General features: G+C 73.0%; 58 protein-coding genes and 3 tRNA genes (2 of these 61 running past the window's edge). 37 read left to right on the forward strand and 24 right to left on the reverse strand.

Translation table 11 applies throughout. The features are described 5' to 3' along the window. Nucleotides 1-253, forward strand: the final stretch of a protein-coding gene (locus BLQ67_RS10250; RefSeq protein ID WP_092504785.1) for an HpcH/HpaI aldolase/citrate lyase family protein. Its footprint begins 599 nt before the window's first position; the window shows 253 of its 852 coding nt (coding positions 600-852); its start codon lies beyond the left edge, outside the window; it ends in the stop codon at nucleotides 251-253. A gap of 55 nt (nucleotides 254-308) precedes the next feature. Here BLQ67_RS10250 and BLQ67_RS10255 read toward each other — a convergent pair whose 3' ends face one another. Together BLQ67_RS10255 and BLQ67_RS10260 are read right to left on the reverse strand one after the other, a co-directional pair. Next, a complete protein-coding gene (locus BLQ67_RS10255) occupies nucleotides 309-1103 on the reverse strand; it encodes a TetR/AcrR family transcriptional regulator (protein WP_157674792.1) in 795 nt (264 codons plus the stop codon). Between the two features lie 158 nt (nucleotides 1104-1261). Then, entirely contained in the window at nucleotides 1262-3004 is a 1743-nt protein-coding gene (locus BLQ67_RS10260; RefSeq protein WP_092504789.1) for an MDR family MFS transporter, read from the reverse strand. A gap of 169 nt (nucleotides 3005-3173) precedes the next feature. On the opposite strand from BLQ67_RS10260, the gene BLQ67_RS10265 reads away from it, so the two are divergent. The 3 genes from BLQ67_RS10265 (at nucleotide 3174) to BLQ67_RS10275 (ending at nucleotide 5614) form a co-directional block, all read left to right on the forward strand. After that, nucleotides 3174-3947 (forward strand): M15 family metallopeptidase, encoded by a 774-nt coding sequence (locus BLQ67_RS10265; protein WP_092504791.1) that lies wholly within the window; start codon nucleotides 3174-3176, stop codon nucleotides 3945-3947. Between the two features lie 103 nt (nucleotides 3948-4050). Then, the gene (locus tag BLQ67_RS16715; RefSeq protein ID WP_197674598.1) at nucleotides 4051-4374 is read left to right on the forward strand and encodes a hypothetical protein; all 324 of its coding nucleotides are present in this window, start codon (nucleotides 4051-4053) and stop codon (nucleotides 4372-4374) included. 49 nt (nucleotides 4375-4423) lie between these two features. Next, nucleotides 4424-5614 (forward strand): CapA family protein, encoded by a 1191-nt coding sequence (locus BLQ67_RS10275; RefSeq protein ID WP_092504793.1) that lies wholly within the window; start codon nucleotides 4424-4426, stop codon nucleotides 5612-5614. A gap of 7 nt (nucleotides 5615-5621) precedes the next feature. Here the strand turns inward: BLQ67_RS10275 and BLQ67_RS10280 are convergent, their stop codons facing one another. Next, a complete protein-coding gene (locus tag BLQ67_RS10280; RefSeq protein ID WP_092504795.1) occupies nucleotides 5622-6137 on the reverse strand; it encodes a hypothetical protein in 516 nt (171 codons plus the stop codon). Nucleotides 6138-6195: 58 nt separating this feature from the next. Between BLQ67_RS10280 and BLQ67_RS10285 the strand changes: the two genes are divergently transcribed. From BLQ67_RS10285 to BLQ67_RS10295, 3 genes are read left to right on the forward strand one after another with little or no spacing between them, the layout of a single operon-like run. Beyond that, nucleotides 6196-6768, forward strand: coding sequence for a TetR/AcrR family transcriptional regulator (locus BLQ67_RS10285; RefSeq protein ID WP_231945025.1), 573 nt, complete (start codon nucleotides 6196-6198; stop codon nucleotides 6766-6768). Continuing rightward, nucleotides 6765-7154 (forward strand): DMT family transporter, encoded by a 390-nt coding sequence (locus tag BLQ67_RS10290; RefSeq protein WP_092504799.1) that lies wholly within the window; start codon nucleotides 6765-6767, stop codon nucleotides 7152-7154. The genes BLQ67_RS10285 and BLQ67_RS10290 overlap by 4 nt, the downstream gene beginning before the upstream one ends. After that, nucleotides 7154-7483 carry a DMT family transporter gene (locus BLQ67_RS10295; RefSeq protein WP_092506891.1) on the forward strand — a complete coding sequence of 110 codons (330 nt, stop codon included), beginning with the start codon at nucleotides 7154-7156 and terminating at the stop codon, nucleotides 7481-7483. The genes BLQ67_RS10290 and BLQ67_RS10295 overlap by 1 nt, the downstream gene beginning before the upstream one ends. 134 nt (nucleotides 7484-7617) lie before the next feature. On the opposite strand, the gene pgm is transcribed toward BLQ67_RS10295, so the two are convergent. Beyond that, a complete protein-coding gene (pgm, locus tag BLQ67_RS10300) occupies nucleotides 7618-9249 on the reverse strand; it encodes a phosphoglucomutase (alpha-D-glucose-1,6-bisphosphate-dependent) (RefSeq protein WP_092504801.1) in 1632 nt (543 codons plus the stop codon). A 72-nt stretch (nucleotides 9250-9321) separates the two neighbouring features. Here pgm and BLQ67_RS16890 point away from each other — a divergent pair, with 72 nt between their 5' ends. The 6 genes from BLQ67_RS16890 (at nucleotide 9322) to BLQ67_RS10325 (ending at nucleotide 13747) form a co-directional block, all read left to right on the forward strand. Continuing rightward, complete coding sequence (locus BLQ67_RS16890; RefSeq protein ID WP_231945026.1) at nucleotides 9322-9507, forward strand: hypothetical protein; 186 nt, start codon at nucleotides 9322-9324, stop codon at nucleotides 9505-9507. Nucleotides 9508-9535: 28 nt separating this feature from the next. Further along, nucleotides 9536-10456 (forward strand): prephenate dehydratase, encoded by a 921-nt coding sequence (gene pheA / locus BLQ67_RS10305; RefSeq protein ID WP_231945027.1) that lies wholly within the window; start codon nucleotides 9536-9538, stop codon nucleotides 10454-10456. A 14-nt stretch (nucleotides 10457-10470) separates the two neighbouring features. After that, nucleotides 10471-11376: an NADP-dependent oxidoreductase gene (locus tag BLQ67_RS10310; protein ID WP_092506892.1), complete on the forward strand. Its 906-nt coding sequence runs from the start codon at nucleotides 10471-10473 to the stop codon at nucleotides 11374-11376. 111 nt (nucleotides 11377-11487) lie between these two features. Next, the gene (locus BLQ67_RS10315) at nucleotides 11488-12309 is read left to right on the forward strand and encodes a glycosyltransferase family 2 protein (RefSeq protein ID WP_092504805.1); all 822 of its coding nucleotides are present in this window, start codon (nucleotides 11488-11490) and stop codon (nucleotides 12307-12309) included. Then, a complete protein-coding gene (locus BLQ67_RS10320; protein ID WP_092504807.1) occupies nucleotides 12306-13127 on the forward strand; it encodes an endonuclease/exonuclease/phosphatase family protein in 822 nt (273 codons plus the stop codon). Before BLQ67_RS10315 ends, BLQ67_RS10320 begins: the two co-directional genes overlap by 4 nt. After that, nucleotides 13124-13747, forward strand: a complete 624-nt coding sequence (locus BLQ67_RS10325; protein WP_092504809.1) for a hypothetical protein — start codon at nucleotides 13124-13126, stop codon at nucleotides 13745-13747. Before BLQ67_RS10320 ends, BLQ67_RS10325 begins: the two co-directional genes overlap by 4 nt. Here the strand turns inward: BLQ67_RS10325 and BLQ67_RS10330 are convergent. Both BLQ67_RS10330 and BLQ67_RS10335 read right to left on the reverse strand, forming a co-directional pair. After that, nucleotides 13719-14744: an alcohol dehydrogenase catalytic domain-containing protein gene (locus tag BLQ67_RS10330; protein WP_092504811.1), complete on the reverse strand. Its 1026-nt coding sequence runs from the start codon at nucleotides 14742-14744 to the stop codon at nucleotides 13719-13721. The two genes, BLQ67_RS10325 and BLQ67_RS10330, sit on opposite strands and share 29 nt — an antisense overlap. 5 nt (nucleotides 14745-14749) lie before the next feature. Further along, nucleotides 14750-15727, reverse strand: coding sequence for a diacylglycerol/lipid kinase family protein (locus tag BLQ67_RS10335; RefSeq protein WP_092504813.1), 978 nt, complete (start codon nucleotides 15725-15727; stop codon nucleotides 14750-14752). A gap of 22 nt (nucleotides 15728-15749) precedes the next feature. On the opposite strand from BLQ67_RS10335, the gene serS reads away from it, so the two are divergent. From serS to BLQ67_RS10365, 6 genes are all read left to right on the forward strand, one after another. Continuing rightward, nucleotides 15750-17012 (forward strand): serine--tRNA ligase, encoded by a 1263-nt coding sequence (gene serS / locus BLQ67_RS10340; protein WP_092504815.1) that lies wholly within the window; start codon nucleotides 15750-15752, stop codon nucleotides 17010-17012. Then, nucleotides 17009-17824, forward strand: a complete 816-nt coding sequence (locus BLQ67_RS10345; RefSeq protein WP_092504817.1) for an HAD-IIB family hydrolase — start codon at nucleotides 17009-17011, stop codon at nucleotides 17822-17824. Before serS ends, BLQ67_RS10345 begins: the two co-directional genes overlap by 4 nt. A 128-nt stretch (nucleotides 17825-17952) precedes the next feature. Further along, nucleotides 17953-18037 (forward strand) — tRNA-Ser (locus BLQ67_RS10350). Between the two features lie 37 nt (nucleotides 18038-18074). Continuing rightward, nucleotides 18075-19349, forward strand: coding sequence for an LCP family protein (locus BLQ67_RS10355; protein ID WP_157674793.1), 1275 nt, complete (start codon nucleotides 18075-18077; stop codon nucleotides 19347-19349). Nucleotides 19350-19425: 76 nt separating this feature from the next. Further along, nucleotides 19426-19515: transfer RNA gene (locus BLQ67_RS10360), tRNA-Ser, on the forward strand. Nucleotides 19516-19653: 138 nt separating this feature from the next. Continuing rightward, on the forward strand, nucleotides 19654-20013 hold the full coding sequence (locus BLQ67_RS10365) for a hypothetical protein (protein WP_092504821.1): 360 nt from the start codon (nucleotides 19654-19656) through the stop codon (nucleotides 20011-20013). Between the two features lie 4 nt (nucleotides 20014-20017). Here the strand turns inward: BLQ67_RS10365 and BLQ67_RS10370 are convergent, their stop codons facing one another. After that, nucleotides 20018-20308: a DUF7882 family protein gene (locus BLQ67_RS10370; RefSeq protein ID WP_092504823.1), complete on the reverse strand. Its 291-nt coding sequence runs from the start codon at nucleotides 20306-20308 to the stop codon at nucleotides 20018-20020. Nucleotides 20309-20537: 229 nt separating this feature from the next. On the opposite strand from BLQ67_RS10370, the gene BLQ67_RS10375 reads away from it, so the two are divergent. The 6 genes from BLQ67_RS10375 to BLQ67_RS10400 all read left to right on the forward strand — a co-directional run bounded on the left by BLQ67_RS10375 (nucleotide 20538) and on the right by BLQ67_RS10400 (nucleotide 24217). Beyond that, nucleotides 20538-20876, forward strand: coding sequence for a DUF7882 family protein (locus tag BLQ67_RS10375; RefSeq protein ID WP_092504825.1), 339 nt, complete (start codon nucleotides 20538-20540; stop codon nucleotides 20874-20876). A gap of 201 nt (nucleotides 20877-21077) precedes the next feature. Further along, nucleotides 21078-22130, forward strand: coding sequence for a 3-hydroxyisobutyryl-CoA hydrolase (locus tag BLQ67_RS10380; protein WP_092504827.1), 1053 nt, complete (start codon nucleotides 21078-21080; stop codon nucleotides 22128-22130). Continuing rightward, nucleotides 22127-22903, forward strand: a complete 777-nt coding sequence (locus BLQ67_RS10385; RefSeq protein ID WP_092504829.1) for an enoyl-CoA hydratase-related protein — start codon at nucleotides 22127-22129, stop codon at nucleotides 22901-22903. Before BLQ67_RS10380 ends, BLQ67_RS10385 begins: the two co-directional genes overlap by 4 nt. Before the next feature lie 175 nt (nucleotides 22904-23078). Continuing rightward, complete coding sequence (locus tag BLQ67_RS10390; protein WP_092504831.1) at nucleotides 23079-23282, forward strand: cold-shock protein; 204 nt, start codon at nucleotides 23079-23081, stop codon at nucleotides 23280-23282. An 80-nt stretch (nucleotides 23283-23362) separates the two neighbouring features. After that, nucleotides 23363-23435: transfer RNA gene (locus BLQ67_RS10395), tRNA-Arg, on the forward strand. Nucleotides 23436-23581: 146 nt separating this feature from the next. Continuing rightward, complete coding sequence (locus BLQ67_RS10400) at nucleotides 23582-24217, forward strand: hypothetical protein (RefSeq protein WP_157674794.1); 636 nt, start codon at nucleotides 23582-23584, stop codon at nucleotides 24215-24217. A 295-nt stretch (nucleotides 24218-24512) separates the two neighbouring features. Here BLQ67_RS10400 and BLQ67_RS10405 read toward each other — a convergent pair whose 3' ends face one another. Then, nucleotides 24513-25202, reverse strand: a complete 690-nt coding sequence (locus BLQ67_RS10405) for a TetR/AcrR family transcriptional regulator (protein ID WP_092504835.1) — start codon at nucleotides 25200-25202, stop codon at nucleotides 24513-24515. A gap of 114 nt (nucleotides 25203-25316) precedes the next feature. Here BLQ67_RS10405 and BLQ67_RS10410 point away from each other — a divergent pair, with 114 nt between their 5' ends. The 3 genes from BLQ67_RS10410 to BLQ67_RS10420 all read left to right on the forward strand — a co-directional run bounded on the left by BLQ67_RS10410 (nucleotide 25317) and on the right by BLQ67_RS10420 (nucleotide 26879). Continuing rightward, nucleotides 25317-26057, forward strand: a complete 741-nt coding sequence (locus tag BLQ67_RS10410) for an SDR family oxidoreductase (protein WP_092504836.1) — start codon at nucleotides 25317-25319, stop codon at nucleotides 26055-26057. 103 nt (nucleotides 26058-26160) lie between these two features. After that, nucleotides 26161-26328, forward strand: coding sequence for a hypothetical protein (locus BLQ67_RS16620; RefSeq protein ID WP_172802298.1), 168 nt, complete (start codon nucleotides 26161-26163; stop codon nucleotides 26326-26328). 14 nt (nucleotides 26329-26342) lie between these two features. Then, nucleotides 26343-26879 carry a hypothetical protein gene (locus BLQ67_RS10420; protein ID WP_092504840.1) on the forward strand — a complete coding sequence of 179 codons (537 nt, stop codon included), beginning with the start codon at nucleotides 26343-26345 and terminating at the stop codon, nucleotides 26877-26879. Here the strand turns inward: BLQ67_RS10420 and BLQ67_RS10425 are convergent. Beyond that, nucleotides 26857-27897, reverse strand: a complete 1041-nt coding sequence (locus tag BLQ67_RS10425) for an NAD(P)-dependent alcohol dehydrogenase (RefSeq protein WP_092504842.1) — start codon at nucleotides 27895-27897, stop codon at nucleotides 26857-26859. The two genes, BLQ67_RS10420 and BLQ67_RS10425, sit on opposite strands and share 23 nt — an antisense overlap. A gap of 245 nt (nucleotides 27898-28142) precedes the next feature. Between BLQ67_RS10425 and BLQ67_RS10430 the strand changes: the two genes are divergently transcribed. Continuing rightward, entirely contained in the window at nucleotides 28143-29477 is a 1335-nt protein-coding gene (locus BLQ67_RS10430; RefSeq protein ID WP_172802299.1) for an aminotransferase class I/II-fold pyridoxal phosphate-dependent enzyme, read from the forward strand. A 199-nt stretch (nucleotides 29478-29676) separates the two neighbouring features. Here the strand turns inward: BLQ67_RS10430 and BLQ67_RS10435 are convergent, their stop codons facing one another. From BLQ67_RS10435 to BLQ67_RS10465, 7 genes are all read right to left on the reverse strand, one after another. Beyond that, a complete protein-coding gene (locus BLQ67_RS10435; RefSeq protein WP_092504846.1) occupies nucleotides 29677-30513 on the reverse strand; it encodes an ABC transporter ATP-binding protein in 837 nt (278 codons plus the stop codon). Further along, on the reverse strand, nucleotides 30510-31331 hold the full coding sequence (locus BLQ67_RS10440; RefSeq protein ID WP_092504848.1) for an ABC transporter ATP-binding protein: 822 nt from the start codon (nucleotides 31329-31331) through the stop codon (nucleotides 30510-30512). Before BLQ67_RS10440 ends, BLQ67_RS10435 begins: the two co-directional genes overlap by 4 nt. Beyond that, nucleotides 31328-32380 carry an ABC transporter permease gene (locus BLQ67_RS10445; RefSeq protein ID WP_092504850.1) on the reverse strand — a complete coding sequence of 351 codons (1053 nt, stop codon included), beginning with the start codon at nucleotides 32378-32380 and terminating at the stop codon, nucleotides 31328-31330. The genes BLQ67_RS10440 and BLQ67_RS10445 overlap by 4 nt, the downstream gene beginning before the upstream one ends. Next, nucleotides 32380-33426, reverse strand: coding sequence for an ABC transporter permease (locus tag BLQ67_RS10450; RefSeq protein WP_092504852.1), 1047 nt, complete (start codon nucleotides 33424-33426; stop codon nucleotides 32380-32382). The genes BLQ67_RS10445 and BLQ67_RS10450 overlap by 1 nt, the downstream gene beginning before the upstream one ends. Nucleotides 33427-33439: 13 nt before the next feature. Then, nucleotides 33440-34963, reverse strand: coding sequence for an ABC transporter substrate-binding protein (locus tag BLQ67_RS10455; protein WP_092504854.1), 1524 nt, complete (start codon nucleotides 34961-34963; stop codon nucleotides 33440-33442). 31 nt (nucleotides 34964-34994) lie between these two features. Further along, nucleotides 34995-36344 (reverse strand): LLM class flavin-dependent oxidoreductase, encoded by a 1350-nt coding sequence (locus BLQ67_RS10460; RefSeq protein ID WP_092504856.1) that lies wholly within the window; start codon nucleotides 36342-36344, stop codon nucleotides 34995-34997. A gap of 120 nt (nucleotides 36345-36464) precedes the next feature. Then, nucleotides 36465-37487: an LLM class flavin-dependent oxidoreductase gene (locus BLQ67_RS10465; protein ID WP_157674795.1), complete on the reverse strand. Its 1023-nt coding sequence runs from the start codon at nucleotides 37485-37487 to the stop codon at nucleotides 36465-36467. A 163-nt stretch (nucleotides 37488-37650) separates the two neighbouring features. Between BLQ67_RS10465 and BLQ67_RS10470 the strand changes: the two genes are divergently transcribed. Further along, entirely contained in the window at nucleotides 37651-39189 is a 1539-nt protein-coding gene (locus tag BLQ67_RS10470; RefSeq protein ID WP_197674599.1) for an ABC transporter substrate-binding protein, read from the forward strand. Between the two features lie 111 nt (nucleotides 39190-39300). On the opposite strand, the gene BLQ67_RS10475 is transcribed toward BLQ67_RS10470, so the two are convergent. Then, nucleotides 39301-40281 carry a helix-turn-helix transcriptional regulator gene (locus BLQ67_RS10475; RefSeq protein WP_092504860.1) on the reverse strand — a complete coding sequence of 327 codons (981 nt, stop codon included), beginning with the start codon at nucleotides 40279-40281 and terminating at the stop codon, nucleotides 39301-39303. Nucleotides 40282-40382: 101 nt separating this feature from the next. On the opposite strand from BLQ67_RS10475, the gene BLQ67_RS10480 reads away from it, so the two are divergent. Further along, nucleotides 40383-40838, forward strand: a complete 456-nt coding sequence (locus BLQ67_RS10480; RefSeq protein WP_092504862.1) for a VOC family protein — start codon at nucleotides 40383-40385, stop codon at nucleotides 40836-40838. Nucleotides 40839-41080: 242 nt separating this feature from the next. Here BLQ67_RS10480 and BLQ67_RS10485 read toward each other — a convergent pair whose 3' ends face one another. After that, nucleotides 41081-42433 carry an NtaA/DmoA family FMN-dependent monooxygenase gene (locus tag BLQ67_RS10485; protein ID WP_092504864.1) on the reverse strand — a complete coding sequence of 451 codons (1353 nt, stop codon included), beginning with the start codon at nucleotides 42431-42433 and terminating at the stop codon, nucleotides 41081-41083. 239 nt (nucleotides 42434-42672) lie between these two features. Here BLQ67_RS10485 and BLQ67_RS10490 point away from each other — a divergent pair, with 239 nt between their 5' ends. Genes BLQ67_RS10490 through BLQ67_RS10500 form a run of 3 tightly spaced genes read left to right on the forward strand, consistent with a single transcriptional unit; the run spans nucleotide 42673 to nucleotide 45751 of the window. Then, nucleotides 42673-43392, forward strand: coding sequence for an alpha/beta fold hydrolase (locus BLQ67_RS10490; RefSeq protein WP_092504866.1), 720 nt, complete (start codon nucleotides 42673-42675; stop codon nucleotides 43390-43392). Then, nucleotides 43389-44699, forward strand: a complete 1311-nt coding sequence (locus tag BLQ67_RS10495) for an O-acetylhomoserine aminocarboxypropyltransferase/cysteine synthase family protein (RefSeq protein WP_092504868.1) — start codon at nucleotides 43389-43391, stop codon at nucleotides 44697-44699. The genes BLQ67_RS10490 and BLQ67_RS10495 overlap by 4 nt, the downstream gene beginning before the upstream one ends. An 8-nt stretch (nucleotides 44700-44707) precedes the next feature. Beyond that, entirely contained in the window at nucleotides 44708-45751 is a 1044-nt protein-coding gene (locus tag BLQ67_RS10500; RefSeq protein WP_092504870.1) for an LLM class flavin-dependent oxidoreductase, read from the forward strand. A 12-nt stretch (nucleotides 45752-45763) separates the two neighbouring features. Here the strand turns inward: BLQ67_RS10500 and BLQ67_RS10505 are convergent, their stop codons facing one another. Together BLQ67_RS10505 and BLQ67_RS10510 are read right to left on the reverse strand one after the other, a co-directional pair. Next, the gene (locus BLQ67_RS10505; RefSeq protein WP_092504872.1) at nucleotides 45764-46273 is read right to left on the reverse strand and encodes a VanZ family protein; all 510 of its coding nucleotides are present in this window, start codon (nucleotides 46271-46273) and stop codon (nucleotides 45764-45766) included. Nucleotides 46274-46318: 45 nt separating this feature from the next. After that, nucleotides 46319-46885 carry a TetR family transcriptional regulator gene (locus BLQ67_RS10510; protein WP_092504873.1) on the reverse strand — a complete coding sequence of 189 codons (567 nt, stop codon included), beginning with the start codon at nucleotides 46883-46885 and terminating at the stop codon, nucleotides 46319-46321. Between the two features lie 86 nt (nucleotides 46886-46971). On the opposite strand from BLQ67_RS10510, the gene BLQ67_RS10515 reads away from it, so the two are divergent. Further along, nucleotides 46972-47871: an NAD-dependent epimerase/dehydratase family protein gene (locus BLQ67_RS10515; RefSeq protein WP_092504874.1), complete on the forward strand. Its 900-nt coding sequence runs from the start codon at nucleotides 46972-46974 to the stop codon at nucleotides 47869-47871. Nucleotide 47872: 1 nt separating this feature from the next. Here the strand turns inward: BLQ67_RS10515 and BLQ67_RS16435 are convergent, their stop codons facing one another. Beyond that, nucleotides 47873-48412, reverse strand: coding sequence for a VanZ family protein (locus BLQ67_RS16435; protein WP_157674796.1), 540 nt, complete (start codon nucleotides 48410-48412; stop codon nucleotides 47873-47875). Nucleotides 48413-48518: 106 nt separating this feature from the next. Between BLQ67_RS16435 and BLQ67_RS10525 the strand changes: the two genes are divergently transcribed. Further along, nucleotides 48519-49583 carry a hypothetical protein gene (locus BLQ67_RS10525; RefSeq protein ID WP_157674797.1) on the forward strand — a complete coding sequence of 355 codons (1065 nt, stop codon included), beginning with the start codon at nucleotides 48519-48521 and terminating at the stop codon, nucleotides 49581-49583. 50 nt (nucleotides 49584-49633) lie between these two features. On the opposite strand, the gene BLQ67_RS10530 is transcribed toward BLQ67_RS10525, so the two are convergent. Together BLQ67_RS10530 and BLQ67_RS10535 are read right to left on the reverse strand one after the other, a co-directional pair. After that, entirely contained in the window at nucleotides 49634-50680 is a 1047-nt protein-coding gene (locus tag BLQ67_RS10530) for a 2,3-butanediol dehydrogenase (protein WP_092504878.1), read from the reverse strand. An 86-nt stretch (nucleotides 50681-50766) separates the two neighbouring features. Beyond that, entirely contained in the window at nucleotides 50767-51354 is a 588-nt protein-coding gene (locus tag BLQ67_RS10535; RefSeq protein WP_172802301.1) for a TetR family transcriptional regulator, read from the reverse strand. A 96-nt stretch (nucleotides 51355-51450) separates the two neighbouring features. Here BLQ67_RS10535 and BLQ67_RS10540 point away from each other — a divergent pair, with 96 nt between their 5' ends. After that, nucleotides 51451-52515 carry an oxidoreductase gene (locus BLQ67_RS10540; protein ID WP_092504882.1) on the forward strand — a complete coding sequence of 355 codons (1065 nt, stop codon included), beginning with the start codon at nucleotides 51451-51453 and terminating at the stop codon, nucleotides 52513-52515. Nucleotides 52516-52556: 41 nt separating this feature from the next. Here the strand turns inward: BLQ67_RS10540 and BLQ67_RS16440 are convergent, their stop codons facing one another. Then, nucleotides 52557-52833: the 3' portion of a DUF559 domain-containing protein gene (locus BLQ67_RS16440; protein ID WP_157674799.1), read on the reverse strand. 266 nt of this gene lie beyond the right edge of the window; only the last 277 of its 543 coding nucleotides appear in the window; the start codon falls outside the window, past its right edge; it ends in the stop codon at nucleotides 52557-52559.

Below are 52833 nucleotides of genomic sequence, written 5' to 3' on the forward strand. Positions count from 1 at the left end.
GAAGGAGATGGGCATGTCGGGCAAGCTCTGCCTCACGCACGCGCACGCCGCGACCATCAACGAGGGCCTGAGCCCCAGCGACGACGACATCGCGTGGGCGCACGGCTTCATCACGGCGTTCCAGGCCTCCGGCGGCAAGATCACCGACGGCTCCGACCTGCCGCGCCTCGCTCGCGCGCAGAAGATCGTGCAGCAGGCCGAGGACTTCGGCATCGAGGTCGCCGCGGCAGAGGTGTCGCACTCCGGCTACTGAGCCGCTGACGACGAACGGCCCGCTGCCATGGCAGCGGGCCGTTCGCGTGCGCGGATCAGTCGGATGCGGCCGGTGCCGACGCATCCTCGACGAACGACGCGATCGCCTGGTACGTGAGCCAGGCCACGAGGTGCCAGCGCGTCGTCGAGCCGTCGAGCGCCGGGCCATCGACCTGCATGTCGGCGAACGACGGGTCGACGCGCACGCGGTTCGCGTAGCCGCTCACCACGATGTGCGTCGCGACGGCGACGGTGCGCGCGGTGGCGGGTGCGATGAAGCGCTGCCCGAGCATGCCGAGCGCGCCCTGGTAGAAGCCGGCGTTCGTGTCGATGAAGTGCTGCTCGACCTGGCGCGCGGTGGCCTCGAGCGCTGCCGCGTTCGCGGGATCGCCCGGGCTGGCCGCGGCGGCGTAGAGCGACTCGTACGAGTGCCACTGCGGCGACGCGAGCAGGTCGCGGAAGTTGCGCTCGGCCGCGATGCGGATGATGTCGCGCATGACCGCGTGGCGGCCCTCGACGGTCTCGAGCAGCGCGGCGTGCTCGCGCAGCCCCGCCGTGATGGAGTCGGTCGTGCCCGACGAGAAGCCGAGCCCGTACTGCGGGCGACCGAAGATCTCGGCGATGAGGTCGACGACGTACGACTCGTGCGAGCCCCACTGGCGGTAGGCGCTCGCGCGCGAGACGCCGGCGTCGGCGATGATCTCCTCGAGCGGCAGATGGCCGAATCCGACCGTGAGCCCCGAGCGCTCCACGAGCGCGACACCGGCGTCGAGCATCTGCTGACGCGCGATCTTCGCGGGGATGCGCGGCTTGCGACGACGTGCGGGCACTGCCGCCTCACCTTCAGGCATGTGTCCAGGCTACTCCCTGGTCGTGTGGAGGTGAGCGTTCTCCACAGATGCGTCACCCTGGCGCAAGGATTCCTCATCCGTACGAGGCGTCCAGCGACACGCCGAAGGGGCGGCTGCGGTCGCCCGCATCCGCCCCTTCGAGGTGTCTCGAGGTGTCGCTACTCCTCGCGGCGAGCGTGCGCGCCGGGGCCGACGGCCGAGCGCGAGTCGTCGTGCTCGGGCGCTGCGACCACGGGCACGGCGATCGATCCGGTCGCGGTCTGCTCGGCCTGCAGCTGGTCGAGCTCGGCCTTCTGGGCGAGCGCCTCCTCCATCGCCGAGCGCTGGCGCAGCGGCGGGGTGCGGAAGAAGAGCGTGAGCACGAAGGCCACGAGCACCACGGCCATGCCGACGAGGAACACCGTCGACGTCGCCGAGGCGAAGCCGTCGAGGAACGGCGCCGTGAGGCGCGGGTCCGCACCCGTGAGGAACGACGAGTCGTCGTTCAGCGCGGTGCCGAGGCCCGAGGGGTCCTGCAGTGCCTCGAGGATGCGGGCGTTCGCCGGGTCGGCGAGCACGGTCGGGTCCTGCAGCGCGGCCTGCATGTCTGCCATGAGGTCGGTGCGCTGGAAGGCGGCGGCCATGGTGTCGATCACGCGCGAGAACAGCACCGAGAAGACGATCGCGACGCCGAGCGTGCCACCGAGCTGGCGGAAGAACGTGGCGCCCGCGGTCGCGACGCCCATGTCCTTCGGCTGCACCGAGTTCTGCGAGGCGATCGTGAGCGTCTGCATGAGCTGGCCGAGGCCGAGGCCGAGGATCAGCTGGCCGCCGAGCATCATCCACAGCGGGCTGTCGTACTGCTGCAGCGCGAGCACGCCGTAGCCGACGGCCATGAGGGCCGTGCCGATGATGGGGAAGATGCGGTACCGGCCGGTGCGGGCGATGATCTGGCCCGAGCCGATCGAGGCGATCATGAGGCCCGCGATCATCGGCAGGGTCGCGAGACCCGCCTCGGTGGGGTTCATGCCGTGCACGATCTGCAGCACGAACGGGATCATCATCATGCCCGCGAACATGCCGAAGCCCACGAGCACGCCGATGATCGTCGCCATCGAGAACGTGGGGGACTTGAAGAGCGCGAGCGGGATGAGCGCGTCGTCGCCCATGCGCGACTCGATGAGGATGAACAGCACGATGCCGACGGCGCCGGTGATGAAGCACGCGATCGAGCCTGCGGAGCCCCAGCCCCACGTGCGGCCCTGCTCGGCGACGAGCAGCAGCGGCACGACGGCCATGATGAGCGCCGCGGCACCCCACCAGTCGATGCGCACGCGGTTGTGCAGCACGGGGATGTGCAGGAACCGGAACACCATGAAGAGCGCGACGATGCCGATCGGGATGTTGAAGAGGAACACCCAGCGCCAGCCCTCGAGGCCCAGCAGGGTGTCGGCGCCGGCGAAGAGGCCGCCGACGAGCGGGCCGAGCAGGCTCGAGACGCCGAAGACGGCGAGGAAGTAGCCCTGGTACTTGGCGCGCTCGCGCGGGGCGAGGATGTCGCCCATGATCGTGAGCGGCAGCGACATGAGGCCACCGGCGCCGAGGCCCTGGAGGGCGCGGAAGCCGGCGAGCTGGATCATGTCCTGCGCGAACGACGATGCGACGGATCCGACGAGGAACAGCACGATCGCGATGAGGAACAGCGGTCGGCGGCCGAAGAGGTCGGAGAGCTTGCCGTAGATGGGCGTCATCACCGTCGAGACGATGAGGAACGCGGTGGTGACCCACGCCTGCAGGCTGAGGCCGTGCAGGTCGTCGGCGATGGTGCGCATCGCGGTGCCGACGACGGTCTGCGAGAGCGACGAGAGGAACATCGCGGCCATGAGGCCGAGGATGACGAGGTTGATCTCGCGGCGGCTCATGCCGCCGGCTTCGGCGATCGCCGCAGCCTTGGCTTGGGATGCCGATGGACGAGAAGAGGACATGGTGCTCCAACGAACGAGTGGTGGTGGTGCGGCCGGTCTCGACGCTGCGACGGCAAGGAACGATTATTGCAGAGACTGCAACTTTTGTCGAACGTAGGCTGGCGCTGTGCCCCGCTACTCCCGTCGCGCCGTGCTGACCGCTGCCGCCGTGCTCGCCCTCACCGCGTGCGCCGGCGATCCCGAGCCGTCGTCGAGCCCGACGCCGAGCGACGATCCGACGCCGTCGCCCACGCCGAGCCCGACGCCGACCTCCACGCCGACGCCCACCCCCGAGCCGCCGCCGCTCGAGTGGGACATCGACTCGGGCGCGAGCCTGCAGGTCATCGTCAACAAGCGCCGCCCGCTGAACCCGCCCGACTACGCGCCGCAGCTCGTGGCCGTGTCGATCGCGCAGGACGGCGACGAGCTCGTGCGCCCCGAGGTCGACGCGGCGCTCGTCGCCCTCGACCAGGCGCAGCGCGCCGCGATCGGCGAGGGCGTCTTCGTCTTCTCGTCGTACCGCTCGTACGCGACGCAGGCGTCGATCTACCAGGGCTTCGTGAACCAGTACGGGCAGGCGGAGGCCGACACGACGAGCGCGCGCCCCGGCCACAGCGAGCACCAGACGGGCCTCGCGGTCGACGTCGTGGGCACGTCGGGCGTCGCGCGGCTCAGCGTCGCGTTCGCCGACACGCCTTCCGGGCAGTGGCTCGCCGCGAATGCGTGGCAGCACGGCTTCGTCGTGCGCTACCCGAACGGGCTCGAGGGCATCACGGGCTACGAGTACGAGCCGTGGCACCTGCGCTTCGTCGGCGTCGAGCTGGCGACGGCCATGACGGAGGCGGGCGTCGCGACGCTCGAGGAGTACCTCGCCCTGCCGGCAGCCCCCGACTACGGCTGATCGGCTCCGCTGACGGTCGGGCGGTGCGCACCGGGAGGTGAGCGCACGCCCAGGCCGCACGACTAGCGTCGCACCCGACCGCATCCGTGAAGGGGGAGCCGCCATGGCGAAGATCAACCGATCCGGAGGCGGCGGCCGATCGTCGGGCGGCGGCTCGTTCGGCGGCCGCCGCAGCTCGTTCGGCTCGTTCGGCGGCCGATCGTCGAGTGGCGGCTCGTTCGGCTCGTCGTCGAGGCGCTCGAGCGGCTCGCGCGGCTCGAGCGGTGGCGGGTGGTCGTGGGGCTCGTCGAGCAGCCGCCGGTCGTACGACCACGACTCGTACTCGGGCGGCGGCTACGGCGACGCCGAGAACCCGTTCACGTGGATCGGCGTGGTCGTGCTCGTGATCGTGGGCATCATCGCCTTCGCGATCATGACGCAGCAGTAGCCCGCGTCCGCGCAGGGATCGTGCATCCGCTGCATGGCAGGCTGAGCGCGTGCCCACGCAGCTGAAGCCCGCCGCCGCGACGCTCGCGGTGCTCGTCCTCGCCCTCACGGGCTGCCAGGGCGCGCTCGACGACGACGCCCCCACGGCCGCGCCGACGGCATCCGAGTCGACGACGCCCACGCCGACGCCCGAGCCCGAGCCGACCACGATCACGCTGAGCGCCGTCGGCGACTGGCTGCCGCACGACTCGGTCGTCTACGACGCCGAGCAGCCCGACGGCACCTACGACTTCGCGCACTTCGCCGACGCCGTCGCGCCCCGCTGGGCCGACTCCGACCTCGTGATGTGCGACCAGGAGGTGCCGAGCGCCGGCGACGAGACGGGGCTGTCGTTCTTCCCCCGCTTCAACGCACCCTCGGCGCTCACGACCGGCATGGCCGCGGCGGGCTGCGACACCATCAACCTCGCGAACAACCACCTCGCCGACTGGGGCCAGCAGGGCATCGACATCACGCGCGCCCAGTGGGATGCGCTGCAGCCGGCGCTCATCGCCGGCGCGAACCGCTCGCCGGAGGAGCAGCAGACGGTGTCGGTGACCGAGATCGACGGCGTGCGCGTCGCGTTCCTCGCCTTCACGCAGCTGTCGAACGAGGCGCACGACTCCTTCGCGCTCAACCGTCTCGGCGACACGGCGCTCGTCGAGTCCCTCATGGCGCAGGCCGTCGAGCAGTCCGACGTGCAGATCGTGTCGGTGCACTGGGGCACCGAGTACTCGCTCACCGAGGACCCCGCGCAGGTCGAGCAGGGCCAGTGGCTCGCCGACCTCGGCGCCGACGTCATCATGGGCACGGGTCCGCACGTGCTGCAGCCGGCGTCGTGGATCACGCGCGCCGACGGCACGCCGGCGTTCGTCTTCTACTCCGTCGGCAACTTCCTCTCCACGCAGATCGAGATCCCGCGCATCCTCGCCGCCATCGCGCAGATCGACCTCGTCGTCGACCCCGACGGCACGGTGACGGTGCAGGATCCGCGCGCGATCCCCATCTACATGCACTACGACCTGACGCCGCAGCAGCTCGCGTCGAACCAGCTCATCAACCGCGTCGACCTGCAGGTGTATCCGCTGGTGGATGCGGCGGAGCCGCTGACGCGGTCGGCGTGGCGCAACGAGCTCACGGTCGAGTCGGGCATCCAGTTCGTCACCGACGTGCTGGGCCCCGACGTGCGCATCACGCCGTAGCCGCGGCTCAGGCGAGTCGCGCGACCGCCCACGCCTCCGTCACACCCTCGCCGGGCGCGATGGTCAGCTGCACGGGACCTGCGTACGGCGCCGTGATCGTCGACACCTGCGCCACGTCGGCGTCGCACTCGATCGTGCCCTCCATGAGCAGCCGCTCGTCGGGCTCGGCGTCGACGGCGCGCTCGAGACGGAAGGTCATCGACGCGCCGCCCGTGCACTGCCCCTCGATCGCGACGGGCTGACCTGCCACCATCGGCGCGATCGCGATCGACGGCGTGGTGGGGACGCCGTCGACGATCGCGTGCTCGGCGCGGGCGAGATCGCCGTCGGCGGTCTCGGGCATGACGAAGGGCAGGGCGGAGGCGCTCGCCTCAGGCTCGGGGGATGCGCTCGCGGACGGTGCTGGGTCGGTCTCGGACGGGCTCGGGGAGGGTGCGGGGTCGCCCGCGCAGCCAGCGAGCACGAGGGCGCTGGCGATCGCCGCGAGGGCGGCCGTGATCGGGGCTCGGCGGGGGAGGGGCATGCGTGCCACGGTGCCAGCGCACGCCTCGCAGGTCACGGGGTTGCGGTGCTTCCACGACTTGGCACTTGACCAACCGGAAGGTAAATTAATCGGCATGGCTCCCCGCTCCTCCTCTCGCGTCGACGCGCTCGACGCCGCGCTCGCGCTGCTGCGCGACGGCGAGGCCGTGTCGCTCGAGTCCGCGGCGCGCGCCGCGGGCATCACGAAGCCCGGCCTCATGTACCACTTCCCCACGAAGCAGCAGCTCATGCTCGCGCTCGTCGACCATGTCGTCGACCGCTGCGAGGCGCAGATCCTGCTGCGCGTGCCCGACCCCGCATCCGCGACGCCCGTCGAGCTCACGATCGCCTACGCGCGCTGGGCGCTCGAGGACGAGCACGACGCGAGCGACCTCGTCGTGTTCGCCGATCCGCGCATCCGCGACGACCTCGCCGCACGCTGGACCGAGCGGTTCCGCGTCTTCGCGGCGCTCGACGGCGTCGAGCCCGCGCTGCGCACGCGACTCCTCGCCGTGCGGATGCTCGCCGACGGCGTGTGGTTCGCGTGCGCCGCCGACGTGCTGCCGCCGTCGCCCGCCGACCGCGCCGCGCTCGCGGACCTGGTCGACGAGCTGCTGGCGGTGACGGCGTGAGCCTCGTCGCTCGCCGCTGGCTGCTGCTGGCGGGCGCCATCGCGCTCGAGGTGACGGCGTCGCTGTCGCTCAAGGGCGCGCTCGAGACGCCCGGGCTCTACGCCGTCGTCGTCGCGGGCTACGTCGGCTCGTTCGCGTGCCTCGCGGGCACGCTGCGGGCCGGCATGCCGCTCGGCGTCGCGTACGGCATCTGGGGTGCGACGGGCGTCGCGCTCACTGCGGTGCTGTCGACCGCGCTGTTCGGCGAGCCGTTCACGCCGCTCATGGGCGTGGGCATCGCGCTCATCATCGGCGGCGTGCTGCTGGTCGAGCTCGGCTCGCAGGCCGCGCATCGGCGTGCGCATGAGGATGCGGTCGCGCCGTCGGGCGTCGAGGCAGGTCGGTGATGGCCTGGCTCGCGCTCGCCGCGGCGATCGTGCTCGAGATCACGGCGACGATGTCGCTGCGCATGGCGACGACGGGCGGGTCGCCGTCGCGTCGCTGGTACGTGCCCGTGGTGGTCGGCTACGTCGCCGCGTTCTCGATGCTGTCGGTCGCGCTGTCGCTCGGCATGGCGCTCGGCGTCGCCTACGGCATCTGGGCGGCGGCTGGCGTCGCGCTCACGGCGATCCTGTCGCGCGTGGTGTTCAAGGAGCCGCTCACGCTGGTCATGGCGCTGGGCATCCTGCTCATCGGCGCGGGGGTCGTGCTCGTCGAGCTGGGCGCCGCCCACTGACCCAGCGACCGATCCTTGAGGTGCGAGCGCAGCGAGCCTCGAAAGGATCCTGACCGAGGGCTGCATGCAGCAGTCTCCTGGCGGGCACCCTTCGAGGCTCGCTTCGCTCGCACCTCAGGGAGCGGGTTGGGGCGTCAGCCGGCGAGCGCCGAGTCGACGATCGCCTTCGCCTCCGCCTGCACCTGACGCAGGTGGTCGACGCCCACGAACGACTCGGCGTAGATCTTGTAGACGTCCTCGGTGCCCGACGGACGCGCGGCGAACCAGGCACGGTCGGTGACGACCTTGAGCCCGCCGATGCGGGCGCCGTTGCCGGGCGCCTCGACGAGCTTCGCCACGATGGCGTCGCCCGCGAGCTCCGTCGCCGTCACGGCGTCGCCGGTCAGCTTGCCCAGGCGCGCCTTCTGCTCGCGCGACGCGGGCGCATCCACCCGCTCGTACACCGGGGCGCCGAATCGGGCGGTGAGCTCGCCGTACAGCTGCGACGGGCTCTTGCCGGTGACGGCGCGAATCTCGGAGGCGAGCAGGCACAGCAGGATGCCGTCCTTGTCGGTCGTCCACACCGTGCCGTCGGCCGTGAGGAACGACGCACCCGCGCTCTCCTCGCCGCCGAACCCGACCGACCCGTCGACGAGGCCGGGCACGAACCACTTGAAGCCGACCGGCACCTCCCACAGGCGGCGGCCGAGCGACTCGGCGACGCGGTCGATCATCGACGACGACACGAGCGTCTTGCCGATCGCCGCATCCGCACGCCAGCCCGCGCGGTGCGTGTAGAGGTACTCGATCGCGACCGCGAGGAAGTGGTTCGGGTTCATGAGGCCGCCGTCGGGCGTCACGATGCCGTGGCGGTCGGCATCGGCGTCGTTGCCCGTGAGGATGTCGAACTCGTCCTTGCGCGCGAGCACCGAGGCCATGGCGTTGGGGCTCGAGCAGTCCATGCGGATCTTCTCGTCCCAGTCGAGCGTCATGAACGCCCACGTCGGGTCGATCGACGGGTTCGTGACCGTGAGGTCGATGTCGTACCGCTCGGCGATCGCCGCGTAGTACTCGACGGCGGCGCCACCGAGCGGGTCGGCGCCGATGTGCAGGCCGGCGGCGCGGATGGCGTCGAAGTCGATGACGCTGCCGAGCGCCTCGACGTAGTCGGCGCGGAAGTCCACGAGCTCGACGCGCTCGTCGCTGCCGCCCACGACCTCCGTGCGCTGCACCCCCTCGAGGCCCGCGGCGATGAGCGCGTTCGCGCGGTCGGCGATCCAGCTCGTCGCATCCGAGTCGGCGGGGCCGCCGTGCGGCGGGTTGTACTTGAAGCCGCCGTCGCGCGGCGGGTTGTGCGACGGCGTCACGACGATGCCGTCTGCCTGGCCGGCGTTGCCCGCCGCGTTGTAGGCGATGATCGCCCGCGACACCGCAGGCGTCGGCGTGACGGAGCCGCGGCTGTCTGCGACGACGCGCACGCCGTTCGCGACGAGCACCTCGAGCGCCGAGCGCTCGGCGGGCAGCGACAGCGCGTGCGTGTCGCGGCCGATGTAGAGCGGGCCCGTGATGCCCTGCGCCGCGCGGTACTCGACGATCGCCTGCGTGATCGCGAGGATGTGCGTCTCGTTGAACGCCGTGTCGAACGCGCTGCCGCGGTGGCCGCTCGTGCCGAACGCGACCTGCTGGTCGGGGTTCGAGGCATCCGGCACCAGCTCGACGTACGCCCGCTCCAATGCGGCGACGTCGATGAGGTCGGAGGGCTGTGCGACGGTGCCTGCTCTGCTCATGCCCTCATCCTGGCACTGCACGTGCACCGCGGCACCGGCTTGCATGGAGGGTTCGCGCCTACGCTGCGACGCGTGCACCTCATCGTCGATCTCGTCGCAGGACTCCTGCAGGCGATGGGGTCGTCGCCGGGGAGGTCGCGAGACGCGGCAGGACGCCGCGCGGCCCGTCTCGCGACCGTCATGCTCGTGTGCGTCGTCGTCGCGGTGGGCGTCGCGGTGCTCGTGCTGCTCGGCATCCAGAGCGCGCTCGAGCGCTGATGCGCGCGAGCCCCCATACGCTGGCATCGTGACGCGCTACTCGTACCTCGGCCCGGCTGGCACCTTCACGGAGCGTGCGTTGCTGCAGGTGCCCGGCGCCGACGTCGCCGACCGCGCACCCGTCGCCAACGTCGCCGAGGCGCTGCGCGACGTGACCGAGGGGCGGTCGGATGCGGCGATGATCGCCGTCGAGAACTCGCTCGAGGGCGTCGTGACGGCGGCGCAGGACGCGCTCGCGACCACGCCGGGGCTGCGCATCCTGTCGGAGCACCTCGTGCCGGTGTCGTTCGTGCTCGTGGCGCCGCAGGGGCAGGCGCTCGAGGAGGCGCGCGTCGTCGTGGCGCATCCCGTCGCCTACGGCCAGTGCCTGCAGTGGCTCGGCGAGCACCTGCCGAGCCACCAGCACATCCCCGCGTCGTCGAACGTCACGGCGGCGCTCGACCTGCAGCCCGGCCAGGTGGCGCTGTCGACGCCGTCGATCACCGACCACGTCGACGTGGCGGTGCTCGCGCGCGACGTCATCGACAACCCCAACGCCGTCACGCGGTTCGCGCTCGTCGGCCGCCCCGGCCCCCTGCCTGCTCGCACGGGCGCCGACAAGACGTCGGTGATCGCCGAGCTGCCGAGCGACGCCCCCGGCGTGCTGCTCGAGATGCTCGAGCAGTTCGCGACGCGCGGCGTGAACCTGTCGCTCATCCAGTCGCGCCCCATCGGCGACCGCCTCGGCCGCTACCGCTTCGTGCTCGACCTCGACGGCCACGTCACCGACGAGCGCGTCGCCGACGCCCTCATGGGCCTCAAGCGCTTCAGCCCCAAGGTCGTCTTCCTCGGCTCGTACGCGCGAGCGGATGCGGAGTCGACCGACGTGCACGAGCGGTACGGGGATGCGTCGTTCGTCGAGGCGCGCGACTGGCTGCGCAGCCTCCTCTCGGGCGAGCCGGAGGCGTAGTCGTGCGTCGGCTCATGCATCGCACGTTCGGCGGCCCCGCCGTGCTCGAGATCGTGCAGGAGCCCGATCCCGAGCCCGGCCCCGGCGAGGTGCGCGTGCGCGTGCACGCCGCGGCGCTCAACCCCGTCGACTGGAAGATCTTCACCGGCACGGCCGCCGCGACGAGCCGCGGGCTCGAGCCGCCGATGGGCGTCGGCAACGACGTCGCCGGCGTCGTGGACGCCGTCGGCGAGGGCGTGACCCACCTCGCGATCGGCGACCGCGTGTTCGGCTCGGCGCGTGCGAAGGCCATGCAGGACCGCACGGTGGTCGACGTCGCGACCGAAGCGCTCGTGCGCACGCCCGACGGGCTCGACGACCTGCGCGCCTCCTGCCTCGTCGTCGCCGGTCGCACTGCGTGGGCGGGCGTCGATCGACTCGCGCTCGGCGAGGGCGACACCGTGCTCGTCAACGGCGCCGCGGGCGGCGTCGGCGTGCTCGCCGTGCAGCTCGCGCGCCTGCGCGGCGCTCGCGTCGTCGGCACCGCCAACCCGCGCAACCACGACCGGCTCGTCGCCTACGGCGTCGACGCCATCCCGTACGGCGACGGCATGCTCGACCGGCTCCGAGCGCTCGGCGGCGTCGACGCCGTGTTCGAGACGCACGGCACAGCAGGCATCGACGCCGGCATCGCGCTCGGCGTGCCCCAGGAGCGCATGGTCGGCATCGCCGTGAAGGGCCACGCGGGCGTGGAGGGCGTGCCGACCGACCTCGGCCAGACCGGCGCGGCCCTCGCGGAGCTCGCGGCCCTCGCCGCCGACGGCACGCTCGACGTGCCGATCGCAGGCGTCGTCGGGCTCGAGGATGCGCACGACGCGTACCGCGTGCTCATGGGCGGGCACGTGCACGGCAAGCTCGTGGTCGACCTGCTGGCGCGCTGAGCCTTCGATAGTCGGCTGACGGGAGCGCGAGCAACCCCGCGCACGCCTCCGGGCTCGTGCGTAGCGTCGCTCTCACGGCGTGGCACGCCACGTCGCACGGGAGGGGGAGCGATGGCGGTGCGCGACGCCGACGATGGCAGCAGGTCGACCGGGGGACCGCGCGTGAGCGTCGTCGTGCCGGTCAAGGACGATGCGATCCATCTCGAGGCCTGCCTGCGCGGACTCGCCCAGCAGTCGACGACGGTGCACGAGGTCGTCGTCGTCGACAACGGGTCGACCGACGACTCCGCGGCCGTCGCGCGAGCGGCAGGCGCGGTCGTCGTCCCCTGCGACGCTCCCGGCATCCCCGCCGCGGCTGCCCGCGGCTACGACGCCGCGACCGGCGACGTGATCCTGCGACTCGACGCCGACTGCCGACCCGATGGCGCATGGGTCGCGCGCATGCTCGACCTGCTCGCCGCCGATCCGCGCGCGGCCGCCGTGTCGGGCCGTGCGACCTTCGTCGATGGTCCGCGAGCGCTGCGGAGACCGCTCGCCGCCCTCTACCTCGGCACCTACGTGGTGCTCGCATCCCTCGCGCTCGGGCATCCGCCGCTCTTCGGCTCCAACATGGCGATGCGCCGGGATGCGTGGCTCGCGGCCAGCCCGCACGTGCACCGCGACGACCCCGAGCTGCACGACGACCTCGACCTCGCCTTCCATCTCGGCGAGCGCGACGGCATCCGCTGGAGCACGGCGACCGGGATGGGCATGTCGATGCGTCCCTTCGGCACGGGGCGCGGGCTCGGGCGGCGTCTCGTGCGCGGGCTGCGCACGGTCGCCGTGCACTGGCCTGTCGACTTCCCGCCCCATCGATGGGCGCGCAGGGCCACCGTGGCGTTCGAGGCGACTAGCGCCGCCGCACGCGTCGCCCGCGGGCGGGAGCGCGCATGACCTCGATCCTCGGCGACGTCGACGAGCGGGCGCTGCACGTCGCGACCTGGAACATCCGCAGGCGCACGCCCGCGATGCGCCCCGCCGATCGGTGGCGCGAGCGCGCGCCGCGACTGCGCGCCGCCCTGCGCGCCGAGCAGCCGCACGTGCTCGCGGTGCAGGAGGCGATGCCCGACCAGGCGACGTTCGTGCGCGACGCCCTCGGCCCCGGGCATCGCGTGCTCGGTCGTGGCCGCGACGCGCGCGGCGACGACGAGGCGTGCCTGCTCGTCGTCGACGAGTCGCGCGTCGAGGTGCTCGACTGGTGGCAGCAGGCGCTGTCGGACGAGCCGGATCGTGCGGGCTCGCGATCGTGGGGCAACGTGCTGCCGCGCGTGCTCGTCGCCGCCGAGCTGCGCGACCGCGTCAGCGGCGCACCGCTGCTCGCGGTCTCGACGCATCTGTCGTTGACCTCGCAGCGTGCGCGGGTGCGGTCGGCCGCGGCGATCCGCGACGTCGTCGCCGCGCGCGACATGCCTGCCATCGTGCTCGGCGACCTCAACGCGGGCGAGCGCTCGCGCACGCTCGACGCGCTGCTCGCCGATGGCCTGCTGCACGACGCGTGGGACGTCGCCGCCGAGCGCACGACGCCGCAGTGGGCGACGCGACCGGCGTATCGTGCGCCGCGCGAGGGTGGCAGGAGGCTCGACTGGATCCTCGTGGGGCCGGGCGTCGACGTGCGCCGGGTCGCGATCGACGATCGGGCGTTCGGGGGCGGCTGGCCCTCCGACCACCTGGGCGTGCACGCCCGCGTGCGCCTCGACGGGGCCGTCGGATGACGACGGCGCGCGGGAGGGCTTGCGAGCGGCTCCGCGCCGACCTGCTGCGGCGGCCGGCGACGGCGTGGGAGGTGCTCGCCGACGTCGTGCGGGTGGCAGGGGTCGTGAGCATCGTCGTCGCGGGCGTCGGAGGGGGAGCGACGGACGCCGCGGTGCTGCTGCTCGCCGCGTCCGCGTCGCTGCTGCCGCGCATGCTGGGCCTGCGCGGCGGGCTCGACGCCGGCTTCGGCCTCGTCGTGCTCGTCGCCGCGTGGAGCGGCGTGCTCGACCTCTACACGAGCATCGCGTGGTGGGACGTCGCGGTGCACGTCGTCTGCACGGGCGTCGTGTCGATCGTCGCCCTCGTCGTGCTGGCGCGGGCCGGCGCCATCGCGCCGCCTCGGTCGTCGTCGACGTGGATGCCGGTCGTGCTCGCGACCACGGTCGGGCTCGCGCTCTCGGCGCTGTGGGAGATCGTGGAGTGGCTGGGCCACACGCTCGTCGACTCGCAGATCTTCGTCGCGTACGACGACACGATCGGCGACGTCGTCGCCGGCGGCGTCGGCGCCCTGCTGGGCGGCGTCGTCGCGGGGCTCGTGCGGCTCGAACGCGTCAGGGCAGACGCGGGTCGAGCACCGTGATGCCCGCCGCGGGCGCGTCGGCGCCGACGAGCGTCGCCGCCTCGGCGAGGCCCACGGTGCGCTGCACGAGCCGCTGCGGCCGCAGCGCGCCGCTCGCCACGAGCTCGAGCAGCCGCGGGTAGTCGTGCGCGGACATGCCGTGGCTGCCCAGCACCTCGAGCTCCCAGCCGATGACGCGACCGAGCGGCAGCGCCGGAGGAACGCCGGCGAGGAGCCCCACCTGCACGTGCCGACCGAGGCGGCGCAGCGACAGCACGCTCGACACCGCCGTCTCGGCGCTGCCGACGGCGTCGAGCGACACGTGCGCGCCGCCCGTGCGCACGACGACGTCGGCCACCGCGTCGTCGCCTGCGACGACCGTCGCCTCGGCGCCCAGCTCGCGCGCGAGGTCGAGGGCATCCGACGAGCGGTCGATCGCCACGACGCGCGCCCCGAGGGCCGTCGCGATCATGACGGCGCTCAGGCCCACGCCGCCAGCGCCCCACACCGCGACCCACTCGCCCGACTGCACGCGTGCTCGCGACGTCAGCGCGCGGAACGCGGTGGCGAAGCGGCAGCCCAGGCTCGCTGCCGACGCCTCGTCGATGTCGTCGGGCAACGCCACGAGGTTGGCGTCGGCAGCGCGCACCGCGACGAGCTCGGCGTGGGATCCGGGATGCGTGAAGCCCGGCTGCGTCTGGTCGGGGCAGACCTGCGCCTGGCCAGCCAGGCACCAGCTGCACCTCCCGCAGCCGTGCACGAACGGCACGGTGACGCGATCGCCGACGCGCCAGCCGACGACGCCCGCGCCGACCTCGGCGATCGTGCCTGCGAGCTCGTGCCCGGGCACGTGCGGCAGCGTCACCGAGTCGTCGTGACCCGCCCACGCGTGTCGATCGCTGCGGCACAGGCCCGAGGCGGCGACGCGCACGACCACGCCGCCGTCGGGCGCGACGGGATCGGGCAGGTCCTGCACGCCGACGGGGCCGCCGAACCGGTCGTAGACGAGCGCGCGCATGGCCGCTAGGAGACGGGCCGCGCGAGCGACACGCGCTGCGGCGCCTTCACGATCAGCGCACCCGGCTGGATCGAGAACCGCATCGCGATGGCCTCGCCGTACGGGTCGCCGTCGATCTGCACCGGCATCGGCTCGTCGAGGCGCGCCTTGAACTCGGTGCACTGGCCGTAGCCGAGCGTCGGCACCGCCTTCTGCGGCCCGATGAGCCTCTTGCGGCGCAGCACGCGCGTGAGCAGCGCCGAGTTCACGGTCACGTACTTCACGACCTGCAGCCAGCCGTACGCATCCTTGGGCCGCAGGATGGCGACGTCGAGGCGACCGTCGTCGATCTTCGCGTCGGGCAGCAGCACGACGTTGCCGGTGAGGGCGCCGCAGTTGCCGACCATGAGCGTGTTGAGGCCCACGGTGCGCTGCTGGCCGCCGTCGACGCGGTAGCGCATGCGCACGCGCTGGATGCGCTGCACCGACTTGACGATCGCGTCGACGTACGCGAGCCAGCCGACCTTCTTCTTCAGGTCGGCATCCGTGTTCTGCACCATGGCGGCGTCGAGGCCGAAGCCGGCGATGACGACGAACGCGTGCTTCGCCTTGCCGCCGTCCTCGCGCTCGAACTCCGCCCAGCCCACGTCGATGCGGCGGTCCTTGCCGTCGAACGCGGTGCGCACGGATGCGCGCAGGAAGGTGAGGTCGATGCCGAGGTTGCGTGCGAGCAGGTTGCCGGTGCCCGAGGGCAGCACCGCGAGCGCGATGTCGGTGCCGGCGAGCAGCTCGGCCGCCATGCGCACCGTGCCGTCGCCGCCGGCGACGAGCGCGACGTCGACGCCCTCGGCGATCGCCGCCTCGACGGCCTTGCGGCCGTCGTCGTCGGCGTCGGTCTCGAACCAGAGCGCCTCGTCCCAGTCCTCGGGCTGGGCACCCTCGACGGCCTTCTCCAGCGCTCGCAGGTCGGCCTTCACGGGGTTGTAGACCACGGCTGCACGCATGTGCTCACCCTAGACTGGACGAGTGATCGACCCCTCCCTCTTGCGTGAGCATCCCGAGTCGGTGAGGCACAGCCAGCAGGTGCGTGGCGACTCCGTCGACGTCGTCGACGAGGCCATCGCCGCCGACGCGTCGCGCCGCGCGGCGATCGGCGAGTTCGAGCGCCTGCGCGCTGCCCAGAACGCGCACGCCTCCCTCGTCGGCAAGGCCTCGAAGGAGGAGCGCCCCGCGCTCATCGCGCAGGCGAAGGAGGCCTCCGAGCAGGTGAAGGCCGCGCAGGCCGCCGTCGGCGACGCCGAGTCGGCGCTCGACGCCGTCATGGGCCGCATCGGCAACCTCGTGCACCCCTCCGTGCCCGCCGGCGGCGAGGAGGACTTCGCGCTGCTGTCGACGCACGGCACCGAGCGCACGTTCGACTTCGCCGCGCGCGACCACGTCGAGCTCGCCGAGGGCCTGAAGGCGCTCGACCTGCAGCGCGGCGTGAAGGTGTCGGGCAGCCGCTTCTACTTCCTCTCGGGCATCGGCATGCGCCTCGAGCTCGCGATCATGCTCATGGGCCTCGACGAGGTGCTCGCCGACGGGTTCACGCCGCTCGTGACGCCGACGCTCGTGCGCCCCGAGGTCATGCAGGGCACCGGATTCCTCGGCGAGCACGCCGCCGAGGTGTACCACCTGCCCGCCGACGACCTCTTCCTCACGGGCACGTCGGAGGTGGCGCTCGCCGGCTTCCACGCCGACGAGATCGTCGACGTCGAGCAGCCGCTGCGCTACGCCGGATGGTCGACCTGCTACCGCCGCGAGGCGGGCTCCGCAGGCCGCGACACGCGCGGCATCCTGCGCGTGCACCAGTTCAACAAGCTCGAGATGTTCTCGTACGTGCAGCCCGACCAGGCGGAGGCCGAGCACGAGCGCCTGCGCGCGCTGCAGGAGCGCATGCTGCAGGCGTGCGAGCTCGACTACCGCGTCATCGACGTCGCCGCGGGCGACCTCGGCTCGTCGGCGTCGCGCAAGTTCGACATCGAGGCGTGGGTGCCGTCGCAGGGCACGTACCGCGAGCTCACGTCGACGTCGAACTGCACGACGTTCCAGGCGCGCCGCCTGAACACGCGCTACCGCACCGAGACGGGCAAGACGGCCCCGGTCGCGACGCTCAACGGCACCGCGGCGACGACGCGCTGGCTCGTCGCCATCCTCGAGACGCACCAGCAGCCCGACGGCTCGGTGCGCGTGCCCGAGCGGCTGCGGCCGTACCTCGGCGGCCTCGAGGTGCTGGAGCCCGTCGCGTGACGGACCGCTGGCTCGTCGCGCTCGACATCGACGGCACGACCGTGCGCGAGGACGACTCGCTGTCGGCGCGCGTCGCCGACTCGGTGCGCGCCGTCGTCGATGCCGGGCACCTCGTGGTGCTCGCGACCGGCCGCTCGCAGTCGACGACCGTCGGCCTCGCCGAGCGCATCGGCATCCACCCCGAGTGGATGGTCGTCGCGAACGGCGCGCTCGTGCTGCAGGCCCAGGGCGACGGCTACGTGCAGGAGCACGTCGAGGTGTTCGACGCCGCGCCGGCGCTGCAGCGCATCGTGCAGGGTCTGCCCGAGGCGCGCTTCCTCGTCGAGGATGCGACGGGCTTCCGCCGCTACACGCGCGGCATGGACGACTGGAACCTCGAGCACGCCGAGGAGGTCGAGTTCGACGGCCTCACCGTCGAGCCCGCGATGCGCGTCGTCGTCATGAGCCCCGACCACGCCGTCGAGGACTTCCTCGAGATCGTCGAGGGCATGGGCCTGCACAAGGTCTCGTACGCCATCGGCTTCTCGTCGTGGCTCGACATCGCGCCCGACGGCGTCAACAAGGCCACGGGCCTGCAGCGGGTCGTGGATGCGACGGGCATCCCGCGCGAGCGCGTGCTCGTCGTCGGCGACGGGCGCAACGACATCGACATGCTCGAGTGGGCTGCCGCAGGCGGCGGTCGCGCCGTCGCGATGGGGCAGGCGCCTGCCGAGGTCGCCGCGGCCGCGAACGAGCGCACCGCATCGGTCGAGGACGACGGCCTCGCCGACGTGCTCGAGCCGCTCGCCGCCTTCGGCTCCGTCACGGTCTGACGCGGTCGGCGCGCTCGCGCCGCGGGGCGTCGGATGCAGGCGCGCCGCATCCTTGGCAGGCTCATAGCCGGGGGCTCGGGCGGCTGCGAGGTGCGCCCGGTACGATGAGCCGTCCGCGCCGCGGGCTGGGAGGGCTGTCCGAGCGGCCGATGGAGCCGGTCTTGAAAACCGGTGGGCAGCGATGCCTCGTGGGTTCGAATCCCACGCCCTCCGCGCATCCGCACCACGCTGCCGCACCGGAAGGAGACCGATGGCACCGCCGAAGATCGTCGACGCACCTGAGGTTCGACCGCGCCACGGGCGCCTGCGTCGACGCCACCCGGTGCGCCGCATCGTCGGGTTCGTGGCCCTCGGCCTCACCGTCGTGCTCGTCGCGACCGTGGGCGTGCTCGGCATCTCGTTCCTGCAGCTGCAGGGCGACGTCGAGACCGTCGACCTCGCCGGCGACCCGCCTCCGGCGTTCGCCGAGCAGCAGGGTGCGTTCAACATCCTGCTCGTCGGCTCCGACTCGCGTGACGGCCAGGGCTCGGTCGACGACGGCTACTCGGGCAACGCGCTCAACGACGTGACGATGGTGCTGCACGTCTCGGAGGACCACCAGCGTGCGACCGTCGTGTCGTTCCCGCGCGACCTCCTCATCGACTTCCCGGCGTGCGCCGACCCCGAGGGCGGCGCCGACATCCCCGCCGCCCGCAACCAGCAGCTCAACACGGCGCTCGGCCGCGGTGGCCTGGGCTGCGTCGCGACGGTCGTCGAGTCGATCTCGGGCCTCGACATCCCGTACGCGGCGCTCATCGGCTTCGACGGCGTCGTGAACATGTCGAGCGCCGTCGGCGGCGTGCCGGTGTGCTTCGCCGGCGACATCGCCGACCCGTACACGGGCTTCTACGCGTCGGAGGGCACGCACGACATCGCCGGCGAGCAGGCGCTCGCGTTCCTGCGCATGCGCCACGGCGTCGGCGACGGCTCCGACCTGTCGCGCATCTCGTCGCAGCAGGTGTTCCTGTCGTCGCTCATCCGCAAGCTGCAGTCGGATGCCGTGCTCACCGACCTCGGCAGGCTCTACGCGATCGCGCAGGTCGCGACGTCGTCGATGACGATGTCGACGTCGCTCAACGACGTCGGCACGATGGTGTCGATGGCGCGGGTGCTCGCGAACATCCCGCTCGACACGATGCAGTTCATCCAGTACCCGTCGGCGTCGAACGGCACGGGCCGCGTCGTGCCGACCGCGGTCGCCGACGAGGTCATGGCGCTCATCGCCGCCGATCAGCCGGTGACGCTCGACCCGAACGCGACGGGCCAGGGCGCCGAGTCGACGGCCGACCCGAACGCGACCGACCCTGCGACGACCGACCCGACGGCGACCGACCCGGCCACGACGGACCCGGCGACGGATCCGACCGCGACCAATCCGGCGACGTCCGACCCGGCCACGACGCCTCCCGCGACGGAGACGCCGATCGAGGGCGTGCAGGGCACGGATGCGTCGCAGCAGACCTGCGTCGTGCCGTACCAGTTCTGACCTGCTCGGTGCCGCCTCGCGGCGGTGCGGAGCCCATGCCACGGTTTGCTAGAGTCGTGGTCGGCCTTCGGGCCATGGAGACGTCGCATAGTTCGGCCTAGTGCACCACCCTGCTAAGGTGGAGTCCCCTTATAGGGGACCGAGGGTTCAAATCCCTCCGTCTCCGCGTCTGACCCCCGGATCCTCGATCCGGGGGTCTTCGCGTCTCTCCCGGCTACGGATCAGAAGGTTGGGTGCTCGATCGCCGACAGATGTCGGAGAGCAACCCTGGACACTCCATAGGGTCGCGGAGGACCCTGCTGGCATGGGCGAGACGGCATTCCACAGCAGAGGGCACGGTGCGGGCGCAGCAGGATCCGAGCCTCGGCTCGATGCCGCTGGCTCGCATCCGCGCCGTGGAGGTCTCGTCGCCGCATGGTCGGGCCTCGGCGTGTGCGTCATCGGCACGCACGACCCGCGCAAGGCGGCCGACGCCTGGCGCGACCTCATGGACGAGCGGCACGCTGACGACGACGAGGCGCCAGAGGACGGCCTCGACGCCTCCGCGTGGTGGCACGCGCAGCACCGCTGGGCGCGGCTCGGCGACCGTGGCTGGGAGCTCGTGCGCGATCGCGAGGACGGCACCGAGCCGGCGATGGTGCTCGTCGGCGTCTACAAGGAGTGAGCGGTCACGCCGCGTGCAGGTGCAGCCCCGCGGTCGACGACGCCTCCTGGATCATGTGCTCGAGCCGCTCGCGGTCGGGCTTGATCGGCTCGCGCTGATCGAAGGCGAACCGCAGATCCGAGTGCTCGTGGATCCAGAAGGCCACGGTCGGCTCGAGCGCATCCGACGACTCGACCGTGAGCAGGAACGGCTCCGACCTGCGCAGCTTGTTCACCACCACGACCTGCAGGTGCTCGAGATCCTCGTCGGCCAGTCGCGCGACCGTGCCGTCGTCGCCGTAGTGCAGGCGTCCCATCGTGGCTCCCCTCGATCCAGGTTCCACCCCATCACCACGGACGGGTCTGGGCAACCGGGTTGCACGTCGATCGCGATGTGCGCGAGTGCGGTGAAGATCCTTCGACCGACGCACGCGTCATCGCGAGAAGGAAAGGTAGCGTGCCGAACTAGTTTTCGCAGGTTCTCGCGATCGAGGTGACGCGCCGCCGAAGTACCGTAGAGCACCGTTCGATTCGTAGACTGACCCCATGGGCCACCTCACCTACGCCGGGTCGACGCAGTACGAGATCGACGACCGCATGCTCGCGCACGCGAAGGCGGTGGTGTCGGCGAAGCTGCGCAGGCAGGAGTCGTTCCTGCTGTCGTGGACGGTCGACGCGCACGCCGGCTCCGGCCGGGTGTCGCTGTGGATGTCGCCGTCGATCCCGCTCGAGTTCCGCTTCTCGGGCTCGCGGGTGCCGCAGCTCAACGGCATGTGGCTCGAGGCGCTCATGGAGATGGCGAACTCGTCGCGCGGCCTCGTGCTCGTGACCGAGCAGGAGGCCGAGCAGATCGCCGCTGGCAGGCAGGCGCCGCCGTCGGTCTGAGCGGCGCGCTCCGTGCGAAGTGCTCCTGAGAGGCAGGGCACGTGCATGTCGCAGACGCGGGGCCTCTCACGAGCACTTCGCGCGTCGCGCACGGCACGAGGTGACGCTGAGCGAGCGTTCGCGTGCACATCGCGCACGAAGGTGCGCTCAGCGTCACCTCGTGCCACGCACGCCGCCGCAGCACGCCGATAGCGTGGGCGCATGAGCGAAGACGTCGTCGTCGAGCGCCGCGGCCGCGCGGGCATCATCACCCTCGACCGGCCGAAGGCGATGAACGCCCTCACCCACGGCATGGTGCTCGCCGTGCTCGACGCCCTCGACGCATGGCGCGACGACGACGCCGTGCAGACCGTCGTCATCCGCGGTGCCGGCGACCGCGGCCTCTGCGCCGGCGGCGACGTCGTGGGGCTGCGTCGCGGCATCCTCGACGGCGCGCTCGAGGCGACGCTGCGCTTCTTCCACGACGAGTACCGCATGGATGCGGCCGTCGCGCGCTTCCCGAAGCCCGTCGTCACGCTCATGGACGGCGTCGTGCTGGGCGGTGGCGTCGGCATCGGCGGACACGCCTCGCACCGCGTCGTGACCGAGCGCAGCCGCGTCGGCTTCCCCGAGGTCACGATCGGCTTCGCGCCTGACGTCGGCGCCTCGTGGCTCCTGTCGCGCCCCGAGGCCGGCCGCATCGGCCAGTGGATGGCGCTCACCGGCCAGCCCATCGGCCCCGCGGCCGCCATCCGCGCCGGCCTCGCCGACCAGCACGTGCCCGCCGACCGGCTCGACGACCTGCTCGCGAGCCTCGAGCACGAGGATGCGGATGCTGCCATCGCCGCGCTCGCGACGGAGCCGGCTGCGGGGGCGGGCGACGACGTGCCCGCCGCCTTCGACGAGCCCACCGTCGAGGCTGTGCTCGCTGCCCTCGACGCCGGCAGCGATGCCGAGCGGGAGGCGGCCGCGCTCATCCGCACGAAGTCGCCGACGGGCCTGCGCGTCGCCGCCGAGGCGCGCCGTCGCGGTGCCGAGCTGCCGCACCTCGAGGCGGCGCTCGCGCAGGAGCTGCGCATCGTCGCGCACGCGATCACGACCCACGACCTCGCCGAGGGCATCCGCGCGCAGCTCGTCGACAAGGATCGCAACCCGCGCTGGCAGCCCGCGTCGCTCGCCGAGGTGGCCGACGCCGACGTCGACGCCTACTTCGCGCCGCCGCCCGGCGGCGACCTCGACCTGCCCGCCCCCACCGAGACGAGGAGCGCATCGTGACCGCACCCGAGACCATCCAGGTCGAGACACGAGGCCGCGTCGGCTGGATCACCCTCGACCGGCCCGAGGCGCTCAACGCGCTCAACGCGCAGATCATGCGCGAGGTCGTCGCCGCCGCGACGGCGTTCGACGCCGACCCGGCGATCGGCGCCATCGTGCTCACCGGATCGGCGAAGGCGTTCGCCGCCGGCGCCGACATCAAGGAGATGGAGGCGAAGACGAGCGTCGACTGGCTCGTCGACGACCCGTTCGGCGAATGGCCGCGCTTCGCGGCCATCCGCACGCCCGTCATCGCCGCGGTGTCGGGCTACGCGCTCGGCGGCGGGTGCGAGCTCGCGATGATGTGCGACCTCATCGTCGCCGCCGACTCCGCGAGGTTCGGGCAGCCCGAGGTAAACCTCGGCGTGCTGCCAGGCATCGGCGGCACGCAGCGCCTCGTGCGCGCGATCGGCTACTACAAGGCCGCCGACATGGTGCTCACCGGCCGCCTCATCTCGGCAGAGGACGCCGAGCGCGCGGGTCTCGTGTCGCGAGTGGTGCCCGCCGACGACCTGCTCGACGAGGTCGCGACGATCGCCGAGGGCATCGCCGCGAAGTCGCTGCCGAGCCTCTACGCCGCGAAGGCCGCGCTCGACGCGGCGCTCGAGACGTCGCTCGCCGAGGGCCTCCGATTCGAGCGCCATGCGTTCGCCGCGCAGTTCGACACGCACGACCAGAAGGAGGGCATGGCAGCCTTCCGCGAGAAGCGCGACCCCGACTTCACGCACCGCTGACGCGGTTCGAACGGTGTGACAGACCGTTACCCAATCGGCATGATCGAAGCCCCATGTCTCAGGGACGAATCGCTAGCGTGAGAGCACGCCGTGCGGGGGACAGGGGCTGCCTCCGCGACCCGGCCTGCGGCATCCGCCGTGCATCACGCAGCACCACAGCATGACAGGGAGACTCATGGCCACTGGGACCGTGAGGTGGTTCGACTCGGGCAAGGGCTACGGCTTCATCACCCCCGACGACGGCAGCGCAGACCTCTTCGCTCACTACTCGCAGATCGCCACGTCGGGCTTCAAGACGCTCGACGAGAACCAGAAGGTGGAGTTCGAGGTGACGCAGGGCCAGAAGGGCCTGCAGGCCTCCAACATCACGCCGCTCTGATCGCTCGCGTGGCTCGCGCCACGCCGATTCGCGCCGAGGGGTCGTGGTCCTCTATGCTGGTCCACGGCCCTGAAGGCCATGCGCCCGTAGCTCAACGGATAGAGCATCTGACTACGGATCAGAAGGTTGGGGGTTCGAATCCCTCCGGGCGCGCACGACACGAAGCCCCTCGCGGAAGCGAGGGGCTTCGTCGTTCCCCGGGCGCTCCCACGGCGGGCACCTACGATGCCGGGATGGATGCGACGGCGCAGGACCGCACGGATCGACGGCGACGACGGCGGGCTCTGCGCGCACGGTGGATGCCGCGAATCGCGATCGCAGCGCCGATCGTGGCGATCGCGGTCGTCGCGATCGTCACGGTGCAGCTGCGGTCGGCGCCGGAGGTCGAGCCCCCTCCCGCCCCGGTCTACGTCGCGCCCGAGGATCGGCCGAGCTCGCAGCTCGACGAGGCCGGGCTCGACGAGGTCGCGGCGTCGAACGCATTCGTGCTCAATCTCGTCGGCGCCGTGCCGGCCGCCGCCGACCTCGGCCTTCCTGCGGACGGCGCCGTCGAGGTCGTGCGTGACGGCAGCGCGGTCCGCACGATCCTCGTGACGCCCGACGGCGAGATCACGCGCGGTCCGATGCGGTCGATCGTCGTGACCACCGCCGGCGGTGCCATCGTCTCGGTCGCGGCGATGCGCGAGTCGTTCGGATTCGGGGCGTTCACCGTGATCCGCTCGGAGCTCGCCGCCGGCGTCGAGGACTTCGGTTGGGTGTTCGGGGACGCCGAGGAGGACGCGCTGCTGTCGACGGTCGCCGACGCCGTGCGGGCGGATGCGCCGACGCGCTTCGAGATCGTGCCCGGCGCGGCCGCCGGGATCGCGGTCGGGGCGACGGTCGACTGCGTGTCGGGCGGGCAGTGCTACCTGCAGTACGTCATGACGCCCGTCTGATCGCGACCCACGGGCAGCGGTCCGCGCCGTGGCGGCATCGCTGGCCCGTGCGGCGGCGGCGAGGTGGTCGCGGGCCCGGGGTCCCCATCGAGCCTGGGGAGAACGGGGGACGATTCCGCGACATGGGCAGTTCTGCCCATGGTGCAGGTCGGGGGTCGGTCGTACGGTGTTCGAAGCAACCTGGTGGGTTGCCATCACGGGTCACCCGCAAGGGTCCGTCGGAGAGGCCGACCTGGCCGTCGGCCTCTCCTCACCCCGTGCTCGAGACGCCCCTCGTGCGGCGTCGGGCTCGGCGTCAGCGCGCGTCGGCGATGCGCTGCAGCAGCTCGGCGGCGAGCGCCCGCTCGCCCGGCGACAGCACGGCATCCAGCCCGTCGAGCTCGCTGAGCAGGCTCGCGGCCCAGGCCGACGTCGACGCCTGCTCGGTGCGCTCGCCCGTGATCGTGGCGAGCACGCTCTCGAGCATGCGGCCCGGCAGCGTGAGGTCGCGCTCGGCGGGCGGCGTGCCGATGAGCTGCAGCGTGAGGCCCGTGCCCGTGGCCTGCACCATCTCGACGGCGGTCGGCACGCTCACGACGAGCCGGCCGACGGCGGCGATGCGCGAGATGAGCATCGTGAGCCGGCCGTGCGCGGCGCGGGAGGCGTCGGTGACGCGGTCGGGATCGGCGCGGCCGTACATGAGGCGGTAGTGCGCGGGGTGCTCGAGGCCGAAGCGCACGTGGATCTCGTGGCCGGCGCGGAGGTCGGCGACGGGGTCGTCGCTGAGCTCCATCGCGTGCTTCTGACCCAGGTAGGTCTGGAAGCCCGCCGCGGCGACGGCGTCGAGCAGGCCGTCCATGTCGCCGAACAGGCGGTAGATCGTGGGCGGCTGCACGCCGGCGGCGGCGCTGACGGCGCGGGTCGTGACGGCGTCGCGTCCGGCGTCGTCGAGCAGCGCGCTCGCCGCGTCGAGGATGCGCGTGCGGGTGTCGATCGCCTCGGCCATGAACCAACGATAACGGATTCTCGCTACCGACTTGCACATCGCTGATAGCGCGCGTACGGTATCGCTGGCAACGCCGGTGGAGCATCGGCGATCGCACCCCACGAAGGAGCACCCATGCGCATCCCCGGACGCACGATCCTCATGGCCGGCGGCACGTCGGGCATCGGCCTCGCCCTCTCGCTCGAGCTGCAGGCGAAGGGCGCGACGGTCATCGTCGCCGGCCGCCGCCAGGAGCGGCTCGACGCCATCCGCGCCGAGCACGGCCTCGACGGCTACGTCGTCGACGTCACCGACGCCGCATCCATCGTCGCCCTCGCCGAGCGGGTCACGACCGAGCACCCCGAGCTCGACGCCATCGTCACGATGTCGGGCATCATGCAGCCCGAGCAGATCGGCACCCCCGGCTCGCTCGACCTCGCCGAGCGCACGATCGCGACGAACCTGCTCGGCTCCATCCGCCTCGTCGAGGCCTTCCTGCCGCACCTGCTGACGCGCCCCGAGGCGGCCATCCTCACGGTCACGTCGGGCCTCGCCTACGTGCCGCTGTCGGCGACGCCCACGTACTCGGCGACGAAGGCCGGCGTGCACTCGTACACGGAGGCGCTGCGCGAACAGCTGCGCGAGACGAGCGTGCAGGTGATCGAGATCGCGCCGCCGCTCACGCGCACGACGCTCAACGCCGGCACCGACGTCGACGACGCCCTGCCGCTCGACGAGTTCGTCACCGAGGTCGTGACGCTGCTCGAGACGCAGCCCGATGCGCCGCAGGTGCTCGTGGAGCGCGTCAAGCGTCAGCGCTTCGCGGTCGCGAACGGCACGTACGACGAGGTGTTCGTGGGGCAGAACCGCCGCTGACGCCCCGCGCGACGACGCCCCGACCGGGGACCCGGTCGGGGCGTCGTGCTGCACAGCTCACACGCGCGCCGACGATGCCGCCGTCGACGTCGATCGTGGCGCCGTGCACGTACGCCGCCTCGTCGCTCGCGAGGAAGCGCACGGCGTAGGCGGCTACGTCCGCGCATCCCACTTCTCGCGCGACTACCGCGACGCGTACGGCGTGCCTCCCGCGGCGGATGCGCACGGCTGGGCAGGCTCGACGGACCGCGCCGAGCCCGCCGCGGTCTGACAGGGAGGGCCTGCATGCTGCGCCGCATCGCGCCCGAGACCGACGGTTCCGCACGGAAGGCGAAGCCCGGCGAGATCGTGCTCGCCATGTCGCGCGGCGACCTCGTCGTGCTCGCACGAGCGATGCGCGTGCTCGGCCGCGCCGTGCGGGAGCACGAGGTCGAGTCGGTGCTCGGCGTGCCGCAGGCGGAGGTCGAACGGCTGCGCAGCACGCTCCACGCGCTCGCAGACGGAGACGCAGACACGGTGACCCTCGCCCCGGGTGAGGAGCTGCTGGTTGCGGCTCCCGACGAGCTTCGCGCGCTCGCCGCCGTGCTGCTGCACGTGTCCTACCCCGTCGACTCGCGCGACTGCCACTCGGTGCTCGGCTTCTTCCCCCACGACGTCGATGCGGTCGACCGTGCGCTCGTCGCCGTCGTGCGCGTTGGCCCGATGAGGACGCTGCCGGCGGTGCCGAAGATCGCCAGCGCATCCCCCGCACGCGACGAGGCCCCGACCGCGAGCAGCGGTCGGGGCCTCGGCGAGCGGATCAGATCGTGGCTGCGTCGATGACGAAGCGGTAGCGCACGTCGGACGACAGCACGCGCTCGTACGCCTCGTTGACGCGCGCGGCCTCGATGAGCTCGATCTCGGGCGCGATGCCGTGCTCGGCGCAGAAGTCGAGCATCTCCTGCGTCTCGCGGATGCCGCCGATCATCGAGCCGGAGAACGAGCGGCGCCCGCCCAGCAGGTTGAAGACGTTGAGCGACAGCGGCTCCGCCGGTGCGCCGACGTTGACGAGCGAGCCGTTGCGGCGCAGCAGGCCGAGGTAGGCGTCGATCGGCAGCTTGGCGCTGACGGTGTTGATGATGACGTCGAAGGTGCGGGCGAGGGTCTCGAAGGTCGCCTCGTCCTTCGTCGCGAAGTGGGCCTTCGCGCCGTAGCGCAGCGAGTCGTCCTGCTTCGCCAGCGTCTGCGACAGCACGGTGACCTCGGCGCCCATCGCGACGGCGATCTTCACGGCCATGTGGCCGAGGCCGCCCATGCCGACGACGGCGACCTTCGTGCCCTCGCCGACGTTCCAGTGGTGCAGCGGCGAGTACGTCGTGATGCCGGCGCACAGCAGCGGCGCGGCCGCCTCGTACGGGATCGACTCGGGCACGCGCAGCACGAAGTCCTCGTCGACGACGACCTCGGTCGAGTAGCCGCCCTGCGTGATCGTGCCGTCGCGGTCGACGGCGCCGTACGTGCCGACGTTGCCCTCGAGGCAGTAGTTCTCCTCGCCCGCGAGGCAGTTCTCGCACTTTCGGCACGAGTTCACCATGCAGCCCACGCCGACGCGGTCGCCGACGGCGTGCTTCGTGACCTCGCTGCCGACCTCGGCGACGACGCCGACGATCTCGTGGCCGACGACGAGCGGGTACGTGACCTGGCCCCACTCCTCCTTCACGGTGTGGATGTCGGAGTGGCAGATGCCGGCGTACGCGATGTCGATGCGCACGTCCTTCGCGCCGACGTCGCGGCGCTCGATGGTGGTCTTGATCAGGGGCTCGGTGGCCGAGGTGGCGGCGTAGGCGTCGACGGTGCGCATGGCAGTCTCCCTTGGAGCTCGGATGGGTGGCGCCGGATCGGGCCTCGTGGGCGTCGCGCGCGACGGCGCGCCTCGATCCGACGTGATCCATCGTCGCAGGGCGATGGATGCGTCGGGAGGCACTGCGAGTACCCGGTAGCCTGCGCCCCCTGGCTCGGCGCGGCGCATCCGTCGCCCGAGCAAGCGGCGGGCGAATGCTCGATATGCTCAGGCGCATCGCTGTCCGCTCGCGCATCGGAGGTTCGGTGGACGTCGTCGCCGCTGACACGCTCGCCGCCGCCGTCGGCGCCCGCACCGCCGTCGGCATCGCCGCCGACCTCGAGGTGCTCATCGGCGATGGCACGATCCCTGCCGGCTCGCGGCTGCCGACCATCCGCGACCTCGCCGCCGCGTTCGGCGTGAGCGTCGGCACCGTCGCCGACGCGTGGGGCGCGCTGCGCGAACGCGGGCTCGTCGAGACGCGACGCCGCGGCGGCACGCACGTCGTCGCACCCGACGCGAGCGAGTTCCCGGGGTGGGCGAGCCTCGACCTGCTGCTCGCGAGCCCCGACCAGGCGCTGCAGCCGCGCATGGACGGCGCGATCGTGCAGGCCATGCGGGCGCGCGGCGTCAACGCCTGGGGGCGCGAGCAGATGGTCGAGCCGCTGCGCGCCGCCATCGCACCGCGCTGGCCGTTCGCCGCCGAGGCGTGGATGACTGCCGGCGGCGGCACCGAGGGCCTCTGGCTCGCGACCGTCGCCGCGATCGAGCCCGGCCGCCCCATCGCCGTCGAGGAGCCCGCGCCGCCCGGCTACCTCGCGTCGCTCGCCGACCTGGGCGTCGAGGTCATCGGCATCCCCGTCGACGACGACGGGCCCGTGCCGGATGCGCTGCGCGCCGCGCTCGACGCGGGCGCCGCGGCGTTCGTGCACCAGCCAGGCGGCCCCTTCTCGACGCGTCACGCGCTGTCGGAGGCGCGCGTCGACGCGCTCGTCGCCGTGCTCGACGGTGGCGACGCGTCGATCGTCGAGGACGACTCGCTCGGACCGCTCTCGGCCGTGCCCGTGCGCACGCTCGGCGCGGCGCTGCCGCACCGCACCATCCGCGTGCTCGCCTTCTGCCGCGCCTACGGCCTCGACCTGCGCACCTCGGTGCTCGGCGGCGCCGCGCACCTCGTCGAGCGCGCCGTGCGCGCCCGATCGGGCGGCCTCGCATCCAACTCGCGCATCCTGCAGCACGCGCTCGCCGCGCTGCTCGTCGACCAGGATGCGGTGGGCGTCGTCGACCGCGCGCGCATCCGCTACGGCGCGCGCGTCTCGCTCGCGAGCGCCGCGATGCGCGCCGCCGGCCTGCGCGTGGAGGTCGGCCCGGGCAGCCACGTGCTGTGGGTGGAGGTGCCCGACGAGTCGGCCGCCGCCATCGCGCTGTCGCGGCGCGGCGTCGTCGTCGACGTGGGCGCGACGTCGTTCGTGACGCCGCAGGCGACGCAGCGGCTGCGCATCTCGGCCGCGCAGCTGCCCGAGGACGAGGCGCTGCTCGCCGAGCTCGCCGACCTCGTGGCGCGAGCTGCGAGCGGGGCGCTGCGGGTCGCGTTCGCCTGACGCGCTGCCGCGAACTTGCGTATCGCAGGCGATTCCGGTCCTTGAGGGGAATGCTCCCTTGAGAGCCGGAATCGCCTGCAGAACGCAATCGGCACGGATGCGGTGCGTTGCGTTGTGCAGGCGATCAGGGGTGGCAGAGGGGCATCTTCCCTCCGCCCACCCGAATCACCTGCACAACGCAATCGGCGGACGGCCTGCCTCAGCCCTCCGACGCTGCGAGCTCGGCGCGCAGGAGGGCGCGCTCCTCGGCGTCGATGGCCCCCGAGCGGAGGGTGGGCGCCGAGCCGATGAGGAGTCGCGTGTAGGGATGCGCCGGCGCGTTGACGACGCGCGACGTCGGGCCGTCCTCGACGATGCGGCCCTCGTGCAGCACGAGGGTGCGGTCGGTGACGCCCGCGACCGAGCCGAGGTCGTGGCTGATGAACAGCAGCGTCACGTCGCTCGCGCGCAGCTGCTCGAGCAGCCGAAGCACGGCGACGCGGTTCGCGGAGTCGAGGGCGCTGACGGGCTCGTCGAGGATGAGCACGCGCGGCCTCGTGATGAGGGCGCGCGCGATGGCGATGCGCTGCCGCTGGCCGCCCGAGAGCTCCGAGGGAAAGCGGTCGGCGAGCGCGGGGTCGAGGTTGACGCGTCGCAGCTCCTCGGCGACGCGCTCGCGCACCTCCGCGCTCGCGACGCCGCGGATGCGCAGCGGCTCGCCGACCGAGTCGCCGACGCGGTGGTCGGGGTCGAGGCTGCGCAGCGGATCCTGGAACACGTACTGCACGGCACCCTCGCGCCGCAGCCGCCGCCACGCGCGCGCCGAGCGCTGCACGAGCTCGTGCCCATCCACCTGCACGCTGCCGCCCGACGGCCGCACGAGCCCGAGGATCGCGCGCGCGATCGTCGACTTGCCCGAGCCCGTCTCGCCGATGAGGCCAACGGCCTCGCCCGGTCGCAGCCGGAACGTCGCGCCGCGGATCACGTGCTGCCTCGCCGTGCCCCTGCCGAGGTGCACGTCGAGGTCGCGCACCTGCAGCACCGAGTCGCCGCTCATGCCGCCTCCCCCTCCGTCGTGAGGAACCGCTCGAGGCCGTAGCGCTCGTGCTCCTCGACCAGCAGTCGCGTGTACTCGTGCTGCGGATCGTGCAGCACGTGCCGCGCGGATCCGTGCTCGACGACGACGCCGTCGCGCAGCACGAGCACGTCGTCGCACAGCTGCGCGACGACCGCGAGGTCGTGGCTCACGACGACGAGCGACAGGCCCGTGCGCTGCTGCAGCTCGACGAGCAGGTCGAGGATCTCGGCCTGCACCGTCACGTCGAGCGCCGTCGTCGCCTCGTCGGCGATGAGGATGTCGGGCTCGAGCGCGATCGCGCCGGCGATGAGGATGCGCTGCAGCATGCCGCCCGAGAGCTCGTGCACGTACTTGTGGAAGACGACCTCGGGGTCGCGCAGGTGCACGGTCGCGAACAGCTCGAGCACGCGGGCGCGCACGGCAGCGCCGCGCAGGCCGCCGCGCACGCGCACGACCTCGGCGATCTGCCTGCCGACCGGGATGGACGGGTTGAGGTACGAGCCCGGATCCTGGAACACGGCGCCGATGCGCGCGCCGCGCAGCGCCTGCCAGCCCTTCGCGTCGAGGGTCGCGACGTCGTTGCCGAGCAGCTCGATCGAGCCGCCCGTGACGGCGAAGAGCTCGGGCAGCACGCCGAGCACGGCGCGGCACGTGAGCGTCTTGCCGCTGCCCGACTCGCCGACGATGCCCAGCGCGCGGCCGCGCTCGAGCGTCGCCGAGACACCGCGCACGACGTCGATGCCCGTCGACACGTCGCCGATGCGCACGTCGCGCAGGGTCAGCAGCGCCTCGCTCATCGGGGGCTCCTCTCGGATGCGGCGTCGGACGGATCGGATGCGGATGCGGCGGGCTCGCCCGGCACGCACACGGTGCCCTCGGCATCCCGCTCGCTCGCCGCGGGCGGCGACGGCACCGACGCCGCCACGGCGGCGCCGGTGCGCCCGAGCCCGCCGCGCACCCGGTGCAGCAGCGCCCTGCCCGACGCGCCCGACGCATCCCGGATCGCGTCGGCGAGCAGGTTGAACGCCCACACCGTGAGCATGATGAGCACGGTCGGGAAGAGCGGCGCGTACGGCCGGTAGCCGAGGTAGCCGAGGTCGGAGGCGAGCACGCCACCCCACGTCGGTGCGGGCGGCTGCACGCCGATGCCGAGGAACGTGAGGCTCGCGACGACCACGAGCCCGGCGCCCATCGTGTTCGCGAGCGCGACGCCGATGGGCGGCAGCACCTTCGCGATCACGTGGCGCCGCACGATCCACCACGTCGAGGCGCCCGCGAGCTGCGCGGCCTCTGCGTACTGCGCCCCGACGGCCTCGAGCGCCGCGGCACGGGCGACGCGGTAGAAGATCGGCGACACGAGCAGGCCGACGGCGAGCATCGCCTGCGTGATGCCGTTGCCGAGCAGCGCCGTCATCGCGACGGCGAAGACGAGGAACGGCAGGGCGATGAGCGTGTCGACGACGCGCAGCGTGAGCCACTCGAAGACGCGGCCGAGGTAGACCGACAGGATGCCGGGCAGTGCGCCGACGACGAGGGCGATGACGGCGACCTGCACGGCGCCGAGCACGCTCACGGGCGAGCCCGCGAGCAGGCGCGAGAGCACGTCGCGGCCGAGGTAGTCGGTGCCGAGCCAGTGCGCTGCGCTGGGGGCGGCGAGGATGTCCGACGTGTTCTGCAGCGGGTCGTACGGCGCGAGCGCGGGGCCGAGCGTCGCGAGCACGAGCACGCCGAGCAGGATGACGGCGGCGATGCGGGCCGAGCGCAGACGCACGATCGTCGCGAGCGGCGAGGCGCCGCGACGAGCGGCGACCGGCGCGGGCGCGGGCGCGGAGACGGTGGCGGTCATCAGAATCCCCTCCTCGACGCGGGCGAGAGCCTGCCGAGCACGAGGTTCACGAGCACGTTGAACGTGACGACGAGCACGACGGCGATCACGAGCACGCCCTGCACGGCGGGCACGTCGCCACGCAGCGCCGACTCGCTCGCGAACACGCCGTAGCCGGCGAGGCCGAAGACGGCCTCGGTCACGACGGCGCCGCCGAGCAGGTTCGGGAACTTCATGCCGAGGATCGCGATCGCGGGGCTCGCGCCGTTGCGCAGCACGTGGCCGTAGAACACGCGCCGCGGGCTGAGGCCGCGCACGAGCGCCCCCGTGACGTAGTTGTCGCGGTACGCCGACACGAGGCCCGTGCGCAGCTGGCGGGCGACGTCGGCGATCGTGTCGAACGACAGCGCGAGCGCGGGCAGGATGAGGTGGCTGAGCCACGGCCCGAACCCGGCAGCGAACGGCAGGTAGCCCGCCGAGGGCAGCCAGCCGAGCGACACCGAGAACACCGCGACGAGCGCGATGCCCACGACGAACGGCGGCATCGTCGAGATGATCGTCGTGAAGGCCGTGACGCCGCGGTCGAGCAGGCTGCCGCGGAGCTTGGCCGCGAGGGACCCGAGCGCGAAGCCCACGACGACCCCGATCACGAGCGCGATGCCCGCCGCCGACAGGCTCACGACCGCGCGGCCCGCGAGCAGCTCGCTGATCGACTGACCGTTGTACCAGGACGTGCCGAGGTCGCCGCGCAGCACCCCGCCGAGCCAGTCGACGTACTGCACGAGGAACGGCCGGTCGAGGCCCCACTCGTGCTCGAGCTGCGCGACCGCCTCCGGCGTCGCGCTCTCGCCCAGCTGCACGTAGGCGGGGCTCAGCCCGCTCACGATGCCGAGCGCGAAGGTCAGGAACGTGCCGAGCAGGAACACCGGCACGAAGACGCCGGCGATCTGCAGGGCGCCCACGCCGATGCGGCGGGCGCGCAGGCCGGCGACGCTCGTGGCGCGCGTCGGTGCCGTGGTCGCTAGGAGGCTCGCCGGGCGGGCCTCGAGCCGTGCTGTCGTCGTCATCGCATCCTCCTCGTCATGCCTCGAGCCGCACGCCGGTCCAATGGATCTGGCCGGGGATCTGCGGCAGCTCGCTCAGGCCCCGCTTCGCGAACAGGTTCGGCAGCGAGAACGTGAAGATCGTGCTCGTCGTGCGCACGCCCGCCGCCGTCGCCGCCTGCAGGTTCGCGGGGTAGTCGGGGGAGTCGAGCGGCGTCTCGCGCGCGACCTGCACCGCCGCGAGGAACTCGGGCGACGCGACGCCCGACAGGTTGAGCGGCCCGGCCTCGCCGAAGTGCGCCGTGAGCGTCTGCACCGGCGACTCGCGGCCCGTCGTGCCGTACGTCGACAGCGCGAGCTGCTTGCCGAAGAACGGCTCGTTCCAGTTCGGATCCACGCGGATGGAGACGTCGATGCCGACGGCGCCCAGCTGCCGCTGCAGCACCTCGTGCTGCGGCTCGTCGGTCGAGACGACGAGCTCGACGGCCAGGTCGCCCGGCCCGTAGCCCGCGCCCTCGAGCAGCTCGCGCGCCCGGTCGGCGTCGAACGGCCACGGGTCCTCCACGTCGGCGCTCCACGCGACGTAGCCCTCGGGGAACGGCTGCGACGTCGGCGCCCCGTACCCGAACGTGAGGGTGTCGACGAGCTCCTGCCGGTCGATGGCGTACCTGGCCGCCTCGAGCACGATCGGGTCGTCGAACGGCGTCTTCGTGCCGTTCACCGAGAGGTTGGATGCGTTGAACCCCGGGTGCACCGTGACGTCGAGCCCCGCGGCCTCCGCCGCCTGCGCCTGCGCGGCGGGGATGTCGGCGAAGTCGTACACGCCGGTCTGCAGCGCCGACACGAGCGACGACGCCTCGATGCCCCACGACAGCTCGACGCGCTCGATGTGGATCTCGTCGGCGCGGTAGAAGTCGGGGTTCCTCTCGAGGTGCACGTGCGACTCGGGCACGAGCTCGACGACGCGGAACGGGCCGGCGCCGACGGGCGCGGTCGTGAGGTCGCCCGGCTCGACGGCGGGGCTCGTGATCTGCGCGACGCGGCGGCCGAGCAGCAGCGGGATCTGGTGGTCGACCTGCGTGAGCGTGAGCCGCACGTCGGTGTCGGAGTCGGCCACGGCATCCGCGATCGACGTGAGGTCGCCCGCGATGGCGGAGTCCTCCTGCGACTTCGCGCGCAGCACGTACGCGGCGACGGCGGCGGCGTCGAGCGGCGTGCCGTCGGTGAAGACGAGCCCCTCGCGCAGGTGGAACGTCACCGACGTGCCCGCCTCGTCGTACTCCCACGACTCCGCGAGCCCCGGCTGCGCGACGCCGTCCTCGTCGATCTCGGTGAGGGATGCGTACACGAGCGACAGCTGGTTGAACTGGAACCCCGATCCCTGCACCACCGGGTCCCACGACCACGGCTGCGAGCCGGCCGCCCAGCGCAACGTGGTCGACGCGGCGCCGCCCGAGCCGCCCGCGGCGGGCGCGCACGCGGCGAGCGTCAGGATGGCGCCCGCGCCGACGAGGCCGAGGAAGCCGCGTCGGTCGACGAGGACGGGAGGGAGTGCGCTCACGGTGTGCTCCTGGTGGGTCGGATGGGGTGGGTCAGGCCGCGAGGGCCGCGCGGCGCGCGACCGCGTGCCGGTTCTCGGGGATCGGCAGGCCGAGGTTGCCGCGCAGCGTCGTCGCCTCGTACTCGCGCCGGAAGACGCCGGTCTCCTGCAGGATCGGCACGACCTCGTCGGCGAACCTCGCGAACTGGCTGGGCGTGCGGATGTGGATGTTGAAGCCGTCGACGGCGCCGCCGTCGAGCCACTCGGTGAAGATGCGCGCGACGGTCTCGGCCGAGCCGACGAACGGCGAGCGCTTGGGCGCCGAGATCGTCTCGACCACCTGCCGTAGCGTCAGGCCCTGCTCGCGAGCGAGGCGCTTGATGGCGTCGGCGTTCGTCTTGAACGACCGGTCGCCGAGGGGCCCAAGCTCGGGGAAGGGCGCGTCGAGGTCGTGCTGCGAGAAGTCGTACCAGCCGAACGGGCGGCCGAGCTGCGCGAGCGAGCGGTCGAAGTCGGCGTCCTGCCTGCCGATCTCGGCCTCGATCGCGCGCGCGTCCTCGTCGGTGTCGCCGACGACGACCGAGATGCCGGGCACGACGAGCACGGTCTCGGGGTCGCGGCCGTGCGCGACGGCGCGGGCGCGGAGGTCGTCGCGGAACGCGCGACCGGCCTCGATCGAGCCCTGGTGCGTGAAGATCCCCTCGCCGATCGCGCCGCCGAGGTCGCGGCCCTGGTCGGAGTCGCCTGCCTGGAAGATCACGGGCTGGCCCTGCGGCGAGCGCTGGATGTTCAGCGGACCGTGCACGCGGAAGTGCTCGCCGACGTGGTCGACGGCGTGGAGGCGCGTGGGGTCGAGGAAGACGCCGCGCTCGCGGTCACGGGGGAAGGCGTCGTCCTCGTACGAGTCCCACAGCCGCTGCACGAGGCGCACGTGCTCGAGGGCGCGGCCGTAGCGCTGTCCGTAGTCGAGGTGCTGGTCGCGGCCGAAGAGCCCCGCGGTGCCCTCGTCGCCGCTCGTCACGACGTTCCAGCCGGCGCGGCCGCCCGAGATGAGGTCGAGGGATGCGAAGCGGCGCGCGACCGAGAACGGCTCGTCGTAGCTCGTCGAGAGGGTGCCGATGAGGCCGATGCGCTCGGTCGCGACCGCGAGGGCCGACAGGAGCGTGAGCGGCTCGAGGCGGTTCAGGTAGTGGGGCGGGGAGTCCGGGGTGATGAACTGGCTGTCGACGATGAAGACGTGGTCGAACCTCGCCCGCTCGGCCGCGCGGGCCTGCTCGACGTACCAGCGCACGTCGACGCTCGCGTCGCCGGGGATCTCGGGGTCCTTCCAGGCTCCGTGGCTGCCGGGGCCGCCCGTGCCCACGAGCACGGCGCCGAGTCGCAGTCGTCGTCGGTCGGTCATGGTCGTCTCCTGACGTGGATGGGTGGCGCGGATGCGCCTGGAGGTGTTGCCCACTGCACCACGGATGCGGTCGGCATGGGCCAGTGTTGCCATTTGTTTCGCGATTCGCGTTCGGTATGTTCAGCGCAGGATCGACGCAATGATCGCCTGCGGCGTCACGCGTCGGGCATCCGCGAGCGTCGACCGCAGCAGGGGCGCGACGCGCGTGCCGAGCAGCTCGAGGCTGCGGGCGAACGCGTCGCCGGCGGGGTCGAGCACCGTCGTCGCCAGCACGTCGGTCGCGGCCGACGCCGCGGGATCGGCGAGCAGGCTGCGCACGACGTCGTCGGGCGTGCCGACATGCAGGTTCGCGTCGTCGACGTACTGCCCCACCGAGCGTCCGTCGGCGAGCAGGTGCGGTCGGCGCGCGCGATCGTCGTCGATGGCGGCGAGCGCATCCTCGCGGCTGTCGGCCGCGACGACGACGCGCGAGACGCCGATGCGCGGCTCGATGCCGTCGGGCAGGGCGTCGAGGTACGCGTCGACGAGCGTGCGCTGCACGCCGCCCACGTCGGCGCCGGGCACGCCGGGCACGACGCGATGCAGCAGCAGCCCGTCGCCCGCGCGCCCTGTGGCGATCGCCGTGGCGACCGAGCTCGTCGCCTGCCAGATGCGGCGCCGCAACGTACCTGTGGCCGGGTAGATCCCCACGTCGTCGGGCAGTCCGCCGCCCTCGAGCAGGTCGCGCAGGCGGGCGAGCGCATCCGCGTACACCGCCTCGCGGTCGTGCTCGTCGAGCCCGTGGGCCGCGAACGCCTGCGCTGAGAAGCCGCCGCCGTTGCTCTTGCCGACGCCGAGCTCGAGGCGGTGGTCGGCGAGCCAGTCGACCTGCGCCGCCGTCTGCGCCACCTGCAGCGGGCCGCTGAACGCGAGCGGGATGACGGCGGTGCCGAGCCGGATGGTGCGGGTGCGCTGCGTCGCGGCGGCGAGGAACGCGAGGCCCGACGGCGTCGCGATGCCCGAGAGCTGTCCCTCCGCGATCCAGAAGCCGTCGAGGCCCAGCGCCTCGGCGCGCTCGGCGGCGGCGAGGGCGCTCGCGTACTCCGTCGCGGGGTCGCCGAGCGCGGCGGGCACGAGGAACAGGCTGATGCGGGGAGTGGTCACGGGAGGCTCCGATCGGTGGCCGTCAGCGGCCCCTCCAGGCTGCGACCCCGCGCGCTCACGAGGTGAGCGCAGTGAACATAGTTCGTAACACGTCGTTCGTGTTCGGCACGATGTGAGCACCGATCCGCAGCCCGCGGACCCCACCCGTCGAAGGAGCTCCACGATGGACCTCGACCGCCGTACCGTGCTCAAGCTGCCGCTCATGGCCGCGTTCGGAGGCCTCGTGCTCTCCGCGTGCGCACCCACGCCGTCGTCGAACGGCCTCGCGACCGTGCGCTGGGGCGTGACCGCCCTGAACGGCAACTGGGATCCCATCGTCACGGGTGCGACCGGCGCCACGATCACGATGACGCCCGTCTACGAGTCGTTCCTGCTGCGCGGCGCCGACGGCAGCCTGTCGCCCGCGCTCGCCGAGGGCTACGCGTACGAGCCCGCGGGCGACGCCGTCACGTTCACGCTCAAGCCGGGGCTCACGTTCCACGACGGCTCCGCGGTCGATGCCGCGGCAGCGGTCGCGTTCATCCAGCGCGCGCAGAGCCAAGAGGGGTCGGCGCTCGCCGGCTCCTACCGCAACATCGTCGGCGTCGAGGCGCTCGACGAGCAACGGTTCCGGCTCGCACTCGGTCAGCCCGACCACCAGATCCCGTACCTGCTGTCGAACCGCGCCGGCCTGCTCACGAAGCCCGTCGCCGCCGGCGACGAGGCGGCGCAGCTCAACGCGACGCTGCCCGTGGGCGCCGGCCCGTTCCAGGTCGTCGAGCTCGTGCCCGAGGACCGCATCGTGCTCGAGCGCTTCGACGGCTACTGGAACGCGGCCGAGATCCACGTCGACCGCATCGAGATCTCGGGCGGCAACGAGGACGCGATGCTCGTGTCGGGTCTGCGCACGAGCGTCTTCGACTTCGCGTCGATCTCGAACCTGCGCATCGACGAGGCCGAGCAGGCGGGCCTCGACGTCATCGAGGATCTCGCCACGAACTGGGTCACGAGCTTCGTGAGCCTGAACCTGAACCAGGCGCCGTTCGACGACCCCGCCGTCGTCGAGGCCGTGCGCTACGCCATCGACCGCGACGCGTTCGTGCAGAACCTCACGGCCGGCCACGGCGTCGCCGTGCACCAGCCGTTCCCGCCGGGGCACATCACGTTCGTCGACGAGCTCGAGCAGGAGTTCACGTACGACGCCGACCGCGCCCGCGACCTGCTCGCCGACGCCGGCTACGCCGACGGCGACATCCAGATCACCATCTACCCGTTCACGGGCGGCGAGGTGGCGGCAGAGATCCTGCAGGCGCAGCTGGGCGAGATCGGCATCGCCGCCACCATCCAGGTCGACGCGAACTGGGGCGCCGGGTACTTCGGCAAGACGTACGCCATCGCGACGTACGGCTACGTCGGGCGCGACAGCCACGTGCAGGCGCTCACCGAGCACTTCGACACCGGCGGCGTGCTCAACCTCTCGTCGCCGTACACGTCGCAGCCGTTCCAGGATGCGCTCGCGATCGTGCGCGCGACGCCGCTCGACGACCCCGCCTACGGCGAGCGGCTGCGCGCCGCCGCGGCCGCCGGCTACCGCAACGGGTCGACGATCGCGCTGTACTCGTCGCCGAACACGTGGGCGAAGCAGCCGACGATCTCCGACAGCACCGAGACCATCGAGGGTCGACTCGGGTGGACGGGCGTCGAGGTGACGCCGGAGGGCTGACGATCGACGTTCGCGTTCTGCAGGCGATCAGGGGTGGCAGAGGGGCATCTTCCCTCTGCCACCCGTGATCGCCTGCGAGCCGCAACGACCTGGTGACGAGTCTGCGACCGGTCAGCCCTTCGCGGTCGCCGCGAACCGCTCGGCCTGCACGGCGAACGCCTCGGCGAGCTCCGGCGGCTCGACGACCGTCATCGCGACCTCGAAGCGGCCGAGCGCGGCGGCGAGCGACCCCCACGACCACGAGCCGGCCTCGAGCGTGCAGCGCTCGTCGTCGACGACCCGCACGGTGCCGTCGCCCGCGAACGGCAGCACCTCGCTCGCCGGCAGCTGCAGCAGCACGGTGCCGCGGCACGGCCACGCGTCGACGTCGGATCCCTTGAAGCGCGCCGACACGAACGCGGCGAGGTCGCCGCCCGGCACCGTGCGCGGCGCGAATCGCGGCCCCGTCGGCGTGCGGGGATGCACGCGGTCGACGCTGAACAGCCGCCAGTCCTCCCGCTCGAGATCCCACGCGACGAGGTACCAGCGCCCCTGCGACGTCGCGATGTGGTGCGGCTCGACGCGCCGCGGCCTGCGGGTCGGCACCTCGGCGCCGACGGCTCGCTCGGCGTAGTCGAACCGCAGCACCTCGTGCGCGCCGATCGCGAGCGACAGCGCCACGAGCACCTCCATCGACACCGTCTGCGGCGTCGCGTCTCCCGGACGCTGGCCGATCGCCGTGACCTCGATGGCGCTCAGGCGATGGCGCAGCCGCGACGGCATGACCTGCTGGATCGTCGCGAGCGCTCGGATCGCGGACTCCTCGATGCCGACGCCCGTGGCCGATGCCGTCTGCAGCGCGACGGCGATCGCGAGCGCCTGGTCGTCGTCGAAGAGCAGCGGCGGCAGCGAGCTGCCCGCCTCGAGGCGGTAGCCGCCGTCGGGCCCGAAGGTCGCGTGGATGCTATAGCCCAGCTCGCGCAGCCGATCGACGTCGCGCCGCACGGTGCGATCGCTGATGTCGAGGCGCTCGGCGAGCAGCGAGCCCGGCCAGTCGCGCCGCGTCTGCAGCAGCGACAGCAGCGTGAGGAGTCGCAGCGTGGGAGTGGCCATGGCTCGAGGGTATTCCGCATCTAGGACAGAAGGTGACCTAGACGTGGGTCAGGCTGCAGGAGCAGGCCAGCACGGGCCTCCTTCACCCCTCAGGAGCAGCGATGACCATCCAGACGACGACCCACCTGAACTTCCGCGGCGACGCCAACGCGGCGCTCGAGCACTACCGCGACGTCTTCGGCGGGCACCTCGTGCTCACCACCTACGCCGACCTCGGCATGCCGGCCGAGGCGCCCGGCAGCGACCGCATCGTGTTCGGCCTCGTCGCCGCCGAGAGCGGCTTCCGCATCATGGGCTACGACATCCCCGGCGCCGAGGGCGGCACGATCGCCGGCGGCGGCTCGACGCGCCGCGAGCAGGGCGTGACGATCACCGACCAGGCCCTGTTCGTGTCGCTCGGCGCCGAGACGCTCGACGAGCTGCAGGGCATCTGGGACGCGCTCGCCGTCGACGCCGTCGTGGTCGAGCCGCTCGCCGCATCCGCCTGGAGCGCCGGCTTCGGCATGCTCACCGACCGGTTCGGCGTCACGTGGAGCGTCAGCGTGACGGCGGCCTGACCTCTCGCGGCCTCCCGCCAGCTGGTCGAGGAGCGCAGGCGCGCAGCGCCTCCGCGTCACGAGACCCGAGTCATCGCGAGTGCGTCGATCCGCGAGGCCGTTCGCACGGTCGCCGGGTCTCGTGACGCGGGCTCGCCCAGGGGCTCGCGCGCTCCTCGACCAGCTGGTGGGGAGCCCCTACGAAGACCGATCTCGAGGCCGTTCCTTGGGAGCGGGTGATCGCGGCTCGCAGCGGGTGCCGGCTACGCGGTCGCCGGCTCCCGCGCCTCCCACGGCTGCGCATCCGCGGCGCGGCGCGGGGCGGGCACGTCGAGGCCGAGGTGCGAGCGCAGCGTCGACCCCTCGTCGTACGCGGTGCGGTAGACGCCGCGCGCCTGCAGGATCGGCACGACGCCGTCGATGAACGCGCGGAAGTCGCTCGGCAGGTGCTGCAGCAGGATGACGCCGTCGAGCGCCTCGGCGTCGAACCAACGCAGCAGCTCGGCAGCGACGGTCTCGGCGGTGCCGACGAACGGGCTCGGGCGGAACGGCGCCGAGCGGTCGACGACCTCGCGCAGCGTCAGCCCCTCGGCCCGCGCCGACTCGACGATCTCGCGCACCTTCGTCGGATGCGCGCGCCAGTCCTGGTCGCCGAGGTCGGGGAAGGCGGCATCCGGGTCGTACTGCGTGAAGTCGTGCCACGCGAAGGTGCGGCCGAAGGCGCGCAGCCGCTCGTCGAACGGCTTCGCATCGTGCCGGGCGCGCTCGATCGCGCGCGCCTCGTCGTCGGTCGACGCGACGATGGGCGAGATGCCGGGCAGCACGAGCGGCGCCGTGCGCCCCAGCTCCGCCGCCCGGCGGCGGTACTCGGCGACGATCGCGACCTGCTCGTCGAGCGGCCGCGGGAACGAGAAGATCGCCTCCGCGTGGCTCGCCCCCAGCTCGCGGCCCTCTGGCGAGTCGCCCGCCTGGAACACCACGGGCTCGCCCTGCCGCGAGCGCTGCACGTTGAGCCCGCCCTCGACGCGGTAGAAGCGGCCCTCGTGCCGCAGCGGCCACACGTCGCCGGGGTCGAGGAAGCGCTCGGCGGCGGCGTCGTACGGGAAGGCGTCGTCGCCGTACGTCGCCCACAGCCCGCGCACGACGTCGACGAACTCGCCCGCCTGCGCATAGCGGTCGGCGTGCAGCGGATGCGCGTCGGCGCCGTAGAGCCGTGCGGCCCCCTCGTCGGTCGTCGTCACGATGTTCACGCCCGCGCGGCCCTCGGAGATGAGGTCGAGGGATGCGATGGCGCGCGCGACCGACAGCGGCGGCTCGTACGTCGACGAGATCGTGGCGACGAGCCCCACGTGCCGGGTGTGCGTCGCGATGGCGGCGAGCGCCGTGATCGGCTCGAGTCGATTGAGGTAGTGGGGCGGCGAGTGGCGCTCGATGCGCACGGAGTCGGCGAGGAAGAAGAAGTCGAGCAGCCCCTCCTCGGCGAGGCGCGCCCACTCGAGGTAGCGATCGAGGCGCACGCCGGCGTCGGGCGCGAGCTCGGGGTTCGTCCACAGCCGGTACGTGCCCGGCCCTCCGACGCCGTGGTACGCGGCGCCGATGTGCAGTCGTCTGGTCATGGCGGGCTCCTCGCTCGAGCGGATGGGTCGAGCACAGCATCCGCCACCGACTGAACACAACGCACGCGCGTGACGCATTGTGTCCATCCCGACGCGGGCCGGGATGCGTCGTCATGCACGGTCACATGCCGGCATCGGCTTGGCAAGCCGTCGACGAGCGGGCAGGGTGGACCTCGCATCCGCACCACCGCATTCAGCAATGTTCAGCACACCGCCGAACACAAGTCGAGGAGACGCTCGTGACCTTCGCTCCGCATCCCGTCACCGCGATCGACGTCGTGCCCGCCGCCACGACCCGCCGCGGCCGCGTGCTCGTGCTGCAGGGCCGCGGCGACGCCCCCGCGCACTACGCGCGGCTCGCGAACCGGCTCGCGGTCGACGGCTACGAGGTGGGCATCGCGCAGGTGCCGCCGGCGACGCCCGCCGAGGTGGCCGCGGCCTGGGCCGCGTTCGTCGAGGGCACCGAGCAGCCGCAGGTCGTCGTCGCCGCCGACACCGCCGCCGGGCTCGTCGCCGCCGCGCTCGCCGAGGGCATCGTCGACGCGTCGCCGTCGGCCGTCGTGCTCGCCGGCCTCGCCGTGCCGGGCGCCGCGCGCGCCGAGGCCGAGGGCGACGAGACGCAGGAGCTGCGCAGCGCCTGCCCCATCCACGCGGGAGTCGTGCGCGCCGCCGGGGCGAGGGCGCTCGCCGACTCGGCCATCGACCCCGTCTGGCCCGAGGGGGCTGCAGCCCTGCCGGTGCTCGCCATCCACGGCGCCGCCGACGCCATCGCGCCCCTCGAAGACGCGACGGCGCTGCTCGCCAGGTGGCACGCCGAGGTCGTCGTCGTGGCCGGCGGCCTGCACGACGTGCTCAACGACGTCGCGCACCGCTCGGTCGCGGCCGAGATCGTGCAGCTGCTCGAGCGCGTGCGTCTCGACGCCGCAGCCGCGCCCATCCTCGAGCGGCGCGCGGCATGACCGGCGCCGCCACGAGCCAGGTGCGCGGCGGCGCACCCGTGCACGCGCCGCACAACCCCGCCGTCGTGCCGATCTACCAGACCGCCGCCTACGCGTTCGAGTCGTGGGAGGCCGCGCGCGACATCTTCGCGCTGCGCAAGGCGGGCAACCTCTACAGCCGCACCGGCAACCCCACCCAGACGCTGCTCGAGCAGCGCATCGCCGAGCTCGACGGCGGCGTCGCGGCGCTCGGCACCGCATCAGGCCAATCGGCCGTCGCCATCGCGCTGCTGGCGCTCGCTGCTCCCGGCGGCCACATCGTGGCGGGCTCGGGCCTCTACGGCGGCACGGTCGACCTGCTCACCGACACGTTGCCCGACCTCGGCATCACGGCGACGCTCGTCGACCAGGACGACCCGCAGGCGTGGCGCGCGGCGATCGAGCCGGGCACGCGCGCGCTGCTCGTCGAGTCGATCGGCAACCCCACCTCCGCCGTGCCCGACCTCGACGCGATCGCGCGGATCGCGAAGGAGGCGGGCGTGCCGCTCGTCGTCGACAACACCGTCGCGACGCCCGCGCTGCTGCGCCCGATCGAGCACGGCGCCGACATCGTCGTCTACTCGGCGACCAAGGCGCTCGGCGGCCACGGCACGTCGCTCGGCGGCCTCATCGTCGACCTCGGCACGTTCGACTTCGGCGCGCAGCCCGAGCGCTGGCCGCAGCTCACCGAGCCGTACGCGCGCGTCGGCGACGTCGTGCTGTGGGAGCGCTTCGGCCGCGAGCGCAGCGCATTCCTCGTGCTGGCGAAGACCCGCTGGAGCCACGACCTCGGGCCTGCGCTGTCGCCGTACAACGCGCAGCAGATCCTGCTCGGCATCGAGACGCTCGACCTGCGCGTCCAGCGCCAGAGCACCACGGCGCGCGAGATCGCGGCGCACCTGCACGCGCATCCGCTCGTCGCCGAGGTGCACCATCCGTCGGTGCCCGGCAACCCGTATGCGGATGCCGCGGACCGGCTGCTGCCGCACGGCACGGGCGGCGTGTTCTCGTTCGAGCCCGCGGACGGCGCCGACGCGGTGCCGGGGATCGTGGATGCGCTCACGCACTTCACGCTCGCCGCCAACATCGGCGACGCGCGCTCGCTCGTCATCCACCCGTCGACGACGACGCACTCGCACCTCACCGACGCGCAGCTCGAGCTCGCCGGCTTCACGCGCGCCACCATCCGCCTGTCGATCGGGCTCGAGACGCCCGCCGACCTCATCGCCGACCTCGACCGGGCGCTCGCGCTCGCGCACGAGTCGGCCCTCAGCACGATCGACGCGTAGGAGCAGCCATGCATCTCGGACTCTGGGCACCCATCTACGGCGGATTCCTCCGCAACGTCGGCGACGAGGGCATGCCCGCGACGTGGGCGACGATCCGCGACGTCGCGCAGACGGCCGACCGGCTCGGCTTCCACACCGTGCTCGTGCCCGAGCTGTACCTCAACGACCGCAAGGGCACCGACCAGCCGAGCCTCGAGGCGTGGGCGCTCACGGCCGCGATCCTCGCGACCACCGAGCGGCTGCGCGTCATGACGGCCATCCGCCCCGGCTTCCACCTGCCTGCCGTCGCGGCGAAGACGCTCTCGACGCTGTCGGACATCGCGCCCGGCCGCATCGCCCTCAACGTCGTCGCGGCGTGGTGGGCCGAGGAGGCGCGGCAGTTCGGCGGGCACTTCCCGGCGCACGACGAGCGGTACGAGCAGGCGACGGAGTTCGTGGAGGTGCTGCTCGGCACGCTGCGCGAGTCGCCGTTCTCGTACGACGGCCGCTTCTTCCAGGCGCACGACACCGTCGTCGAGCCGAAGCCCGCGGTGCTGCCCGGCGTCTTCGCCGGCGGCGAGAGCGACGCGGGCCGTGAGGCGATCGCGGGCTTCGCCGACTCGTACGCCATCCACGGCGGCACGGTCGAGGAGGTGCGCGAGAAGGTCGCCGACGTGCACGCGCGTCGCCGCAGGCTCGTGGGGGAGCCGCTGCGCGAGGTCGCGATGAGCGCCTACGTCATCGTGCGCGACACCGAGGAGGAGGCGCAGGCCGAGCTCGAGCGCATCACGACCGTCGACCCGTCGTCGCCCGGCTATGCGTCGTTCCAGGAGTTCACGGCGAACTCGGCGCTCGACGTCGCCGTCTCGGCCCGCGAGTACTCCGTCGGCACGCGCGGCCTGCGCCCGAACCTCGTCGGCACGCCCGAGCAGGTGGCCGAGCGCATCCGCGCGTACGACAATGCGGGCGTCACGCTGCTGCTCATCCAGTCGTCGCCGCTCGCGCCCGAGCTCGAGCGCATCGCGCGCGATCTCGCGCCGCTGCTCGACCGCTCGCTCGTCGCGGCGTCGTAGAGCCCGGGCGCCTCAGCGCCCGGCGTGCCGGTGCTCGTGTGCGCGCTCGCGCCGGCGCCAGTCCGCGAGCGCGACGCCGATCGCGCCGAGCGCCGCGCCGAGCACGGACCCGATGGCGTTCGCGACCCAGTCGTCGAGCGTGCACGAGCGGCCGACCGCGGGCACGATCGCCTGCGTCAGCTCGATGCCGGCCGCGAGCACGGCGCCGAGGAGCGCCGCGAGGATGGGCTGCCGCGTCGCGACGGCGAGCAGCAGCCCGACGGGCACGAGCAGCACGACGTTCGCGAGCGGCTCGGGCGCGAGCAGGTTCGGCGACCACGACAGCTCGCAGCCGTCGAGCGCCGCGATGCCCGACGGCCACAGCGTCAGCAGGCCCACGACGACGATCGCGGCGACGGCGAGGGCGGTCGCGGCGCGCCGCCAGCCCGCGAGCGCCCACGCGACGAACGGGCCGACGACCACGACGGCCGCGAGCAGCGACGGCGCGAGCCACGGGTACGCGGCGAGGACCGTCGACAGCATCCGCTCACCTCTCCGCTCGTTGCCCGGAGCCTAGTCGCGCCTGCGTCAGCCTGTCGCGAGCAGCGCGCGCCAGCCGGCGACGACCTCGTCGGCGATCGTCGCGAACGCGCGCGTCTCGCCGTCGGCGATCCACTCGGCGAAGGCCGTGCGGAACATCGCGACGCATCCCTCGGCCGCGAGCACGGCTGTGCGCTGCGGCACGCCGCGGTCGGCGAAGGCCGTCGCGAGGGATGCGGCGAGGCCCGAGAGCTTGAGCAGCTCGCGCTCCTGCAGCGCGAGCGTCGCGTCGATGACGGCCTGCCTGCGCGCCGACCAGGCGCGGCGCTCGTCGGGGAAGAAGCCCGCGCCGCCCGCGAGCGCGGCCTGCACGAGCGAGGCGGCGTCGGCGCGGGGCTCGGCGGCGACGGCGTCGAGGAAGGCCGCGTCGAACACGCCGGGGTCGCCGAAGAGCACCTCGCGCTTGTCGGCGAAGTGGCGGAAGAAGGTGCGCTCGGTGAGTCCCGCGGCCGCGGCGATCTCGGCGACGGTCGCGCGCTCGTAGCCGGCGCTCGCGAACAGGTCGAGCGCGGCGAGCTGCAGGCGGTCGCGTGCGCCGGCTTCCCATCGAGGCATGTCTTCAGCGTAGGTGATGACAGGAACTGTCGTCGAGGTGTACCGTTCCGATGTCAGAGACTGACATGACTGGAAGGGAGCGCACCATGCGCGCATTCGTCACCGGAGCGAGCGGCTGGATCGGATCGGCCACGGTCGCCGAGCTCATCGAGGCAGGGCACGAGGTCGTCGGCCTCGTGCGATCCGACCGTGCCGCCGCCGCCGTCGAGGCGCTCGGCGCCACCGCGCTGCGCGGCGACCTCGACGATCTCGACTCGCTGCGCCGAGGCGCCGACGCAGCCGACGCCGTCGTGCACCTCGCCAACAAGCACGACTGGGCGAACCCCGCCGAGTCGAACCGCGCCGAGCGCGCCGCCGTCGAGACGCTCGCCGACGCGCTGCGCGGCAGCGACCACCGGCTCGTGCTTGCCTCCGGGCTCGCGATGCTCGGCCTCGACCGCGCCATCACCGAGGCCGACGAGACGCAGGCCATCGGACCCGACTCCGCACGCGGCGGCGCCGAGCACCTCGCGCTCTCGCTCGTCGACGAGGGCGTCGCATCCATCGCCATGCGCTTCGCGCCCACGGTGCACGGGCGCGGCGACCACGGGTTCATCGCCGAGGTCGTCGCCGCCGCTGCGCGCACGGGCGTCGCCGGCTACGTCGGCGACGGCACCGTGCCGTGGGCCGCCGTGCACCGCAGCGACGCCGCGCGACTCGTGCGGCTCGCAGCCGAGGGCGCGCCCGCAGGCGCGCGACTGCACGCCGTCGCCGAGACGGCCGTCACCGGACGCGCGATCGCCGAGGCCATCGGGGCACGGCTCGGGCTGCCGACCGCATCCATCGATCCCGCGGATGCCGTGGCCCACTTCGGGTTCATCGGGCGCTTCCTCGGGGTGCCGATGGCGGCGACGAGCACGGCCACGCAGGCGATGCTCGGCTGGACGCCCACGGGGCCGACGCTCGTCGACGACCTCGCCGCCGGCGCGTACGACCACGCCGCCTGAGCTACCAGGCGCGCAGCGGCACCTCGCGAGTCGTCGTGCCCTGCGCTGCCTGGCCGCCCGTGCGGGATCGGCGCTGCCACCGCGCGAAGCCCAGGCCGACGGCCGCGAGGGTCGCGCCGATCGCGGCGCCCGTCGTGTTCGCGATCCAGTCGCTCGTGTCGCACGAGCGACCGATCTGCGTCACGACGGCCTGCACGCCCTCGATGCCGAACGACAGTGCCGAGCCGGCCAGCGCCGCCCGCACCGGGCGTCGGGTCGCGACGGCGAGCAGCAGCACGAACGGCACGAAGAGCAGCACGTTCGCGAGCGGCTCGGCGGCCGTGAGCTGCGGGCTCCAGTCGACGGCGCAGCCGAAGGTCATCGACCGCCGCGTCGGCGACAGCGTGAGCAGCAGCAGCGGCACGAGCGCCGCGGCCGCGAGCACGCCGGCGGTGCGGCGGCGGGATGCGAGCCACCACGCCGCGAGCGGGCCGGCGATCGCGAAGGCCGCGAGCACCGTCATGCCGACGGCCGCCGACGGCAGCAGCAGCGTGGCGATCACGCTCGGCTCGCAGGGGTCGTCGGCATCCGAGCAGCGTAGGGAGCCCTGCCATGCGCCTGCCATGCGCCGCCCATGGAGCGCGCGGGGCGCGCGGGTACCGTCGGCGGTGACGGAAGGGAGCGTCGTGGCGAGGATGCCGGACTTCGAGCCGCCCGAGCCTGTGCCCGAGCCTGCCGTCGGCGAGGTGGCGGATGCGGCGGTCGACGAGGCGCCGGCCACGGCGACCGAGGCGCCGGCCGCTGAGCCCGAGCCCGCCCGCCGCGACCTCCGCGCGCTGTGGCGCCGCATCCGCGTGCCCGCGATCGCCTTCGCGGTCGGCGTCGTCGTCGCCGTCGCCGGCTCGATCGCTGCCGGCGTCGTGCAGGATCGCACCCGGCACGACGACGTCGTCGCGGCGATCGACGCCTACGTCGCGGCCATCGAGTCCGACGGCGACCGCACGGCGGCGACCGGCCAGACGCCGTCGCTCGACGACGCCGTCGCGTCGAGCGTGCTGCTGTACGCATCCATCCGCATCGCGGTGCCGCCCCAGGTCGTGTGCGACGAGCCGCGCATCGGCGCCGACCTCGCGCTCGTCGACTGCCGCGTGCGCGTGCAGGGACGCATCGAGCCCACGACCATCGCGCTCGAGCACACGGACATGGGCTGGACGGTCGCGCGTGGTCTCGAGGTGCCCGTGCGCATCCAGTCGGGCGCGCTGCTGGTGGATGCGGTCGGCGGCGTGCCGCTCGACGAGGACGTGGCGCGCGGCGAGCGCGCCGTGTGGCTGCTGCCCGGACGGTACGACGTCGACGCGCACGCGCCCGCGCAGCTCGCGGTGCAGGTCGACGGGCTCGTCGTGTCGCCCTCAGGCGGCGCGGTGCGCTGGGAGAGCGACACCGCTGCGACCGTCGACGCCGACGTGCGGGCTGCGGCGCTCGCGTTCGTCGACGCCTGCGCCGCCGCGCCCGCCGACGGCTGCCCCGTCATCCAGGACCGCGACCCGGTGGAGCCGTTCGAGGCCTTCGCCGTCGTCGGCAGGATCGCGCTCGACGACCGATACGCCATGACGTACGACGTGAGCGTGCGGCGGCCGGTCGAGCAGCCGAGCGAGTTCCTGCTCATCACGGTGCGCGTCGACTTCGGCGAGGACCTCGACCGCTACGACGTCGCCGTCGTGCCGACGTCCTAGCCGCGAACGGGCCGCCGCATCCATGCGGATGCGACGGCCCGAGAGGCGCGTCAGGCGGCGACGAGGATCTTCGCGCCGGCACCGCCGCGCAGACGCGCGAACGACGCCACGACGTCGTCGAGACCTGCGTGCTCGACCCATCCGGTCGTGTCGTACACGCCCTGCGCCATCGCGGCGATGACGCCGTCGAAGTCGGCCTGCGTGTACGCGAGCGTGCCGACGATCGCCGTCTCGGTCATGAGCAGCGACACGGGCGCGAGCTCGACGGGGCGCTCGTGCATCGCCACGATCACGAGGCGGCCGCCGGGCGTGAGCTGCGGGATCGCGGTGAGGATGGCCGGGGCTGCGCCGGCGGCGTCGAACGCGGCATCCACGCCGTCCCCGTCGGTGAGCGCGGCGACGGCCGCGGCGAGGTCCCCCGCGACGGGGTCGACGGTCTGGGCGCCGAGCGCCTCGATGATCGCGCGACGCTCGGCGCTCGGCTCGGACACGAGCACGCGCTCCACGCCGTGCGCCTTCAGCGCGAACCACGTGCCGATGCCGATGGGGCCCGCGCCGGCGACGAGCGCCGTGCCGCCCGCGGCGATGCCCGACTGCTCGACGGCGTGCCACGCGACGGCCATGGGCTCGACGAGCGCGCCCAGCTCGAGCGACACCGACTCGGGCAGCACGTGCACCTTCGACGCGTCGACGACCGTGCGCTCGGCCATGCCGCCGCCATCCGACGTCAGGCCGTGGAAGCCGATGCGCGTGCACACGTTCGGCTTGCCGCGGCGGCACGCGGCGCACTCGCCGCACGCGTAGATCGGCCACACGGCGACGCGGTCGCCCACGGCCACGCCCTCGACGCCCTCGCCGAGCGCCTCGACGGTGCCCGAGAACTCGTGCCCGAGGATCTGCGGCGGCATCGATCCGGTGAGCGGATGCGGGTGCGCGAAGTCGAGCCCCGACGCCTCGGGGGCGAAGTACACGTGCAGGTCGGAGCCGCAGATGCCCGCGAACGCGTTGCGCAGCAGCACCTGGCCGGGACCGGGGGTGGGGTCGGCGACGTCCTCGATGCGGACGTCCTCCTTGCCGTGGAATCGCGCAGCGCGCATGGCTCTCCTCGTCGTCGATGGATGCGGTCGGTCGCGATCGCGACCTGCTGCGAGCCTACGCCTGTCTGACAGGTGTCAGATAGACGTCACGCCGTGGGGTGCTCCTCGCCCGTCGACGCGAGCCAGTAGTCGGGCGACGCCGCCATGATGAGCGACGTGCCGCGCTCCACGTCGAGCGGGGTCGACCGCATCCACGCGTCGATCGCCCCCACCGTGCCCGCCGCCGCGTACGCCGCCGCCACCTCGAGCGCGAGCGCATCCTCGCCGCCGCCCGGCTCGGCGAGCGCGTGCGCCACGAGCGCGCCGCGGATGAAGCCCACGAGCATCGCGCGCACCTCGCTCGACGCATCCGACTGCAACGCGTGCCGGTAGACGACCTCGTGCTCGGCGACGTGCGCGAGCAGCGCCCGCGTGCCGGCGCGGAACCCGCCCGACGCCGCGAGCATGCGGCCGCGCTCGTCGCCGAACGTCGCGATCACGCCCTCGAGCTCGGCGCGCAGCGCATCCGCGAGCAGCGCCGCCGGCGAGGCCGCGTGGCGATAGAACGTGTCGCGCGTGACCCCTGCCGCACGGCAGAGCGCCGCCGCGGTCACCGCTGCGATCGGCTGCTCGCGCGTCGCCTCCAGCACCGCGGCATGCAGCGCGGCACGGGAGCGAACTGCACGGGGATCCATCGCCGACGAGCGTAGCCGCGCGGGTGCTGCGGACCGATCGGGAATGCCCGCGCGCGCCATGCGCTGCATCACCGTGGACGCCGAACGAGGAGCACGATGCCGTCGATCACCGACCCGCTGACCATCCGCGGGCTCACGCTGCGCAACCGCATCTGGGTCGCCCCCATGTGCATGTACTCCGTCGAGACGCTCGACGGCGTGCCCGGCGCCTGGCACCGCGCGCACTACGGCGCGCTCGCCACCGGCGGCACGGGCCTGCTCACCGTCGAGGCGTCGGCCGTCGTGCCCGAGGGACGCATCTCGCGGCAGGACGCCGGCATCTGGGATGACGCGCAGCGCGACGCCTGGCGGCCCATCGTCGACTTCGCGCACGCGCGCGGCGCAGCCATCGGCATCCAGCTCGCCCACGCCGGCGCGAAGGCGTCGATCCGCCCCGCGTTCGGCCACGACGCCGGCACCGGCTCGCTGCCCATCGCCGACGGCGGCTGGCAGACCGTGTCGTCGTCGGCAGGCTCGGTCATGGGCCTCGCGGATGCGCGCGCCCTGAGCGTCGACGAGGCGCGCGACGTCGTCGACGCGTTCATCGCCGCCGCCGTGCGCGCCGCCGACGCCGGCTTCGACCTCGTCGAGGTGCACGGCGCCCACGGCTACCTGCTGCACCAGTTCCTCTCGCCGCTGTGGAACACGCGCGACGACGAGCTCGGCGGCGACCTCGCCGGCCGCGCGACCCTGCTGCTCGAGGTCGTGCGCGGCATCCGCGCCGCCCTGCCCGACATGCCGATGATGGTGCGCCTGTCGGCGACCGACTGGACCGACGGCGGCCTCACCGAGGACGACGCCGCCACGATCGCCGGCTGGGCGCAGGATGCGGGCGCCGACCTCGTCGACGCCTCGTCGGGCGGCCTCGTGCGCGCCGCGATCCCCGTCGGCCCCGGCTACCAGGCGCACCTCGCGCAGCGCATCGCCGCCGTCGACGTGCCCACCTCGGCCGTCGGCATCATCGAGACGGGCGAGCAGGCGCAGGCCATCGTCGACTCCGGCGTCGACGCCGTGCGCGTCGGCCGCGCCGCCCTGCGCGACCCGCACCTGCCCATCCGCTGGGCCCGCGAGCTGGGCGTCGACGTCGACTGGGTGCCGCCGCAGTACGAGCGGGCGTACTGATCCGGCGACCCGATGTGCGCGGATTCGGGCCCTGACGGCGCTCAGCGCCGCGAAGGCCCGGATTCGCGCACATTGCGTCGGGTCCGTCGTCGGTGCGCTCGCACGAGCGCCAACAGGTCGCGTTCGACCGCATCCCAGTCGTCGACGATCTGGCGATACGTGAGGCGCACGACGACGTAGCCCAGCGTCGTGAGTCGGCGGTCGCGTGCGCGATCGGCCGCTTGGGCAGCCCAGGATGCATGGTGCTCGCCGCCGTCGCATTCGATGACGAGCACGTCGCCGACCACGAGGTCGACGCGCATGTCCTCGATCCAGACC

This window comes from Agrococcus jejuensis (assembly GCF_900099705.1).
GTDB classification, from domain to species: Bacteria; Actinomycetota; Actinomycetes; order Actinomycetales; family Microbacteriaceae; genus Agrococcus; species Agrococcus jejuensis.

What these genes read in the sequence shown, in the direction of transcription:
- BLQ67_RS10255 (WP_157674792.1), bottom strand. Translation starts at nt 1,103, where the DNA reads ATGCCTGAAGGTGAGGCGGCAGTGCCCGCACGTCGTCGCAAGCCGCGC.
- BLQ67_RS10260 (WP_092504789.1), bottom strand. Translation starts at nt 3,004, where the DNA reads ATGAGCCGCCGCGAGATCAACCTCGTCATCCTCGGCCTCATGGCCGCG.
- BLQ67_RS16715 (WP_197674598.1), top strand. Translation starts at nt 4,051, where the DNA reads ATGGCGAAGATCAACCGATCCGGAGGCGGCGGCCGATCGTCGGGCGGC.
- BLQ67_RS10280 (WP_092504795.1), bottom strand. Translation starts at nt 6,137, where the DNA reads ATGCCCCTCCCCCGCCGAGCCCCGATCACGGCCGCCCTCGCGGCGATC.
- BLQ67_RS10295 (WP_092506891.1), top strand. Translation starts at nt 7,154, where the DNA reads ATGGCCTGGCTCGCGCTCGCCGCGGCGATCGTGCTCGAGATCACGGCG.
- pgm (WP_092504801.1), bottom strand. Translation starts at nt 9,249, where the DNA reads ATGAGCAGAGCAGGCACCGTCGCACAGCCCTCCGACCTCATCGACGTC.
- BLQ67_RS10310 (WP_092506892.1), top strand. Translation starts at nt 10,471, where the DNA reads ATGCATCGCACGTTCGGCGGCCCCGCCGTGCTCGAGATCGTGCAGGAG.
- BLQ67_RS10315 (WP_092504805.1), top strand. Translation starts at nt 11,488, where the DNA reads ATGGCGGTGCGCGACGCCGACGATGGCAGCAGGTCGACCGGGGGACCG.
- BLQ67_RS10320 (WP_092504807.1), top strand. Translation starts at nt 12,306, where the DNA reads ATGACCTCGATCCTCGGCGACGTCGACGAGCGGGCGCTGCACGTCGCG.
- BLQ67_RS10325 (WP_092504809.1), top strand. Translation starts at nt 13,124, where the DNA reads ATGACGACGGCGCGCGGGAGGGCTTGCGAGCGGCTCCGCGCCGACCTG.
- BLQ67_RS10330 (WP_092504811.1), bottom strand. Translation starts at nt 14,744, where the DNA reads ATGCGCGCGCTCGTCTACGACCGGTTCGGCGGCCCCGTCGGCGTGCAG.
- BLQ67_RS10335 (WP_092504813.1), bottom strand. Translation starts at nt 15,727, where the DNA reads ATGCGTGCAGCCGTGGTCTACAACCCCGTGAAGGCCGACCTGCGAGCG.
- BLQ67_RS10355 (WP_157674793.1), top strand. Translation starts at nt 18,075, where the DNA reads ATGGCACCGCCGAAGATCGTCGACGCACCTGAGGTTCGACCGCGCCAC.
- BLQ67_RS10365 (WP_092504821.1), top strand. Translation starts at nt 19,654, where the DNA reads ATGGGCGAGACGGCATTCCACAGCAGAGGGCACGGTGCGGGCGCAGCA.
- BLQ67_RS10370 (WP_092504823.1), bottom strand. Translation starts at nt 20,308, where the DNA reads ATGGGACGCCTGCACTACGGCGACGACGGCACGGTCGCGCGACTGGCC.
- BLQ67_RS10375 (WP_092504825.1), top strand. Translation starts at nt 20,538, where the DNA reads ATGGGCCACCTCACCTACGCCGGGTCGACGCAGTACGAGATCGACGAC.
- BLQ67_RS10380 (WP_092504827.1), top strand. Translation starts at nt 21,078, where the DNA reads ATGAGCGAAGACGTCGTCGTCGAGCGCCGCGGCCGCGCGGGCATCATC.
- BLQ67_RS10390 (WP_092504831.1), top strand. Translation starts at nt 23,079, where the DNA reads ATGGCCACTGGGACCGTGAGGTGGTTCGACTCGGGCAAGGGCTACGGC.
- BLQ67_RS10400 (WP_157674794.1), top strand. Translation starts at nt 23,582, where the DNA reads ATGCCGCGAATCGCGATCGCAGCGCCGATCGTGGCGATCGCGGTCGTC.
- BLQ67_RS10405 (WP_092504835.1), bottom strand. Translation starts at nt 25,202, where the DNA reads ATGGCCGAGGCGATCGACACCCGCACGCGCATCCTCGACGCGGCGAGC.
- BLQ67_RS10410 (WP_092504836.1), top strand. Translation starts at nt 25,317, where the DNA reads ATGCGCATCCCCGGACGCACGATCCTCATGGCCGGCGGCACGTCGGGC.
- BLQ67_RS10420 (WP_092504840.1), top strand. Translation starts at nt 26,343, where the DNA reads ATGCTGCGCCGCATCGCGCCCGAGACCGACGGTTCCGCACGGAAGGCG.
- BLQ67_RS10425 (WP_092504842.1), bottom strand. Translation starts at nt 27,897, where the DNA reads ATGCGCACCGTCGACGCCTACGCCGCCACCTCGGCCACCGAGCCCCTG.
- BLQ67_RS10435 (WP_092504846.1), bottom strand. Translation starts at nt 30,513, where the DNA reads ATGAGCGGCGACTCGGTGCTGCAGGTGCGCGACCTCGACGTGCACCTC.
- BLQ67_RS10440 (WP_092504848.1), bottom strand. Translation starts at nt 31,331, where the DNA reads ATGAGCGAGGCGCTGCTGACCCTGCGCGACGTGCGCATCGGCGACGTG.
- BLQ67_RS10445 (WP_092504850.1), bottom strand. Translation starts at nt 32,380, where the DNA reads ATGACCGCCACCGTCTCCGCGCCCGCGCCCGCGCCGGTCGCCGCTCGT.
- BLQ67_RS10450 (WP_092504852.1), bottom strand. Translation starts at nt 33,426, where the DNA reads ATGACGACGACAGCACGGCTCGAGGCCCGCCCGGCGAGCCTCCTAGCG.
- BLQ67_RS10460 (WP_092504856.1), bottom strand. Translation starts at nt 36,344, where the DNA reads ATGACCGACCGACGACGACTGCGACTCGGCGCCGTGCTCGTGGGCACG.
- BLQ67_RS10470 (WP_197674599.1), top strand. Translation starts at nt 37,651, where the DNA reads ATGGACCTCGACCGCCGTACCGTGCTCAAGCTGCCGCTCATGGCCGCG.
- BLQ67_RS10475 (WP_092504860.1), bottom strand. Translation starts at nt 40,281, where the DNA reads ATGGCCACTCCCACGCTGCGACTCCTCACGCTGCTGTCGCTGCTGCAG.
- BLQ67_RS10480 (WP_092504862.1), top strand. Translation starts at nt 40,383, where the DNA reads ATGACCATCCAGACGACGACCCACCTGAACTTCCGCGGCGACGCCAAC.
- BLQ67_RS10485 (WP_092504864.1), bottom strand. Translation starts at nt 42,433, where the DNA reads ATGACCAGACGACTGCACATCGGCGCCGCGTACCACGGCGTCGGAGGG.
- BLQ67_RS10495 (WP_092504868.1), top strand. Translation starts at nt 43,389, where the DNA reads ATGACCGGCGCCGCCACGAGCCAGGTGCGCGGCGGCGCACCCGTGCAC.
- BLQ67_RS10500 (WP_092504870.1), top strand. Translation starts at nt 44,708, where the DNA reads ATGCATCTCGGACTCTGGGCACCCATCTACGGCGGATTCCTCCGCAAC.
- BLQ67_RS10505 (WP_092504872.1), bottom strand. Translation starts at nt 46,273, where the DNA reads ATGCTGTCGACGGTCCTCGCCGCGTACCCGTGGCTCGCGCCGTCGCTG.
- BLQ67_RS10510 (WP_092504873.1), bottom strand. Translation starts at nt 46,885, where the DNA reads ATGCCTCGATGGGAAGCCGGCGCACGCGACCGCCTGCAGCTCGCCGCG.
- BLQ67_RS10515 (WP_092504874.1), top strand. Translation starts at nt 46,972, where the DNA reads ATGCGCGCATTCGTCACCGGAGCGAGCGGCTGGATCGGATCGGCCACG.
- BLQ67_RS10530 (WP_092504878.1), bottom strand. Translation starts at nt 50,680, where the DNA reads ATGCGCGCTGCGCGATTCCACGGCAAGGAGGACGTCCGCATCGAGGAC.
- BLQ67_RS10535 (WP_172802301.1), bottom strand. Translation starts at nt 51,354, where the DNA reads ATGGATCCCCGTGCAGTTCGCTCCCGTGCCGCGCTGCATGCCGCGGTG.
- BLQ67_RS10540 (WP_092504882.1), top strand. Translation starts at nt 51,451, where the DNA reads ATGCCGTCGATCACCGACCCGCTGACCATCCGCGGGCTCACGCTGCGC.